The sequence below is a fragment of the Neisseria flavescens genome (assembly GCF_005221285.1).
In the GTDB taxonomy this organism is placed as follows: domain Bacteria; phylum Pseudomonadota; class Gammaproteobacteria; order Burkholderiales; family Neisseriaceae; genus Neisseria; species Neisseria flavescens.
In genome coordinates this window covers 571,579-628,777 of the sequence record NZ_CP039886.1, presented here as the reverse complement: position 1 = coordinate 628,777, position 57,199 = coordinate 571,579, and the positions used below count along the sequence as shown (strand labels likewise).

The 57,199-nt window shown below is 48.9% G+C and carries 57 protein-coding genes and 1 pseudogene (2 of these 58 running past the window's edge); 41 read left to right on the top strand and 17 right to left on the bottom strand.

Translation table 11 applies throughout. From position 1 onward, the window contains the following. From FAH67_RS03290 to FAH67_RS03275, 4 genes are all read left to right on the top strand, one after another. Positions 1-302, top strand: partial view of an LPS-assembly lipoprotein LptE gene (locus FAH67_RS03290; RefSeq protein ID WP_003680809.1) — the 3' portion only. Its footprint begins 178 nt before the window's first position; only the last 302 of its 480 coding nucleotides appear in the window; the start codon falls outside the window, past its left edge; the stop codon is at positions 300-302. Beyond that, entirely contained in the window at positions 302-1,303 is a 1,002-nt protein-coding gene (gene holA / locus FAH67_RS03285) for a DNA polymerase III subunit delta (protein WP_003680810.1), read from the top strand. The genes FAH67_RS03290 and holA overlap by 1 nt, the downstream gene beginning before the upstream one ends. A gap of 146 nt (positions 1,304-1,449) precedes the next feature. Then, positions 1,450-1,869 carry a hypothetical protein gene (locus FAH67_RS03280; RefSeq protein WP_003680813.1) on the top strand — a complete coding sequence of 140 codons (420 nt, stop codon included), beginning with the start codon at positions 1,450-1,452 and terminating at the stop codon, positions 1,867-1,869. Positions 1,870-1,960: 91 nt separating this feature from the next. Beyond that, entirely contained in the window at positions 1,961-2,485 is a 525-nt protein-coding gene (locus FAH67_RS03275; RefSeq protein ID WP_003680815.1) for an RDD family protein, read from the top strand. A gap of 93 nt (positions 2,486-2,578) precedes the next feature. On the opposite strand, the gene FAH67_RS03270 is transcribed toward FAH67_RS03275, so the two are convergent. The 3 genes from FAH67_RS03270 to FAH67_RS03260 all read right to left on the bottom strand — a co-directional run bounded on the left by FAH67_RS03270 (position 2,579) and on the right by FAH67_RS03260 (position 5,090). Next, positions 2,579-3,814 (bottom strand): beta-ketoacyl-ACP synthase, encoded by a 1,236-nt coding sequence (locus FAH67_RS03270; RefSeq protein WP_003680816.1) that lies wholly within the window; start codon positions 3,812-3,814, stop codon positions 2,579-2,581. After that, a complete protein-coding gene (gene fabG, locus FAH67_RS03265) occupies positions 3,808-4,536 on the bottom strand; it encodes a 3-oxoacyl-ACP reductase FabG (RefSeq protein WP_003680817.1) in 729 nt (242 codons plus the stop codon). Before fabG ends, FAH67_RS03270 begins: the two co-directional genes overlap by 7 nt. Before the next feature lie 65 nt (positions 4,537-4,601). After that, positions 4,602-5,090, bottom strand: coding sequence for a hotdog family protein (locus FAH67_RS03260; protein WP_049348188.1), 489 nt, complete (start codon positions 5,088-5,090; stop codon positions 4,602-4,604). 109 nt (positions 5,091-5,199) lie between these two features. Between FAH67_RS03260 and FAH67_RS03255 the strand changes: the two genes are divergently transcribed. The 8 genes from FAH67_RS03255 to FAH67_RS03220 all read left to right on the top strand — a co-directional run bounded on the left by FAH67_RS03255 (position 5,200) and on the right by FAH67_RS03220 (position 12,085). Continuing rightward, positions 5,200-5,961 (top strand): beta-ketoacyl synthase chain length factor, encoded by a 762-nt coding sequence (locus FAH67_RS03255; protein WP_003680819.1) that lies wholly within the window; start codon positions 5,200-5,202, stop codon positions 5,959-5,961. Further along, a complete protein-coding gene (locus FAH67_RS03250) occupies positions 5,958-6,716 on the top strand; it encodes a lysophospholipid acyltransferase family protein (protein ID WP_039864043.1) in 759 nt (252 codons plus the stop codon). Before FAH67_RS03255 ends, FAH67_RS03250 begins: the two co-directional genes overlap by 4 nt. After that, a complete protein-coding gene (locus FAH67_RS03245; protein WP_003680822.1) occupies positions 6,713-6,973 on the top strand; it encodes a phosphopantetheine-binding protein in 261 nt (86 codons plus the stop codon). Before FAH67_RS03250 ends, FAH67_RS03245 begins: the two co-directional genes overlap by 4 nt. A gap of 12 nt (positions 6,974-6,985) precedes the next feature. Continuing rightward, complete coding sequence (locus FAH67_RS03240; protein WP_003680823.1) at positions 6,986-7,234, top strand: acyl carrier protein; 249 nt, start codon at positions 6,986-6,988, stop codon at positions 7,232-7,234. Between the two features lie 72 nt (positions 7,235-7,306). Further along, entirely contained in the window at positions 7,307-7,846 is a 540-nt protein-coding gene (locus tag FAH67_RS03235) for a COG4648 family protein (protein WP_003680824.1), read from the top strand. Positions 7,847-7,944: 98 nt separating this feature from the next. Next, positions 7,945-8,751 carry a hypothetical protein gene (locus FAH67_RS03230; protein ID WP_003680826.1) on the top strand — a complete coding sequence of 269 codons (807 nt, stop codon included), beginning with the start codon at positions 7,945-7,947 and terminating at the stop codon, positions 8,749-8,751. A gap of 505 nt (positions 8,752-9,256) precedes the next feature. Further along, positions 9,257-10,960 carry an ApeI family dehydratase gene (locus FAH67_RS03225; protein WP_003680829.1) on the top strand — a complete coding sequence of 568 codons (1,704 nt, stop codon included), beginning with the start codon at positions 9,257-9,259 and terminating at the stop codon, positions 10,958-10,960. Positions 10,961-10,996: 36 nt separating this feature from the next. Continuing rightward, complete coding sequence (locus FAH67_RS03220; RefSeq protein ID WP_003680830.1) at positions 10,997-12,085, top strand: FlxJ family methyltransferase; 1,089 nt, start codon at positions 10,997-10,999, stop codon at positions 12,083-12,085. Between the two features lie 91 nt (positions 12,086-12,176). Here FAH67_RS03220 and FAH67_RS03215 read toward each other — a convergent pair whose 3' ends face one another. Then, positions 12,177-12,833 carry a cytochrome b/b6 domain-containing protein gene (locus FAH67_RS03215; RefSeq protein WP_003679705.1) on the bottom strand — a complete coding sequence of 219 codons (657 nt, stop codon included), beginning with the start codon at positions 12,831-12,833 and terminating at the stop codon, positions 12,177-12,179. A 53-nt stretch (positions 12,834-12,886) separates the two neighbouring features. Between FAH67_RS03215 and FAH67_RS03210 the strand changes: the two genes are divergently transcribed. Next, complete coding sequence (locus FAH67_RS03210; protein ID WP_003679707.1) at positions 12,887-13,768, top strand: NAD(P)H-hydrate dehydratase; 882 nt, start codon at positions 12,887-12,889, stop codon at positions 13,766-13,768. Between the two features lie 149 nt (positions 13,769-13,917). Continuing rightward, positions 13,918-14,865: a bile acid:sodium symporter family protein gene (locus FAH67_RS03205; protein WP_003679709.1), complete on the top strand. Its 948-nt coding sequence runs from the start codon at positions 13,918-13,920 to the stop codon at positions 14,863-14,865. A 97-nt stretch (positions 14,866-14,962) separates the two neighbouring features. Here the strand turns inward: FAH67_RS03205 and FAH67_RS03200 are convergent, their stop codons facing one another. Beyond that, on the bottom strand, positions 14,963-15,526 hold the full coding sequence (locus FAH67_RS03200) for a YceI family protein (RefSeq protein ID WP_003679710.1): 564 nt from the start codon (positions 15,524-15,526) through the stop codon (positions 14,963-14,965). Positions 15,527-15,800: 274 nt separating this feature from the next. Between FAH67_RS03200 and ilvD the strand changes: the two genes are divergently transcribed. The 8 genes from ilvD (at position 15,801) to ubiE (ending at position 22,022) form a co-directional block, all read left to right on the top strand. After that, positions 15,801-17,660 (top strand): dihydroxy-acid dehydratase, encoded by a 1,860-nt coding sequence (ilvD, locus tag FAH67_RS03195; protein WP_039863633.1) that lies wholly within the window; start codon positions 15,801-15,803, stop codon positions 17,658-17,660. A 69-nt stretch (positions 17,661-17,729) separates the two neighbouring features. Continuing rightward, on the top strand, positions 17,730-17,861 hold the full coding sequence (locus tag FAH67_RS12235; RefSeq protein WP_256388404.1) for a hypothetical protein: 132 nt from the start codon (positions 17,730-17,732) through the stop codon (positions 17,859-17,861). A 68-nt stretch (positions 17,862-17,929) separates the two neighbouring features. Next, positions 17,930-19,237 carry a CAP domain-containing protein gene (locus FAH67_RS03185; RefSeq protein ID WP_003679717.1) on the top strand — a complete coding sequence of 436 codons (1,308 nt, stop codon included), beginning with the start codon at positions 17,930-17,932 and terminating at the stop codon, positions 19,235-19,237. Between the two features lie 64 nt (positions 19,238-19,301). Next, the gene (locus FAH67_RS03180) at positions 19,302-20,048 is read left to right on the top strand and encodes a type 1 glutamine amidotransferase (protein ID WP_003679718.1); all 747 of its coding nucleotides are present in this window, start codon (positions 19,302-19,304) and stop codon (positions 20,046-20,048) included. A gap of 155 nt (positions 20,049-20,203) precedes the next feature. Next, positions 20,204-20,437 carry a hypothetical protein gene (locus FAH67_RS03175; RefSeq protein ID WP_003679719.1) on the top strand — a complete coding sequence of 78 codons (234 nt, stop codon included), beginning with the start codon at positions 20,204-20,206 and terminating at the stop codon, positions 20,435-20,437. A gap of 1 nt (position 20,438) precedes the next feature. Next, a complete protein-coding gene (locus FAH67_RS03170) occupies positions 20,439-20,870 on the top strand; it encodes a gamma-butyrobetaine hydroxylase family protein (RefSeq protein ID WP_115287630.1) in 432 nt (143 codons plus the stop codon). Further along, positions 20,839-21,255 carry an MBL fold metallo-hydrolase gene (locus FAH67_RS03165; RefSeq protein WP_003679721.1) on the top strand — a complete coding sequence of 139 codons (417 nt, stop codon included), beginning with the start codon at positions 20,839-20,841 and terminating at the stop codon, positions 21,253-21,255. Before FAH67_RS03170 ends, FAH67_RS03165 begins: the two co-directional genes overlap by 32 nt. 29 nt (positions 21,256-21,284) lie before the next feature. Next, positions 21,285-22,022: a bifunctional demethylmenaquinone methyltransferase/2-methoxy-6-polyprenyl-1,4-benzoquinol methylase UbiE gene (ubiE, locus tag FAH67_RS03160; protein WP_003679722.1), complete on the top strand. Its 738-nt coding sequence runs from the start codon at positions 21,285-21,287 to the stop codon at positions 22,020-22,022. Positions 22,023-22,176: 154 nt separating this feature from the next. Here the strand turns inward: ubiE and FAH67_RS03155 are convergent, their stop codons facing one another. Continuing rightward, positions 22,177-23,307 (bottom strand): polyamine ABC transporter substrate-binding protein, encoded by a 1,131-nt coding sequence (locus FAH67_RS03155; protein ID WP_039863635.1) that lies wholly within the window; start codon positions 23,305-23,307, stop codon positions 22,177-22,179. 250 nt (positions 23,308-23,557) lie between these two features. Between FAH67_RS03155 and alaS the strand changes: the two genes are divergently transcribed. Next, positions 23,558-26,182 carry an alanine--tRNA ligase gene (alaS, locus tag FAH67_RS03150; RefSeq protein ID WP_003679724.1) on the top strand — a complete coding sequence of 875 codons (2,625 nt, stop codon included), beginning with the start codon at positions 23,558-23,560 and terminating at the stop codon, positions 26,180-26,182. A gap of 87 nt (positions 26,183-26,269) precedes the next feature. Here the strand turns inward: alaS and FAH67_RS03145 are convergent, their stop codons facing one another. Together FAH67_RS03145 and dcm are read right to left on the bottom strand one after the other, a co-directional pair. After that, positions 26,270-27,292 (bottom strand): hypothetical protein, encoded by a 1,023-nt coding sequence (locus FAH67_RS03145; RefSeq protein WP_003679725.1) that lies wholly within the window; start codon positions 27,290-27,292, stop codon positions 26,270-26,272. Positions 27,293-27,345: 53 nt separating this feature from the next. Beyond that, positions 27,346-28,497 (bottom strand): DNA cytosine methyltransferase, encoded by a 1,152-nt coding sequence (dcm, locus tag FAH67_RS03140; protein WP_172459145.1) that lies wholly within the window; start codon positions 28,495-28,497, stop codon positions 27,346-27,348. A gap of 810 nt (positions 28,498-29,307) precedes the next feature. Between dcm and FAH67_RS03125 the strand changes: the two genes are divergently transcribed. Together FAH67_RS03125 and tehA are read left to right on the top strand one after the other, a co-directional pair. Further along, a complete protein-coding gene (locus FAH67_RS03125) occupies positions 29,308-29,550 on the top strand; it encodes a hypothetical protein (protein ID WP_003679729.1) in 243 nt (80 codons plus the stop codon). A 228-nt stretch (positions 29,551-29,778) separates the two neighbouring features. Further along, on the top strand, positions 29,779-30,723 hold the full coding sequence (gene tehA / locus FAH67_RS03120; RefSeq protein ID WP_003679734.1) for a dicarboxylate transporter/tellurite-resistance protein TehA: 945 nt from the start codon (positions 29,779-29,781) through the stop codon (positions 30,721-30,723). 380 nt (positions 30,724-31,103) lie between these two features. On the opposite strand, the gene ygfZ is transcribed toward tehA, so the two are convergent. The 3 genes from ygfZ to FAH67_RS03105 form a co-directional block, all read right to left on the bottom strand. Beyond that, the gene (ygfZ, locus tag FAH67_RS03115) at positions 31,104-31,961 is read right to left on the bottom strand and encodes a CAF17-like 4Fe-4S cluster assembly/insertion protein YgfZ (RefSeq protein WP_003679741.1); all 858 of its coding nucleotides are present in this window, start codon (positions 31,959-31,961) and stop codon (positions 31,104-31,106) included. Between the two features lie 122 nt (positions 31,962-32,083). Next, positions 32,084-32,647 carry a peptidylprolyl isomerase gene (locus FAH67_RS03110; RefSeq protein WP_003679743.1) on the bottom strand — a complete coding sequence of 188 codons (564 nt, stop codon included), beginning with the start codon at positions 32,645-32,647 and terminating at the stop codon, positions 32,084-32,086. Positions 32,648-32,845: 198 nt separating this feature from the next. After that, positions 32,846-35,047, bottom strand: a complete 2,202-nt coding sequence (locus FAH67_RS03105) for a TonB-dependent siderophore receptor (protein WP_003679745.1) — start codon at positions 35,045-35,047, stop codon at positions 32,846-32,848. A 254-nt stretch (positions 35,048-35,301) separates the two neighbouring features. Between FAH67_RS03105 and FAH67_RS03100 the strand changes: the two genes are divergently transcribed. The 13 genes from FAH67_RS03100 to FAH67_RS03045 all read left to right on the top strand — a co-directional run bounded on the left by FAH67_RS03100 (position 35,302) and on the right by FAH67_RS03045 (position 46,140). Next, a complete protein-coding gene (locus FAH67_RS03100; RefSeq protein WP_003679746.1) occupies positions 35,302-37,068 on the top strand; it encodes an ABC transporter ATP-binding protein/permease in 1,767 nt (588 codons plus the stop codon). A gap of 146 nt (positions 37,069-37,214) precedes the next feature. Then, positions 37,215-37,940, top strand: a complete 726-nt coding sequence (locus tag FAH67_RS03095) for a glycosyltransferase family 2 protein (protein WP_003679748.1) — start codon at positions 37,215-37,217, stop codon at positions 37,938-37,940. A 4-nt stretch (positions 37,941-37,944) separates the two neighbouring features. Next, positions 37,945-38,874 carry an LpxL/LpxP family acyltransferase gene (locus FAH67_RS03090; protein WP_003679749.1) on the top strand — a complete coding sequence of 310 codons (930 nt, stop codon included), beginning with the start codon at positions 37,945-37,947 and terminating at the stop codon, positions 38,872-38,874. Positions 38,875-38,900: 26 nt separating this feature from the next. Further along, complete coding sequence (locus tag FAH67_RS03085) at positions 38,901-39,338, top strand: acyl-CoA thioesterase (protein WP_003679750.1); 438 nt, start codon at positions 38,901-38,903, stop codon at positions 39,336-39,338. Between the two features lie 103 nt (positions 39,339-39,441). Beyond that, positions 39,442-40,821, top strand: a complete 1,380-nt coding sequence (locus FAH67_RS03080) for an MATE family efflux transporter (protein WP_003679751.1) — start codon at positions 39,442-39,444, stop codon at positions 40,819-40,821. 66 nt (positions 40,822-40,887) lie between these two features. After that, positions 40,888-41,229, top strand: coding sequence for a GIY-YIG nuclease family protein (locus tag FAH67_RS12030; RefSeq protein WP_003679753.1), 342 nt, complete (start codon positions 40,888-40,890; stop codon positions 41,227-41,229). Between the two features lie 10 nt (positions 41,230-41,239). Continuing rightward, positions 41,240-41,662 carry a hypothetical protein gene (locus tag FAH67_RS12025; protein ID WP_003679755.1) on the top strand — a complete coding sequence of 141 codons (423 nt, stop codon included), beginning with the start codon at positions 41,240-41,242 and terminating at the stop codon, positions 41,660-41,662. Positions 41,663-41,708: 46 nt separating this feature from the next. Further along, a complete protein-coding gene (gene murB, locus FAH67_RS03070; RefSeq protein WP_003679757.1) occupies positions 41,709-42,749 on the top strand; it encodes a UDP-N-acetylmuramate dehydrogenase in 1,041 nt (346 codons plus the stop codon). 18 nt (positions 42,750-42,767) lie between these two features. Continuing rightward, complete coding sequence (locus FAH67_RS03065; protein ID WP_115287631.1) at positions 42,768-43,409, top strand: TetR/AcrR family transcriptional regulator; 642 nt, start codon at positions 42,768-42,770, stop codon at positions 43,407-43,409. A gap of 90 nt (positions 43,410-43,499) precedes the next feature. Then, a complete protein-coding gene (locus tag FAH67_RS03060; protein ID WP_003679761.1) occupies positions 43,500-44,270 on the top strand; it encodes a Rossmann-fold NAD(P)-binding domain-containing protein in 771 nt (256 codons plus the stop codon). Between the two features lie 50 nt (positions 44,271-44,320). Further along, on the top strand, positions 44,321-44,893 hold the full coding sequence (locus FAH67_RS03055; RefSeq protein ID WP_003679763.1) for a ubiquinone biosynthesis accessory factor UbiJ: 573 nt from the start codon (positions 44,321-44,323) through the stop codon (positions 44,891-44,893). Between the two features lie 26 nt (positions 44,894-44,919). Next, positions 44,920-45,810 carry an NAD(+) kinase gene (locus FAH67_RS03050; protein WP_039863638.1) on the top strand — a complete coding sequence of 297 codons (891 nt, stop codon included), beginning with the start codon at positions 44,920-44,922 and terminating at the stop codon, positions 45,808-45,810. 24 nt (positions 45,811-45,834) lie between these two features. Continuing rightward, a complete protein-coding gene (locus FAH67_RS03045) occupies positions 45,835-46,140 on the top strand; it encodes a hypothetical protein (RefSeq protein WP_039863640.1) in 306 nt (101 codons plus the stop codon). A 98-nt stretch (positions 46,141-46,238) separates the two neighbouring features. Here the strand turns inward: FAH67_RS03045 and FAH67_RS03040 are convergent, their stop codons facing one another. The 6 genes from FAH67_RS03040 to FAH67_RS03015 form a co-directional block, all read right to left on the bottom strand. After that, positions 46,239-47,372, bottom strand: coding sequence for an AAA family ATPase (locus tag FAH67_RS03040; RefSeq protein WP_003679771.1), 1,134 nt, complete (start codon positions 47,370-47,372; stop codon positions 46,239-46,241). A 32-nt stretch (positions 47,373-47,404) separates the two neighbouring features. Further along, complete coding sequence (locus FAH67_RS03035) at positions 47,405-48,208, bottom strand: RNA ligase family protein (protein WP_039863649.1); 804 nt, start codon at positions 48,206-48,208, stop codon at positions 47,405-47,407. A gap of 59 nt (positions 48,209-48,267) precedes the next feature. After that, positions 48,268-49,569 (bottom strand): polyamine export protein PaeA, encoded by a 1,302-nt coding sequence (paeA, locus tag FAH67_RS03030; RefSeq protein ID WP_003679774.1) that lies wholly within the window; start codon positions 49,567-49,569, stop codon positions 48,268-48,270. 179 nt (positions 49,570-49,748) lie between these two features. Next, the gene (locus FAH67_RS03025; RefSeq protein WP_232500799.1) at positions 49,749-50,165 is read right to left on the bottom strand and encodes a low molecular weight protein tyrosine phosphatase family protein; all 417 of its coding nucleotides are present in this window, start codon (positions 50,163-50,165) and stop codon (positions 49,749-49,751) included. Then, positions 50,146-50,361 carry a hypothetical protein gene (locus FAH67_RS03020; protein ID WP_003679777.1) on the bottom strand — a complete coding sequence of 72 codons (216 nt, stop codon included), beginning with the start codon at positions 50,359-50,361 and terminating at the stop codon, positions 50,146-50,148. The genes FAH67_RS03025 and FAH67_RS03020 overlap by 20 nt, the downstream gene beginning before the upstream one ends. A gap of 187 nt (positions 50,362-50,548) precedes the next feature. Then, complete coding sequence (locus FAH67_RS03015; RefSeq protein WP_003679778.1) at positions 50,549-51,856, bottom strand: replication-associated recombination protein A; 1,308 nt, start codon at positions 51,854-51,856, stop codon at positions 50,549-50,551. Positions 51,857-52,074: 218 nt separating this feature from the next. Here FAH67_RS03015 and FAH67_RS03000 point away from each other — a divergent pair. The 3 genes and pseudogenes from FAH67_RS03000 to thrC form a co-directional block, all read left to right on the top strand. Then, positions 52,075-56,110: pseudogene (locus FAH67_RS03000) on the top strand (autotransporter outer membrane beta-barrel domain-containing protein). Positions 56,111-56,414: 304 nt separating this feature from the next. Next, positions 56,415-56,783, top strand: coding sequence for a hypothetical protein (locus tag FAH67_RS02995; RefSeq protein WP_003679784.1), 369 nt, complete (start codon positions 56,415-56,417; stop codon positions 56,781-56,783). Between the two features lie 72 nt (positions 56,784-56,855). Beyond that, positions 56,856-57,199 carry the start of a threonine synthase gene (gene thrC, locus FAH67_RS02990; protein ID WP_039863642.1) on the top strand. The gene runs 1,066 nt beyond the window's last position, so only the first 344 of its 1,410 coding nucleotides appear in the window; the start codon lies at positions 56,856-56,858; its stop codon lies beyond the right edge, outside the window.

Sequence of the window (57,199 nt, the reverse complement as noted above, 5' to 3'; positions counted from 1 at the left end):
GCGAAGCCGAATCACAAATTACCCTGCGCGTTGTCGACTTTCAAAAACGCCGCGACATCTACACCATCACCCGCGCCGCCGCAATCAACGAATACCTGCTGGCCATGACCGTCAAAGCCCAAGCCTTCCGCAACGGCGAGCCGGTTGGCGAACCGATGGAAGTTAAAGTTCACCGCACCATGGACTACGCCGACAGCGAAGTTTTGGGCAAACAGGAAGAGGAAGAAACTATTTGGTCTGAAATGCGCATCGACGCCGCAGATCAAATCGTCCGCCGTCTGACTTTCCTGAAAGCGCAATAATGGCTGCCGCACCCATTGAGAGCCTGCGCCCCGATACGCCGCTCCAACCGTTGTACATTATTCACGGCGAAGAGGATTTGTTGCGCATCGAGGCTTTGGATACGCTGCGCGCAGCCGCAAAAAAACAAGGCTATCTCAACCGCGAAGTCTATACCGCCGAAAACAATTTTGACTGGAACGAGCTGTTGCAAAGTGCCGGCAGCGCAGGTTTGTTTGCCGATTTGAAACTGCTAGAAATCCACATTCCCAACGGCAAACCCGGCAAAAACGGAGGCGATGCCCTGCAAACCTTCGCCGAACGCCTGCCCGAAGATACGGTTACGCTCATCCTCCTACCCAAGCTTGAAAAAGCGCAAATTCAGTCCAAATGGTTTTCCGCATTGGCAGGCAAAGGCATCGTCTTAGAAGCCAAAGCCGTTGCGCCACATGCTTTGCCGCAATGGATACAGGGCCGTCTGAAACAGCAGGGTTTGGATATCGAACCTGAAGCGCTCGCCCTTTTTGCCGAGCGCGTCGAAGGCAATCTTTTGGCCGCCCGTCAGGAAATCGAAAAACTCGCCCTGCTCCATCCTCAAGGCCATTTAATCAATATTGCCGACGCAGAGGCTGCGGTTGCCACCGTCGCCCGCTTCGACGTATTCCAACTGGCAGGCGCATGGATGAAAGGCGATGCCCTGCGCGTTTCCCGTTTGCTGGACGGTTTGGAAGAAGAAGGTGAAGAGCCGGTTTTGCTGTTGTGGGCAGTTGCCGAAGATATCCGCACCCTAATCCGCCTGACTGCAGCACTCAAGCAGGGACAAAACATCCAAGGCCTGCGCAACAGCCTGCGTTTATGGGGCGACAAGCAGACCCTTGCACCGATGGCGGCCAAACGCATTTCCATCAACCGCCTGCTCGACGCGCTCAAAACCTGCGCCAAAATCGACCGCATCATCAAAGGCGCGGAAGAAGGCGACGCATGGACCGAGTTCAAACAGCTCGTTACCTCGCTGGCCGCCTGAAACCGTTGCCACGCGTCAAGAAACTTGCACGCAATACGCCCCAAAAACAGAAAATACTGTAAAATAGCGTAAACTCAAATTCAGGCCGTCTGAACCTCACATTTCAGACGGCCTCTTCCAGCAAAAAACAAGGAAACACCAACCATATGGATAATAAAACCAAACTTCGCATCGGTGGTCTGGCCCTGCTGACCACTGCCGTATTAAGCCTCATCATCGTTCTGATCGTCGATTCATGGCTGCTGGCCATCCTGTTGGCCGTTATCATCGTGGCCGCTGCCGCAGGAGGTTTCGTTTGGACTTCACGCCGTCAGCAACGCCAATTCCTCGAGCGCCTGAAAAAATTCGACATCGATCCGGAAAAAGGCCGTATCAACGAAGCCAACCTGCGCCGTATGTATCACAGCGGCGGCCAACATCAAAAAGACGCGATTACCTTGGTTTGCCTGTCACAAAAATGTTCCGTTGACGAAGCGCACGCCATCTTCAAAAAACGTCCGACCCGTCAGGAAATGAACCAAATGGCTGCCCAACAGGCACGCGGTCAAAAACGTCCACATCGCTAATCCCGACAGTAACAGGCCGTCTGAACATCCTATCCCGTTTCAGACGGCCTGTTTTTATTTCCATCAAACCCATTTCCGTTTCCATCGCATTATGACCCGTCTTCCTACCGCCCCACTCAAACGCCGCCTCGCCGCACTGGTTTACGAACTTCTGCTGACCGGCGCCGTTACCAGCATTGCCGCCCTTGCAGCCGGTATTGTCGCCATCTTTCTCAATCCCGTTTCCACGCGCCTGTCCATGCTGGCAACCTGTCTGATTCTGTTCTACGCATGGTGGCTCTACTTTCGCGCCAACTGGCACAAAAAAGGCCAAACCCTCGCCATGCAGACATGGAAAATCGGTTTAGCCGATAAAAACGATACCCAGCCGCCCCTGCCACAGCTGCGCCTGCGCTTTATTTGGGCAAGCATTTTTATTGTTTTCATTCCCCTGTTTGCCTACGCCGGATTGCGCCATCTGCTCAATATCCCGCCCAAAGGCGCATTCGGCGCCGCACTCATTTGGCTCATCCTGCCATGGGGTTTCACCCTATTCCATCCCGATCGCCAGTTCCTCTACGATTTCTTGGCCGGAACAAGGCTGGTGGATTTGAATCAGAAGAAAACAAACGAATAAAATCCAAAAGCGACTCAAGCTCTAAATAAAATAAAGGCCGTCTGAAACTCAAGATAAGTTTCAGACGGCCTTTAATCATAACATAAGCAATAATTATTCTTGCCAACGTTTGAACACCAGCGAAGTATTGACGCCGCCAAAAGCAAAGTTATTGCTGACCACATAATCGGTTTGAATCTCACGTCCGCCTGTTTGGATGTAATCCACTTTGCCGCAACGCGGATCGATGTTTTCCAAATTGACAGTCGGCGCAAACCAGCCGTTATTCATCATTTCGATGGTAAACCAGGCTTCCAATGCACCGCACGCGCCGAGTGTATGGCCGAGATAACTTTTTTGCGAACTCATCGGCACAAAACCAAACACTGCCTCAGTCGCCAATGTTTCAGCAATATCGCCTTTTTCGGTCGCCGTACCGTGGCCGCTGACATAGCCGACTTTATCAGGCGTAATACCGGCGTCTTTCAGCGCAAGCTCCATACATTTTTGCATGGTCTCTTTTTGCGGTTGGGTAACATGGCTGCCGTCGCTGTTGGCGCCATAGCCGACAAGCTCGGCATAGATTTTCGCACCGCGCGCACGGGCGTGTTCTACTTCTTCCAATACAAATATGCCTGCGCCTTCGCCGATGACCAAGCCGTCTCGAGCGTTGTCGTAAGGGCGCGGTGTCAGCTCAGGTTCGCCGTTGCGGCGGCTGGCGGCATAGAGTGAATCGAAAACATAAACTTCGGACGGACAAAATTCTTCGCCGCCGCCAGCCAGCATCATATCAATCAGGCCGTATTTAATCGCTTCATAGGCATAACCAATGCCTTGGCTGCCGGAAGAACATGCGCTCGAAGTCGGGATAATGCGGCCTTTCAAGCCGAAGAAAATGCCGATATTGGCGGCAGTCGTATGCGGCATCATGCGCACATAAGTATTGGCGTTGAAATTGCGCGATGTGCCGGTAAGCAAAAGTTCGCCCATATCGCCGATGTCTTTGGTACTGCCGACAGATGAGCCGCACGCTACGCCCATACGGCCGTCTGTAATGCTTTCATCACCCAGCAAGCCTGCATCCGTCAAAGCTTGTTCCGCCGCATCGACACACAGATGCGACACGCGCCCCATGCTTCTGAGCTGCTTGCGCGTCCAATGTTCGGGAGGAGAATAGCCTTCAATCGGCGCACCCAGTTGCGCTTCCAATTCAGGAAAGCGTTCGCTCCAATCCATATATTTGACTGCGTTTTTTTCGGCTTTAAAGGCCGTCTGAATACTTTGCCAATCACGGCCGAAAGCGGTAATACCGCCGATACCTGTTACAACGACTCTTCTGGTATTCAACACAAACCTCCGTTCACAGCAATCACTTGGCGCGTAATGTACGCCGCTTTTTCATCCATCAAAAAGCGCACCGCATGCGCTACTTCCTCGGGCAATCCCATACGCGCGGCAGGGACGGCCTTTAAGATTTCTTCGACAGGTACGTTCTCATCAATAATATCGGTATCAATAAGGCCCGGCGCCACGCAGTTGACGGTAATTTTGCGTTTTGCCAACTCAACCGCCAAGGCTTTTGCCGCGCCGATCAAGCCCGCTTTGGACGCGCTGTAATTGACCTGACCGCGGTTGCCAGTCAAACCGGACACCGATGCCATACACACAATCCGTCCTGCTTTGCGGCGGCGGATCATCGGCATGGTCAAAGGGTGCAATACATTATAAAAACCGTCCAAATTGGTACGCAGCACCAAGTCCCAATCGTCATCAGTAAACGCAGGAAACGCATTGTCGCGCGTCAGGCCGGCATTCAACACCACGCCGTAATATGTGCCGTTTGCCTCAATGTCGGCAGTCAAAATTTCACGGCAGGCTTCGCGGTCGGACACGTCAAACTGCAACACGCGCGCATTTCTACCCAATGTACGGATTTCTTCCGCGACAGCTTCCGCTTCATCACGGCGGCTGCGGCAGTGGACGACAATATCAAAGCCGTCCTGCGCCAAACCAAGCGCGACGGCTTTACCGATACCGCGATTAGACCCTGTAATTAAAATAGTTTCACTCATACGTTTTCTCACTATATCGACAGGCCGTCTGAATCTTTGTCTTTTCAGACGGCCTTGTAAACGGTTTAAATGATTTGGCCGTCTTTCGGACTGTACACATTTAAAGAGGCTTTTGCCAGCAAACCGTCCGGTGGCAACAGATGCTTCACATCTTCCGGCGCATCCGTCCAGCGCAACTCGCAATCAAATACGCCCATGCCGCCCAAATCCTGAATGGACACATGTGCCCTGACTTCCAGCTCAGTACCGACAGGCACGGAATCGGCAAACAAATCCAGCTTGCGCGTTCCCAATAAAAAACCCAAGCGTACAGGTTCTCCGGCCTTTAAAGCCTCAATGCCTGCGAACGCGCCTATGCCTTGCGCCATCAATTCCATATAAGCCATAGACGGCAACACGCCGTCCTGCAGCAAAATATGCTTGTCGCCAACCGGCGCACGGCAAACCGTGTAGTCATCGCCAAATTCTTTCACACAGTCGATAAGCACCATATGTCCGCTGTGCGGAAGCAGCGAAGCCACATCATAAATCGGGGCACTCGGTATTGAAGGCATAAAATGTCATCCGGGAATAAATTACGTTACAATATGCATTATAACAGAGCCTAGCTTTTACTAACCCATTTCATTACAATGTATGAAAATGTAAACATTGAAAGACATCATGCCTCAAAACGTTTGCCGTTTCAGCTTCAATATCGCCGCATGGCAGGCCTCCTCCAGCAAAATCAGTACGCCGGAGCAATGGCAGGACTGGGCGCAGGGAAAACTCGATACCGCCTCCCTGCCGGAATGCAAACCCGCGCTCTCCTTTTTACCGCCTATGCAACGCCGCCGCTTGGGAAAAGCGGCACGCTTGGTTTGTGATGCTGCATGGAATCTGGCCGACCAATATCCTGAAAGTGTACCGGTGTACGTTTCGCACGACGGCGAAAGCAACCGCAGCTTTGAATTGTGGCAAGAGCTTTTGAACACGCATACCGTATCGCCGACCTCATTCGGCCTGTCCGTTCACAACGCGACGATTGGGCAATGGTCGATGTTGCGCAAAGACATGAGCGAACATACCGCGTTGGCCGTTGCCGCCGATTCCTTTGAAACCGCGCTGACCGAGGCATTTGCGCTTTTGCAAGACGGCGCGCCATCCGTTTTAATGATTGTCGCCGATGATCCTTTGTCTGAAGACTATCCCGTCTTGGCTACACGTGCGCCGTTTGCCTATGCATTGGCACTGGTCATCACCAAAGGCGAAGACTATACCTTAAGCTTGGAAACCACATCCGAAAGGCCGTCTGAACGCCCAAACGATACAACAGTCGAGCCCTATTGGAGCAGCTTGGAGTGGGTCCGCTTCCTGCTTTCAGACGGCCGACAACACACGCAACACTATGCCGGTAGAAACTGGCACTGGCAGAAAAACACATGAAAACTTTAGACTATTTCCGTCGCTTTTTTGCCACACTCTTCGGCTTCATCCTCTTCGGCGTTGCAGGCGTATTGTTCAAAATCGCACTTTTGCCCTATACGCTCAAATCGACCAAAGGCAACATCAAACGCCAACTTGAAGCAAGACGCATGATAGGCAGAGTTTGGCGTTTCTTTGTCAGCTACCTGCAATGGTCGGGTGTATTGAGTGTCCGTTTCAACGGCTTGGAAAAACTCGGCAGGCCCGGCCAGCTCATTCTTGCCAACCATCCCTCGCTTTTGGATGTCGTCTTGCTGATCAGCCACTATTCCGAGCCAAACGTACTGGTTAAAAAAGACCTGTTGCACAACCCCAGCATGAAAAGCCAGATTATCGCTTCCGGCTACATCCCCAACGATGAAAGCATGGAAATGCTGGAAGAAATTGATGCCGTGTTCAAAAGCGGGCAAAGTCTGCTGATTTTCCCCGAGGGCACGCGCACAGGTTGGGACGGACAGGTTAAAATGCACCGCGGTGCCGTATCGCTCGGTTTGCGCAGCGCATCAGTCATCACGCCCGTGTGCATCAAAATGACGCCGCCCAATTTTAAAAAGGGGCAACCGTGGTACAAAATCCCGCCACAAAAAATTCATTATGAAATTACCGTCGGCGACGACATCCTGCCGGAAGAATGGCTGGCAGAAAAACCCCTGCCCATCGCCGCACGCCGTTTAAACGAATACCTGCAAGACTATTTTACAAGGAAAACCACATGAGCAATTTAGAAAACCAAATCAAACAATTAATCATCGACAGCTTGGGCTTGGAAGACATTACCGTTGCCGACATCGGCAGCGAAGATCCGCTTTTCGGCGACGACGGCCTGGGTCTAGATTCGGTTGATGCATTGGAACTTGGTTTGGCCGTACAAAAAACCTTCGGCTTCCAGCTCGACGGTGAAAACGACAACCTGCGCGAAAACTTCGCCAACGTCAAAACACTGGCCGAGTTCGTCAAGAGCCGCCAAGCATAAGGGAGAGACAAGATGACCGAACAAGAAGTACGCACCCTGCTGACCGATGCACTGGTTAACCTGTTTGAAATCGAACCGGAACGCATCAAACCCGAAACCAACCTCTACGAAGATTTGGAAATCGACAGCATCGACGCCATCGACCTTATCGACCACATCAAACGCGAAACCGGCCGCAAACTGCAAGCCGAAGATTTCCGTAACGTGCGCACCGTAGAAGACGTGGTTCAAGCGGTTTTGAAAGTGCAACAAGATTCCTGATTCCGCTTTGAATCAGCATATTTTCAGACGGCCTTGTCAATCCGCAGGGCCGTCTGAAAATCAATCATAACCATGAAAATATTAGGAAAACTCCTACTGACCCTCGCCAGTCTTGCCTATCCGCTCCTATGGTATTACGGCAGGGAAAACGGCGCGTTTTTCTGGCTTGCAGCGGCCATGTGTATGTTATGGCTGATACGCGCTGCCATGCCACAAACCACAGCCCAACGCATTACGGCGATTATCCTTGCCGCCTTTTTTGCGGCGGTACTGGTTTTCAGACGGCCTGACTCGATGTATTGGTATCCCGTCGCCGTCAACGCGCTGATGCTTGCCGTTTTCGGCGGCAGCCTGTTTGCAAAACAAACGGTTATCGAACGCCTCGCCCGACTGCAACATCCCGACCTTCCGCCCGAAGGTGTGCTGCATACCCGTCGTGTTACGCAAATCTGGTGCGCTTTCTTTATTTTCAACGGCGCAACCGCCGCCATTTTGGCAGGCTTGCAATATTACGATTGGTGGGCGGCTTATACAGGCATCGTGTCGTATGTGTTAATGGGAATCTTATTTGTCGGAGAGTGGATTTATCGGAAAACCATATTGAAAGTGTAGATGTCGTCTGAAAAATCTTGTCGCACTACCATCCATGATTTTAATATTTCAAGTAGTGCATTATATAAAAAATTTTAATTTCAAAGGATTATTCAAAAATGAGCACTCCCGCAAATATTACTTTATTCAATTATCAAGTTCTTATTGGAAAGAGGAATTTATCTAAATCACTTTTAGAACCAATGATTGAAAAAGGGTTCCAAAGAAGTCCTTCTGAAACTGAAATGCAAAAAATATCGGCAACTATAGATAAAGAGAATGACCGCTTTATCCGACTTGTATTTAGCACAGGAAGCGTATATCCGCTACCTCCTAATGTAATTAGTATAGAAAATGGAAAAACAACTAAAAATCGTCGGAAGAAAACAGAAATTGAACCTAAATTTTCCTATGGAATTATGGATACAAAAACAGGGGAAGTCTGGCTTCAATACAATAAAAATAGTATTTTTAGAGAGGCATTAAATTATTTTCATCCAAATGAATATATAGAAATAAAACAAATACTAGATGAAGAACAATTTCAAAAATCCATAAATGAAATAAAAGAAATTAAATTAAGTATATTGCCCAATACGCTTTCTTGCTCTAACTCATTGACCGAACATCTCCAAGAAGATATTTATCAATATGGAGCATCTAGTGCTGAATTTATAATGAAATACAAAGAAAAACTTACAATAGAAAAAGTCAAAAGCGTAGTAAAGTATTTCATCACAAACAAACTTGAGTTTAAAAAATTAGTTATTGCCGGTAAAAATACTGATAATCTAGAGATGGTTTTTAATACCAATATAGTATCTAGCAAAATTGGAGTAACCTGCTCCACCGATGAAAATGGACTACCAAGAGAAGATGAGCTTTTTAAACAAGCCATTTTAAAAATATTGGAAATCTCACCATGATTAAAAATATTATAAAATGTGCAATATATCTTTTCTTTACCTTCCTTTTTTATCTTGTTATTAGCAAATATAACTTAGGGTTTTCAGGCAAAATTTCTGATTTACTATCCTTTCTTTCCATTGCAATAGGTTTTTGCATTACTTCATTATCATTAATAGCAACAACAAAGTTTTCCCAAGCGTTATATAATATACAGAGTAGAAATAGAAACGATAAAACATTATTACATGAACTAATACAGATATTTCAAACAGCAAATTATTATTTCTTGATATTGATATGCTTAATCATTTGCTATCTTTTCATAGAAAATATTTTTGAAGGTAACTTAACATATATCAAACATAATATATCATGGCAGATAGAAATCAAAAATATTTTTCAATCTTGTATTACTTCACTTATCTTTATTAGTTTATATAAATTCTATAAGCTTATTCAAATCCTCGGAAAATATGTAATACAAGCCGCTAAAGAACAGTAACAAGCTATCGAATCAAAATTATGCATCTAACCCGAATCCTATCCCCCGACCTACCCCAACACGACCTTATCGCCACGCATCCGAATTGGACGCGTGCTGATTTCAACCGTGCGGTTTTTCATCTGTCAGGCCGTCTGAAACAGGCAGGCGTACAAACTGCCGCGTTGTGGTTTGACGATGCCGCGCTGTTTGCCTGTGCCGTGTTGGCAGTGTGGCATTCAGGCGGAAAGGTTTTATTGCTGCCCAATTTGGCGCAAGACAATTTGGATTGGGGCAAAACGGCAGAAGCGTTTTTAACGGATTCAACAGATAAAAAGCTATCTTCAGACGGCCTGAATATCTGGCACTTGCCTGATGTATTAGCTAAAACAGATTTGGAAGAGCTGAACACCTATCCTGAAAACCATCTGATTCCCGACCATGCCGAAGCATGGCTGAAAACATCAGGTTCCAGCGGTGAAGCGCAGATTATTGTGAAAACCGCCGCGCAAATGCAGGCAGAAGCCCTGACTTTGGCAAATACGTTGCCATTTGGACAACACGGTGAAACCGTGGTCGGCAGCGTGATTCCGCAACACCTTTACGGCTTCACTTTCCGCTTCGCACTCGCGCTGACAATGGGTTGGACTATGGAGCGACAGCAGGCGGTTTATCCGGAAAACCTGCTTTCCAGCACGGCCGCACATGATAAAGTGGTTTGGATTGCCAGCCCGGCCGTACTCAACCGCTTGGGTGAAAACCGCAACTGGCAAAGTATCGGCCATAAAATTGCAGGCATCGTCTCGGCCGGCGGCGCATTGCCCGCAGCCACGGCGGATTTGCTGCAACAGGCTGCCGTCCGCCCGTTTGAAGTCTATGGCAGTACCGAAACCGGCGTGATTGCCTCACGTTGCGAACGCCAAGAATGGCAGCCTTTCAATGGCGTGGAAATCGGGCAAAACGAAGAAGGCGCACTGTGGGCTTCTTCGCCTTGGTCGCCCGAACGCCGTCAAACAGCCGATTTAATCGAGCCGCAAGATGACGGTTTTCTGTTACTCGGTCGCCAAGACCGCATTATTAAATTTGAGGACAAACGCGTGTCGCTGACCCAAATCGAACACGAACTTTTACAACACCCTTGGATTGCCGACGCCCACTGCGGCCGCCATCCGCAACACCAACGCATTGCCATATGGGCGGCATTGAACGCAGACGGTATCGCCGCCTTGCGCGAGAAAGGCCGTGCTGCGGTTGCCGATACGCTCAAACGCCATCTGGCCGCCACGCAGGACACCATCGCCCTGCCGCGCTACTGGCGTTTTACCGACAGCCTGCCGCGCAACGCCCAAGCCAAAATTGCCGCGGCGGATTTTCAGACGGCCTTTACTGTTGCCCAAACTTCGCCCGTTTGGTCGAAAACATCATCTGACGATGAAACCAATACCGAAACTTTTATCGGGCGCGTGCCTTTGGATTTGGTTTATTTCGGCGGCCATTTTGCCACCTTCCCACTGGTTCCCGGCGTGGTCGAGCTGCAATGGGTGCGCAACCTGATCGCACCGCATCCATGGAGTAAACAGCTCGTCATCCGCATCGAAAATCTAAAATATCAGCAGTTTATCCGTCCTCACGATGAAGTATCGGTAGAGCTGAAATTTGATGAAAGTAAAAACAAACTGAGCTTTAAAATCAACAACGGAGAGCATCCGTGTGCATCAGGACGGATTGTGTTTGAGGCCGTCTGAATATACTTATTAACTTTTTAGTGGAAAACCAACGATATGCAACTCTTCCCCGCCCTAGAACAACGCTATTCCCACGAACACCAGTCCGCAGGCGAGGCTCAACGTCTGGCTCAAGAAATCGCTTTTGCACCGATTGTGTTCCAAGTTTCCCGCCTGATGGTGAAATTTGGCATTCTGGACCTGCTGAACAACCATCCGGACGGCCTCACTCAAGCCGAAATTGCTGAAAAAGCGAAAATCAGCAACTACGCGGCACAAGTCCTGCTGGAAGCCTCGCTGTCTATCGGCACTGTCTTGACTCGTGACAACCGCTATTTCATCAGCAAGGCCGGTTGGTTTGTCCTCAAAGACAAAATGGCCCGCGTCAACATGGATTTCACGCAGGAAATCTGCTACCAAGGCATGTTTGATTTGGAGAAAACCCTGCAAACCGGCAAGCCCGAAGGCCTGAAAGTATTCGGCGACTGGCCGACCATTTACGAAGGCTTGTCTTCATTGCCAAGCATCGCGCAGGAAAAATGGTTTGCGTTCGACCATTATTATTCCGACAACTCCTTCGCCGAAGCACTCAACACCGTGTTCGCCAAACCGGTTAAAAAACTGCTCGATGTCGGCGGCAATACCGGCCGCTGGGCGGAGCAATGCGTCAACCACAATGCCGAAGTCGAAGTAACCATCATGGATCTGCCACAACAAATTGGCTTGATGCGCGAAGCGACCAAAGGCAAAAACGGCGCGGATCGTATCCATGCCCATCCGGCCAACCTGCTTGATCCTGAAATTCCGTTCCCAACCGGTTTTGACGCGATCTGGATGAGCCAATTCCTAGACTGTTTCACCGAAGAACAAGCCACCAGCATTCTTCAACGCGCCGCTGCATCCATGAGCGAAAACACCAGCCTCTACATCATGGAGCCTTTCTGGGACAGACAACGCTACGAGACCGCCGCCTACTGCCTGACCATGACCAGCCTGTATTTCACTGCCATGGCCAACGGCAACAGCAAAATCTTCCACTCTGAAGACCTAATCCGTTGCGTTGAAAAAGCCGGATTGAAAGTAGTGGAAATTTCAGACGGCATCGGCCGCGGCCACAGCATCTTGCGCTGCGTTAAGGCCGTCTGAACATCATCTTTTAAACCCTAAAAAGAAACCGACCCCAACAGCCATTTCGGCTATCGGGGTCGGTTTCTTTTTAGGTATCATCCTTAATGCATCAGCCACGCAACATCCATACTGCGCACACTACCGCAATCGCCACCAACAAAGCGGCAAACAGTTGCCCCATTCCGGCCAATTTAGGCTGCTGGGCATCGATGGTTTTAAAGCCGTTAATCATCGGCGTAATCAAATCCTGTTTTTTCACAAAGCGATACAGCAAAACGGCCGCGATATGTACGCCCGCCAAAACAGCCAAGACATTAAAGAAATTAACATGGATTTTTCGCGCCAGCGTACCGGCGTGTTCGCTGACCAAATGATTCAAAAAGCCGGAATTGGTAAACGTATTTTCATCGGCGGCAAATAAGCCTGTGGCCGTCTGAAAAACCAAGACGGCCAATAAAGCGATGACCATCAGCGCGCCCAAAGGATTGTGGCCGACCAATTCGTCTTCAGACATTTGGCCTTGCGTGTAGCGGCGGATTTCGGAAAACGGGCGCACAAATTGGCTGAATTTTGCCGTATCGCTACCCCAAATCCCCCAGCACAAACGAAAAGCCACCAACGCCAGCATCAACAAGCCACCGCGCAAGTGCCATACCAGCATATCGCCGCCTTGGGTTGCGCTGTACCACATGAATCCCATCAATAACACCAAGAGCCAATGGAACAGGCGCGTAGGTGCGTCCCAAACTTTTATTTTTTGCTTCATTACCTTTTACTTTCTGATTTAAAATTAAATTTCTTATCTTGGAAGGTTACGCCATGCAGTCCATCTACACGCTTCCCGAATCGCTTCAAGTTTTTCAGACGGCCTTAGCATTTCCCGACGTATTCCGCCCCCGCGCCCAAGAATCACACAAAGGCACATACGGCACACTTGCCATTATCGGCGGCGCAACAGGAATGATCGGTGCGGTGGTTTTGGCAGCCACAGCCGCGATGTATCAAGGGTGCGGCAAGGTTTGGGCAGGCTTCAACCAAGCCACGCTGCCATTCGCCATCATTCCCGAACGCCCTGAAATTATGCTCGCTACTGCGGTCCAACTGATGGAACGCAACGATGTCAGCGCACGCGTAATCGGCTGCGGCTTTGGTTTAGACGGATTATCAGAGCAGCTTCTGCCCCAAATCCTGTCTACACACCATGACCAGCCTTTATTGCTCGATGCCGATGCTTTGACACTGCTTGCCCGTTCTTCCGAATTAGCCGAACGCCTCAAATCGTACAAACATATCGTCCTGACACCTCATCCGGCCGAAGCCGCCCGCCTACTTGATACCGATACGCAATCAGTTCAAGCCGACAGACAAAAAGCCGTGACCGAAATCAGCCGTAAATATGGCGCGACCGTCGTGTTGAAAGGCCATCATACATTAGTCGCCACGGCAGACGGCATAGTCTATACCAACACCAGCGGCAATGCCGGTTTGGCCACCGCAGGCAGCGGCGATGTCTTGAGCGGCATCATCGGTAGCCTATTGGCACAAGGCATTCCTGTATTCCAAGCCGCCTGCGCCGGCGTATGGCTGCATGGTGCGGCGGCCGATGTCATCAAACACAGCAGCCAAATCGAAACCGGCATGCTTGCCGGAGAAGTCGCACCTGCCGCCCGATGGCTGCGCAATATTTTATCAAAAGAATAATGCCGTCTATATAGCAAATACAAATCACAGGCCGTCTGAAAATCAATCCTTATTTTCAGACGGCCTTATTTATTTTAAGTCATTTTGCAAATTAAGGTTAAGGCGTGTATCCTTAGTCTCCCTTAAAAACAACTTCACAACATATCATCATGAATACCCTCAACAAAATCAGTGATTTTATCGGAAAGACCTTTTCCCTCTGGGCCGCGCTCTTTGCCGCCGCCGCTTTTTTCGCGCCCGACACTTTCAAATGGGCGGGGCCTTATATTCCTTGGCTGTTGGGCATTATTATGTTCGGTATGGGTTTGACGCTCAAACTTTCCGACTTCGATATTTTGTTCAAACATCCCAAAGCCGTCATCATCGGCGTAATCGCACAATTCGCCATTATGCCGGCAACCGCCTGGCTGCTGTCCAAACTGTTGAACCTGCCTGCCGAAATCGCGGTCGGTGTGATTTTGGTCGGCTGCTGCCCGGGCGGTACGGCTTCCAATGTAATAACCTATTTGGCGCGCGGCAATGTGGCTTTGTCGGTTGCCGTTACGTCGGTTTCCACCCTGATTTCCCCATTGCTGACCCCTGCCATCTTCCTGATGCTTGCCGGTGAAATGCTGGAAATCCAAGCGGGCGGCATGTTGATGTCCATCGTCAAAATGGTTTTGCTCCCCATCGTTTTGGGTTTGATTGTCCATAAGGTATTGGGCAACAAGACTGAAAAACTGACCGATGCACTGCCGCTGGTTTCCGTTGCCGCTATCGTGCTGATTATCGGCGCGGTTGTCGGCGCCAGCAAAGGCAAGATTATTGAAAGTGGCCTGCTGATTTTCGCAGTTGTCGTACTCCACAACGGCATCGGCTATCTGCTCGGCTTCTTTGCTGCCAAATGGACCGGCCTGCCTTATGATGCACAAAAAACGCTGGCCATCGAAGTCGGTATGCAAAACTCAGGCTTAGGTGCCGCCCTTGCCGCCGCACACTTTGCCGCCGCACCGATTGTTGCCGTTCCCAGCGCATTGTTCAGCGTGTGGCACAATATCTCCGGCTCGCTTTTAGCAACTTATTGGGCAGCCAAAGCAGATAAAAATAAAGAATCCTAAACGTCTTTAATCATAAGGCCGTCTGAACAGGGATAAACGAAATCAACGATTTCTGCCTTACCTGTTCAGACGGCCTTTATTTTGAAATCAAGCAGGATTATTGTTTCACTGCTTCGATTTGGATATTGATGTTCACTTTTTTGCTCATGCCGGCACTTACCAAATAATCCAAGCCCCATTTGGTACGGTCGATGGTGGTGCTGAAGTCGCCGCCGCACACTTCTGCTTTTGCCATCGGGCTTTGATAGCAGTTGAATTTATCGGCTTTGAGTTTTACCGGCGCAGTTTTGCCGTTCATGGTCAGATTGCCGTCAACAGACAGCAATTTTTTGCCGTTGAAATTGAATTTGGTAGAGACAAAACGGATTTCAGGGTATTTGTCTGCATTGAAAATATCGGCAGATTTCAAGTGTTGGGTAAAGTGGTCGGAACCGGTTTGCAGTTTGGACAAAGGCAATACGATATCGATAGAGCCTTGGCGTTTGGCACGGTCAAATTCCAAATTGCCGGTCAAACCATAAATACCGCCGACGTTGGTGCTGGTGTTGAAATGGTCGATGGCAAAACGGGCATTGGCGTGGAATTCGTCCACTTTATAAACAGCGGCAGACGCAGCAGAAGTCAACATGGCCGAACACAATGCAAACATGATTTTTTTCATCGTCTTATCCTTAGAAATGTGAGAAGTTCCCTATCATATCACTTTTTGATGCCAACATCTTTTGCAACTGAGAAAGACAGCGTTTCATCTTAAGAAAACTTCAGGCCGTCTGAAATAATGAGCAGCAAATTCAGGTGAAGCAAATACAGTTTAGTTTTATTACAAAATAGCGTGCTTCATCTCTCGTAATTGGTATAAAATACCGAGTTATTTCTACAATGGGCCGCCAACCAGCCTATTTCAGACGGCCTCAGCATAAAACAAAGGAACAAAAATGCCTGAATACCGCTCCAAAACCTCTACCCACGGCCGCAATATGGCAGGCGCGCGCGCATTGTGGCGTGCGACCGGCGTAATGGAAACCGACTTCGGCAAACCGATTATCGCCATTGCCAACTCCTTCACCCAATTCGTCCCAGGCCATGTGCACCTGCACAATATGGGTCAACTGGTTGCCCGTGAAATCGAAAAAGCCGGCGGCATTGCCAAAGAATTCAACACCATCGCCATTGACGACGGTATCGCCATGGGCCACAGCGGTATGCTCTACTCCCTGCCCAGCCGCGATTTGATTGCCGACTCCATCGAATATATGGTCAACGCCCACTGCGCCGACGCGCTGGTGTGCATTTCCAACTGCGACAAAATCACCCCCGGAATGCTGATTGCCGCCATGCGCCTGAACATCCCCACCATCTTCGTTTCCGGCGGCCCGATGGAAGCCGGCAAGGTCATCGGCGTGGCAAACATCCAACCCGAACGCCGTTTGGACTTGATTGACGCGATGATTGAATCGGCAGACGACAATGTCAGCAACCGGCAAGTCGAAGAAGTCGAACAAAACGCCTGTCCGACCTGCGGTTCGTGTTCGGGTATGTTTACGGCAAACTCGATGAACTGCCTGACCGAAGCACTCGGTCTGTCCCTGCCCGGCAACGGTTCGTATTTGGCGACCCACGCCGGTCGCAAAGAATTGTTCCTCGAAGCCGGACGTATGATTGTCGAAATCACCAAACGCTATTACGAGCAAGACGACGAAACCGTACTGCCGCGCAGCATCGCCACCAAAAAAGCGTTTGAAAACGCTATGACGATGGACATTGCGATGGGCGGCTCTACCAACACCATCCTGCATTTGCTCGCCGTCGCCAACGAAGCGGGCGTGGATTTCAAAATGGCCGACATCGACCGCTTAAGCCGCGTCGTGCCCTGCATCTGCAAAACCGCGCCCAACAACCACGACTACTATATGGAAGACGTGCACCGCGCCGGCGGCATCTTCGCCATCCTGAAAGAACTGGACAAAGCGGGCAAGCTGCACACCGACGTGTACACCATCCACGCGCCGACGCTGAAAGACGCGATTGAACAATGGGACGTGACCAATCCCGAAAACACCCGCGCCATCGAACGCTTCAAAGCCGCGCCCGGCGGCGTACGCACCACCCAAGCGTTCTCGCAAAACCGTATGTGGAAAACCCTCGACCTCGACCGCGAAAAAGGCTGCATCCGCGACGTGGCACACGCCTACTCGCAAGACGGCGGTTTGGCGGTCTTGTTCGGCAACATCGCCGAACGCGGCTGCGTGGTAAAAACCGCAGGCGTGGACGAGAGCATCCTCAAATTCACCGGCCGCGCCCGCGTGTTTGAAAGCCAGGAAGCCGCTGTCGAAGGCATTTTGGGCAACCGAATCGTCGCCGGCGACATCGTCATCATCCGCTACGAAGGCCCGAAAGGCGGCCCGGGTATGCAGGAAATGCTGTATCCGACTTCCTACCTGAAATCCAAAGGCTTGGGCAAAGCCTGCGCCCTATTGACAGATGGACGCTTTTCCGGCGGCACATCAGGCTTGAGTATCGGACACGCCTCGCCTGAAGCGGCAGAAGGCGGCGCAATCGGTTTGGTACACGAAGGCGACACCATCGAAATCGACATTCCAAACCGCAGCATCCACCTTGTCATTTCCGATGAAGAGCTTGCCGCCCGCCGTGCCGAAATGGAAGCGCGCGGCAGCAAAGCATGGAAACCGGAAAACCGCGACCGCTACGTCTCCGCCGCCCTGCGTGCCTACGGTGCCATGGCAACTTCCGCCGACAAAGGCGCAGTACGCGACGTATCCCAAATCGAACGTTAATTAACCTGACTTTAAGGCCGTCTGAACACTTTCAAGTGTTTCAGACGGCCTTCATTCAAACGGACAAATATGGACAAATTCATTTTAGCGATGATTGGCATGGCTATTGCCCTGTTGATTATTATTGGCGGCGGATTTATCGCTGTCGAATATTTCAAATCCCATCCTGAAGCATTCCAAGTCAAGCCGTTATCAAAATAATCATTTAACGGCATGAGTTTCAAGGGGAAAGAGCCGTAGCTCAAGGCCGTCTGAACGCAGTACATATAATGAAACACATTCTTTACTGGCTGGGTGGTTTTGCTGTCGCCCTCAGCATATTCCAATACTACGAAACCCATCGCTATTCCGAAGACCAGCTCATCTACGCCCAACCGCCGCAAAATCGTTCTGCCGTTGCCGATTTTGACGCTTTGGCGTATTTAAACTTCCTCCGCTCCTCAGCCAATTTACCCGCACTGGCGCACTCAGCCACACTCGAACGCGCCGCGCGCAATCATGCCCGCTACCTGCTGCAAAACCCTGACGACGGACATGACGAACACAATACGCGCAATCCCTTTTATACAGGCCCACGCCCATCAGACCGCACGCGCAAAGCCGGTTATGCCTATAAAGGCGTGCACGAAAACGTCAGCACCGGTCAGCACCCGCCAAACGAAAAAATCAACGACCATCTACCTGCCCAACATCAGCTGGACAACCTGATGACGGCGATTTACCACCGCCTCTCCTTACTCGATCAAAATATCGACGAGGCCGGAGCGGCATTTGAATCGCAAGGTACACAAATCGCGTTGAGCATCAATCAGGGCGACAGCAGATTCAACAGCCTCTGCCAAAAAAACCGCCCCCTCTCCGACCTCAGCCGTTCGTTTTATCAAGATGCCTGTCATGGCCACGCCATTGTTTATGCGGATGAAATCTCCAACCGCAAATTTCGACCTTACATCACCTATCCGCAAGGCAACTTCGCCTCGCCGGTTTTCCACGGCGAACGTCCCGACCCTATGCCGCATTATGAAATGACCGGCAATCCGGTCAGCATCGCGTTCTCAGAACAATCGCCTCCGGTCAAAATGCGTTCGTTCAAGCTGTATCAGAACACAAAAGAAATCAGAGACGTCAAAATCTTAGATAAAGATAATGACCCAAACCGCCTCCTGACCGAACGCCAATTTGCGCTGTTTCCTTTACAGCCATTGGAATACGACACCGACTACCGTGCCGTGTTCGAATACCGTCAAAACGGAAAAGACAAAACGGCCGAATGGACATTTAGCACGCAAAAACCCGATTATCCTTACTTCATCGTCAAAGGCGGCGAAACGCTGGCCATTGAATCCGGACAAAAATATTTTATCCATTGGCAGGATTTTTGGTGCTTGAAACAATGCGAACGCTACAACTACCGCATGAACCGCGACACCCAAATCGACATTATCGAGCGGCAGGCCGGCGGTATCATTATCCGTGTCAACGGAAGCAAAGGCAGCAGCATCCGTTTAATGCCCGAAGGCGAAGACAGGCGCGCCATTACACTAGTCTTGGTTTTACAGGACAGAGCCGGGCCTTGATTCTACCGCTGGCACCAGCTGCCGGTATATCTTATGTGATTCAAAATAGATGGGAGAATAAACGATGAGAGTGCATTTTGTCTTGCACGAAACTTTTGAAGTACCGGGTGCTTATCTAAAGTGGGCGCAGGAGCGTGGTCATCAGGTAACGATGTCCAAGGTCTACGAGCGAGAAGCTCTACCTGAGACAGTGGATGAGATCGATTTTTTGATTATCATGGGAGGACCGCAATCACCAGATGAGGATCGCGCAACCTTCCCTTACTATGATCCGCAAGCTGAGATTAAACTGATTCAAAAAGCGATGCAGGCGGATCGCTACATCGTTGGTGTCTGTCTGGGAGCGCAGCTCATGTCTGTTGCTTATGGCGCGGAGTATGAGCATAGCCCAGAGCGGGAGATCGGGGTGTATCCTGTGACCTTGACGTCTGAAGGATTGGCAGATCCGCATGTCAGCTTATTTGGTGTAAACTTTGATTCAGGTCACTGGCATGGTGATATGCCAGGATTGACGGAGGATGCCGTTGTCCTTGCGACCAGTCAAGGTTGTCCACGCCAGATTGTCCGTTTTTCTCCCAAGCACTATGCCTTCCAAGCCCACTTGGAATTTGATCCGGAAGCAGTTGATCTCTTGATTGCTGCAGATGGTGAAGTTGCTTTGGAGGAACAAAGTCAACAATTGCCATTTGTCGAAAAACCTGAAGCCATTCGTGCTTACGATTATCAAGAAATGAATGCAAAATTGTACGCATTTTTGGATTCATTAACAAACCAAATAAAAAAGAAAGGTACAGCGTGTGTTCAGATTTGAACACGATCGGAAAGCTTTTCTGAACAAAAAAAGAAAGGATGGGTTAACCGTATTCGCAGAACTGAATTTATGGAAATAAAGCCGTTTTCAGACGGCATGAAGCACCAAAAAGCTGATAAAATACCGCCTCACCACCCTACGGCAAGCTATCCAACATGACCAAACATCCGCAAACAGCAGCCAATACCCGCTATGCCTTTGCCAGCATTGCCGCCATGTTGGCCGCGTTTTTACTGTTCGTTGCCGTGATGTTGCTGCCTTTGGGGCTGACGGCGGACACCCAAGTGAGCCTGATACGGTTTTCACTCTACGCAATCGTGCTGTTTGCCGTACTTGGCGGTATTTTTTCTGTACGCGTTGCCTATTTGCGTAAAAAGAACGGAGCATGACATGACCCGAGCCGATAAAATTCCACAAGAAATCCGCCTACAGCAAGAGCGGCGCGTACTGACTTTAGTCTATGTTGACGGTGCCCAAAGCCTTCCTGCCGAATACCTGCGCGTGTACTCGCCCAGCGCGGAAGTGCGCGGACACGGTCCAGGTCAAGATGTTTTGCAAACAGGCAAAGCCGAAGTCAGCATTACCGATTTAGAACCTGTCGGCCAATACGCACTGAAAATTACTTTTTCAGACGGCCACGACAGCGGCCTTTACGACTGGGACTATCTCTACCGACTGGCGCACAATCAAGACGCACTTTGGCAAGACTATCTCGACCGCCTCGAAAAAGCCGGCACGTCCAGAACGCCAAGTGCCGAAGATTTAAAACCCAAGCATACACATTCCTGCGGTGGCGGAGGTTGCGGCGGAAAGGCCGTCTGAAAAAGGCGAGACTGTAACATTGGATGACGGCAGGATCATTGACGGCAAAGCATTCCTCTCCCCGCCAAAAAAAGGACGGTTAGCGGCCATCTTCGGCGATACCAAAACCTGTCCGCAGGCAGTGCGCGCCGCGCAAAACGCAGACGTTTTGGTGCATGAAGCAACCTTTGTGGCAGGCGATGAAGAGACAGCGGAACGAGTGTTCCATTCGACCGTGTCCGATGTCGCCAAGCTGGCCTTGCAAGCCAATGTGAAACAACTTTACCTGACCCACATCAGCGCACGTTATACCGAAGAAGAACAACGCCTGATGCTGGAGCGGCAGGCACAAACTATATTTCCCGCGTCGAAAGTGGTTGGCGATTTCGACGTATTCGATATCTGAATCCGTATTATTTTAAGAAGGCAGACACTATGAGCGACCACAAAACCCATTTCGGCTTCTCTACCGTTGACGAAGACGAAAAAGCAGGCAAAGTTGCCGAAGTCTTCCACTCCGTGGCAAAAAACTACGACATTATGAATGACGTAATGTCCGGCGGTCTGCACCGTGTTTGGAAACATTTCACCATCAATACCGCCCACCTGAAAAAAGGCGACAAAGTATTGGATATCGCCGGCGGTACAGGCGATTTGTCCCGAGGCTGGGCGAAACGTGTGGGCAAAGAAGGCGAAGTTTGGCTGACAGACATCAACTCCTCCATGCTGACCGTCGGCCGCGACCGCCTGCTCAACGAAGGCGTGATTCTGCCCGTATCGTTGGCAGACGCTGAAAAATTACCGTTCCCCGACAACTATTTCAATCTGGTTTCCGTCGCATTCGGCCTGCGCAACATGACGCACAAAGATGCCGCGCTGAAAGAAATGTACCGCGTATTGAAACCGGGCGGCACCCTGCTGGTGTTGGAATTCTCCAAAGTGTACAAACCTTTGGAAGGCGTGTACGACCTCTACTCTTTCAAACTGTTGCCGATTATGGGTAAACTGATTGCCAAAGATGCCGACAGCTACCAATACCTCGCCGAGTCCATCCGTATGCACCCCGACCAAGAAACTTTGAAGCAAATGATGCTGGATGCAGGATTCGACAGCGTGGATTACCACAACATGAGCGCAGGCATTGTTGCCCTGCATAAAGGCGTGAAATTCTAAGGCTGTCTGAAACGAACAAAAGGGCGTGATTGATAGGTTTTTAAACCTTATCCAAGCCAATCTGACACAAAACAAAGGCCGTCTGAACAACCGTAAAACGAAATCAAATATTTCGGTTACACCATTCAGACGGCCTTAATACGTTTAAATCAGCTTATGTCCCTGCTTTCACGCTTTGCCATTGACGGACCATAAATTTCAACGCCGCCGGTTGGATAGGCACCATGATAAAGCTGTTTTTCAAATCCTCATCGGTCGGGAAAATCGTATTGTCGTTTCTAAACTCTTCATCCATCAGCTCTTGAGCCGATTTGCTGGACGGCGCATAAGTAACAAAATTGCCGTTTTTCGCCGCAACTTCAGGATCTAAGAAATCATTGATATACGCATGGGCATTGGCCACATGTTTGGCATCTTTCGGAATCACAAACGAATCCACCCAAATCCCCACGCCTTCTTTCGGCATCATCACACGGATTTTTTCCTTGCCGCCTGCTTCTTCGGCACGGCGTTTGGCAATGTTCAAATCGCCGCCAAAACCAATCGTTACGCAAGTATCGCCGCGCGCCAAATCATCGATAAAACCGGACGAAGTAAAACGCTTGATGTACGGACGGTTTTTCTTCAAAACTTCCGTCGCCGCCTTAATATCCGCCGTTTCGCTACTGTTTGGGTTTTTACCCATATAGTTCAACACCATAGGATAAATTTCCGCCGCGCTGTCCAAATAGCTGATACCGCATTGCTTGAGTTTGGACGTGTATTCGGGGTTAAACACCAAATCCCATTGATTGTCCGGCAGCTGATCCGTGCCCAAAGCCTTTTTCACACGCTCGACATTGATAGCGAAAGTATTGGTACCCCAATAAAACGGCACCGCATATTCATGCCCCGGATCGACACCTTCCATCAGTTTCATCAACCGAGGATTCAGGTTTTTATAGTTGGGAATCAGGGATTTGTCGATTTTCTGATACGCACCTGCCTTAATCTGCCTGCCGACAAACGCATTGGAAGGAGCCACAATGTCGTAACCCGACTTGCCGGTCAATACCTTGCTTTCCAGCGTTTCATCGCTGTCGTATACATCGTAAGTTACTGCGATACCGTGTTTCTTCTCAAACGCGGCAACCGTCTCGGGGTCGACATATTCCGACCAGTTGTAAATGCTCAATACCTTTTGATTATCGGTTTGAGCCGCCTTGTCGGCAGAAGTTTTGTCCGAGCCGCCGCAGCCGGCCAGTGCCAGCGCAGTCAGTACGATGAGGGGCAGATGTTTGGTCATTATCATTCCTTGCGTATCCGGTTGAAAATAGAGAGGCATTATAAAGCAGGCAGGCACGAGCGGATAGGCTTCATTGTTAAAAGATATCGTCCCGCTTGAGGCCGTCTGAAAGACGGGTTTCAACCAACTTAAAACCTTTCTGCCGATAGCTTGAAATATGGTTTTGCGGTAAGATAACGCCCATTCGTTTTTAATCGCAACGCGCCGTCCAGGCCGTCTGAAATCCTTGTAAAAAATTTATCGAGACATTATGAAAACCACCGAACTACGCCAAAAATTCCTAAAATTCTTTGAAACCAAAGGCCACACCGTCGTCCGCTCTTCCAGCCTCGTGCCGCACGACGACCCGACGCTGCTGTTTACCAACGCCGGTATGAACCAGTTTAAAGACGTATTTTTAGGTTTCGACAAACGCCCGTACAGCCGCGCCACCACCGCGCAAAAATGCGTACGCGCAGGCGGCAAGCACAACGACCTGGAAAACGTCGGCTACACCGCCCGCCACCACACTTTCTTTGAAATGATGGGCAACTTCTCCTTCGGCGACTACTTCAAGCGCGACGCGATTCATTTCGCTTGGGAGTTTCTCACTTCCCCCGAATGGCTGAACATCCCCAAAGACAAACTCTTGGCGACCGTTTACGCAGAAGACGACGAAGCCTACAACATCTGGTTAAACGAAATCGGTATGCCGTCTGAACGCATCGTCCGCATCGGCGACAACAAAGGCGCGAAATACGCATCCGACAACTTCTGGCAAATGGGCGACACCGGCCCTTGCGGCCCCTGCTCCGAAATTTTCTACGACCACGGCGAAGAAATCTGGGGCGGCATTCCGGGCAGCCCCGAAGAAGACGGCGACCGCTGGATTGAGATTTGGAACTGCGTATTTATGCAGTTCAACCGCGACGAACAAGGCAATATGAATCCGCTGCCCAAGCCGTCCGTCGATACCGGCATGGGCTTGGAACGTATGGCGGCGGTAATGCAGCACGTCCACAGCAACTATGAAATCGACTTGTTTCAAGACCTGCTCAAAGCCGTCGCCCGCGAAACCGGCGCGCCGTTCAGTATGGAAGAACCCAGCCTGAAAGTCATCGCCGACCACATCCGCTCCTGCTCCTTCCTGATTGCAGACGGCGTATTGCCTGCCAACGAAGGACGCGGTTATGTTTTGCGCCGCATTATCCGCCGCGCCGTGCGCCACGGTTACAAACTGGGTCAAAGCAAACCGTTCTTCCACAAACTCGTTGCCGATTTGGTCAAAGAGATGGGCGATGCCTACCCCGAGTTGAAAGAAAAACAGGCGCAAATCGAAGAAGCGTTGAAAAACGAAGAAAGCCGTTTTGCCCAAACTCTGGAAACCGGTATGGCTTTGTTGGAAAACGCGCTGGCCAAAGGCGGCAAAACACTCGGCGGCGAAATCATCTTCAAACTCTACGATACCTACGGCTTCCCATACGACCTGACTGCCGACATCTGCCGCGAACGCAATATCGATTTGGATGAAGAAGGCTTCAACCGCGAAATGGAGGCCCAACGTGCACGCGCACGCGCCGCACAAAGCTTCAAAGCCAACGCCCAACTGCCTTATGACGGTCAAGACACCGAGTTTAAAGGTTATAGCGAACGCCAAACCGAATCCAAAGTCCTCGCCCTCTACAAAGACGGCGAGCAAGTCAACGAATTGAACGAAGGCGACAGCGGCGCAGTCGTCATCGACTTTACCCCGTTCTATGCAGAATCCGGCGGCCAAGTCGGCGATGTCGGCTATATCTTCTCAGGCGAAAACCGCTTTGAAGTACGCGATACCCAAAAAATCAAAGCGGCCGTATTCGGCCAATTCGGCGTACAAACTTCAGGCCGTCTGAAAGTCGGCGACAGCGTTACCGCCAAAGTGGACGACGAAATCCGCAATGCCAATATGCGCAACCACAGCGCGACCCACCTGATGCACAAAGCCCTGCGCGATGTATTGGGCGAACACGTCGAACAAAAAGGCTCTTTGGTTACCGCCGAATCCACCCGTTTCGACATTTCCCATCCCCAAGCGGTAACTGCCGAAGAAATCACCGAAGTAGAACGCCGCGTCAACGAAGCCGTTTTGGCCAACGTTGCCGTCAATGCAGCCATTATGAGTATGGAAGACGCGCAAAAAACCGGCGCGATGATGCTTTTCGGCGAAAAATACGGCGACGAAGTGCGCGTACTGCAAATGGGCGGTTTCTCCACCGAATTGTGCGGCGGTACACACGTTTCACGCACCGGCGACATCGGCCTCTTCAAAATTATCAGCGAAGGCGGTATTGCCGCAGGCGTGCGCCGTATCGAAGCCATCACCGGCCTGAACGCACTCAAATGGGCGCAAGAGCAAGAGCGTTTGGTGAAAGACATTATTGCCGAAACCAAAGCCCAAACCGAAAAAGACGTACTGGCGAAAATCCAAGCAGGCGCGGCACACGCCAAAGCATTGGAAAAAGAATTGGCACGCGCCAAAGCCGAACTCGCCGTCCACGCAGGCGCTAAACTCTTGGACGATGCAAAAGACTTGGGTTCAGCCAAACTCGTTGCTGCACAAATCGAAGCCGATGCCGCAGCCCTGCGCGAAATCGTTACCGACTTAACCGGCAAATCAGAACAAGCCATCGTATTGCTCGCCGCAGTCAACGACGGCAAAGTTTCCCTGTGCGCAGGCGTATCCAAACCGTTGACTGGCAAAGTCAAAGCAGGCGATCTGGTTAAATTTGCAGCCGAACAAGTCGGCGGCAAAGGCGGCGGCAGACCGGATTTGGCACAGGCAGGCGGCAGCGATGTGGAGAAACTGCCCGCGATGATTGAGAGTGTGAAAGATTGGGTCGGCGCGAAGCTGGCTTGATATAAGAAAGGCAGCCTGAAAGGGATTCAGGCTGCCTTTTGTGTAAAGAGGCCGTCTGAAAGATATTTTCAGACGGCATCTGTCAGTTTATTTGGCTTTATACCTACCATTGAATAGCGATTCAGAAGGTATCCAGCCATCTGCCAAATCATCCAACATCTTAATCCAATACTCTAGGCGTTTTTCTGTCGGGACGCTTTCTCCCCAATATTCGACAATTAGAGCATCATCCATTTCCAAAGCAGCTTTTTCAATTTCATGCTCAATCAATTTTAAAGATTTTTCTACATAGTTTCCGCCACGGTAGTCTTCCGCCGAGTTGGCAACGCTGCCCGCACTGAATAAGTCCCGCGCCTGATGACAAAGCACACCGCGATAGGTAATCAGATACAGGACGGCATTATCGTATTTGTGCTTCGCCCTGCCTGAGCAGACAATACGGGGGGAGACTAATGCTACTTCAGCTCGGAGGCGGATTTTTTCTTCCTGCGGCAGGGAAGTGTAAAGGCGCACTTCCAAAGGCAGATCATGGCTGTCTACTGCGTCAATGTCTTCTATCCACCATAACCGCTCGCCTTCTTTCAGCCTGTTACGGGCATATTTTCGGATATATTCCATTTTTTCATGCATATCCAAATCGGCAAATTCAGCATAGGAAATACCGAAACCCTCAAACAGAGACGGTCGATCAGATTCTATTTCTACCTCAAAGCGCGGAACGTGCGATGTGCGGACATGAATTACGCTATCTTCGTAAAGTTGCCATTTCACATCGGGAATGCCCCCCATTTTTCCGAATACCACATAGATATGCTGTACACCGTCAGCTTTGTTTTTCTCTTGGATACTGTTTGCTACGCTGCGCCAAGTATCTTTTAGCGTGAATTTGACTTCTACGCCATATTCCCCTATTGGAACATCGGGGAAAATTTGCGGCACAGGTTCAGGATTGATAACTATGTCGGCATAAGCGGGAATTTTTGCAATGCACAGCGCACGAACTCTGTTTTCAAAAATATCTTGGGATTTGAAAGGTGCGTTTTTTGCCTCTTGCCTCAATACGGTGCAAACCTCGTCTAAAAACTTCTCAAACTCCTTTTTTGTCAGCATAATGCATTACCACTTAAAAATATAAAGTAGTAATTTTATCTTATTTAACAGGGTTATTTAAGTGCCTTACTAACGGCGGCGGCGATGTGCCACCCTAAAACAGGAGGGACGGCGTTGCCAATTTGCCGTTCTGTGGCACGCAATTTTGCCTGGAAAATAAAATTGTCCGGAAACGATTGGATGCGCGCCGCCTCACGCATGGAGATGCGGCGGGGTAATTCGTAATGCCACTGTATGTTTCCATGGCATTCTGCCCTAATAGTGTAGCCCGCCCTTTCGGCATCCAATTTTCGACTGCCTTGATCGGGGCTTTTTTCTGCTCTACTCCAAATATGGTTGGCAATTTCGTCTTCTACTTTGTCGACCAAATCGCCTATAGCCTGTCTGGCTGTTACATAGCTGTTGCTGGTATTTGTTTTTTCAATCTGTATTTCGGGAATTTCAGGTAGCCTTCCAACGATGATAACTCGCTCCCGAGTCTGTGGAACACCGTAATCGGCTGCATTCAGCAAGTAGTAATCTACCTGATAACCCAAATTGCGAAAATCTGAAAGCACTGTTTCCAAATCTTTCCGATGATGCTTCATCAGTAGCCCTTTGACATTTTCAGCAACAAATATTTTGGGGCGAACGCGTTCAACAGCAGACAACATGGCTTTATACAGCCCGCTGCGGCTGCCTGAAATACCTGCACCTTTACCATTAATAGAAATATCCTGACAAGGAAAGCCACCGATAATGATGTCTGCGCTAGTGGGTATTTCATCCAAATGCTGCCAAATATCACCATGTACAATGTGATTTCCTAAGTTGTGGCGGTAGGTTCTAACAGCGTGTTCGTCGATTTCGTTCGCCCAAATAATATCAAAATCATGTTTGTCATAAGTACGGTTTAAAAACTCAAAGCCCCCTAGAAAACCCAAATCCATTCCGCCACAACCGCTAAATAAAGAAATAATTTTATATTTTTTTTCGCGGTCTTCTTGCTTTTCCTGTTTGGCCATTAACTCCATACATTTAAGATAAAAAGCATGGGAAAAAGTACCTCTATTTACTTTGTTACAAATTGCATTTGCCGTTTCACTTTCCCCTTGCTCCAAGAATAATTCTGATAATTGTATAAAGCCAATTCCATGCTCATGCATTTTGGCTTTTATGGCATCTCCAGCTAACTTGTTCCAATTTTTTCGTGCAAATTCGGTCATGGCTAATCTTTCAGTCATTCATAAATGACATTATTTTAGCGTTTTTTGTAATTTAAGCCAAGATTTAAAATCTACCTTTTAGGTTTACAGGCCGTCTGAAAACAAAAATCTCGTTTTCAGACGGCATTTTTCCACTAAAATCCCCCTACCGTCCAACCCGAAACAAGGAGAACCATCATGCAAGTTCCTACTTCCGCCATCATCAACGGCGAATTTGCCGACAAATACGGCAAACGCGGCAGCAAGCCGTAGCCAGCACCCCTGTCAACCGCGTGCGTGGCTAGACCACACACCCTACCACTGCGGGCGACGCAAACCTTAAGATTGAGGTGTAGGGTGTGTGCGGTACGCACGCACGCGGTTTTTGTTACTACCGAATGATTCCAAACCATGCCGTAATCCAGTCAGCAGCAAACGCAGCTTGAGTCATGTACCAACAAAACTCAATATCAAAGGCCGTCTGAAGAATAATTTTCAGACGGCTTCTCTCTATCAAAAGCAGCCTGCACATTCAAAAATCGAAGTGCAGGCTGCTTTTTGTGATGATTGGAAAAAACACACACTATTTGAGACCTTTGCAAAAATAGTCTGTTAACGAAATTTGACGCATAAAAATGCGCCAAAAAAATTTTCAATTGCCTAAAACCTTCCTAATATTGAGCAAAAAGTAGGAAAAATCAGAAAAGTTTTGTATTTTGAAAATGAGATTGAGCATAAAATTTTAGTAACCTATGTTATTGCAAAGGTCTCTATTTTTATACTGTATATTGTGCAGGTACAAAGTAAAACGAATTACCCAAAGAAATTCCTATGTTTAAGACGCTCAAAAGCATTTGGCAGGGACTTACGCAAAAAGGCAAAATCTTCCCGTACCAACTGGCATTCACGCTGCTGATTCCTTTGCGTAACTGGGCGCTTTCACCGCAACAAATCACGCAACGGCTGCACTTTGTTCCGCACCACCGAATTTGCTGCGGGGCGGGTTATTTCAGTTGCGTAGGATGTGCTTCAGCCCACCGTTTCTTCATTTTTGCTTGTCAATTGGTGGGCTGAAGCCCACACTACGGTTAATACGGTTACTGATTCGTTTCCCCCTGCATCCGAATCACGCCGCACACCGCAAAAAACGCGCGCCCGATGCGCAACCGCTTCCGACATCTGGCGCAATGAGACAAAACGGCAATATGCCGATACGGATACGTCATCCTCCGCCTGCCTGTTTTTTATATCATACTCAATTTTATCTGTGCGTTACGACGGCATGCCGTCTGAAGGGTGTTTATGTCTGCATCTAAGAAATTTCCGATTCCTTTGAGCTATTTCAGCATCGCGCTGGGCTTGTTTGCCTTGGGGCTGTCGTGGCGTTACGGCGCGTCTGTCGGGCTGCTGCCCGCCTTGGCCGCCGAATCGCTGCTTGCGGTGGCTTCGGTTGTCTGGCTCTTGCTGGTGGCGGCATACCTGATCAAAATATTTGCGTACCGAAACGATTTTTTGTCTGATTTACGCGACTTGGTGCAATGCTGCTTCATCAGCGCGATTCCGATTACCGCTATGCTGGAGGGACTCGCGCTGAAGCCCTATCAGGCAGGCGCGGCGGCAGTCCTGATTTATGCGGGCGTTGCAGGACAGTTGGCGTTTTCGATGTATCGGGCGGCCGGTCTGTGGCGAGGCCTGCATTCTTTGGAGGCGACGACGCCGATTATTTACCTGCCTACGGTGGCGACAAACTTTGTCAGCGCGTCATCTCTGGCGGCGTTGGGGCATCATGATTATGCGGCTTTGTTTTTCGGCGCGGGTATGTTTTCCTGGCTGAGTTTGGAAGCCTCCGTCTTGGGCAGGCTGCGTACGGCGGTACCGGTCGGTACGGCGGCGCGCGGCGTGGTCGGTATCCAGCTTGCGCCCGCCTTTGTCGGCTGCGGCGCGTATTTTGCCGTCGGCGGTAAAATCGACGGTTTTGCGTTGGCATTAATCGGCTACGGCTGCCTGCAGTTTTTGTTCTTGCTGCGCCTGACACGCTGGTTTTGGGAAGGCGGTTTTACGATGAGCTTTTGGGGATTTTCATTCGGTTTCGCAGCCATGGCGGGATGCGGCCTGCATCTGGCGGCTTCCGGCGTATTGTCGGGCTTGGGGCTGACGCTTGCCGCCGCCGGTTCGGCAGGCGTGGCGCTGCTGCTTGCCGGCACGCTGCATCGGATAGCGACGGGGCGTTTCTTGGTACGCGGCTGATGCGTTTGCCGCCTTGTCAAAAATGCCGTCTGAAACGCTGGGCTTCAGACGGCATTTTTTATTTCACACCCTTACAGCAAGCCGTAGCCCACACCCCTGTCAACCGCGTGCGTGGCTAGACCACACCCTACCACTGCGGGCGATGCAAACCTTAAGATTGAGGTGTAGTGTGTGTGCGGTACGCACGCACGCGGTTTTTGTTGTTACCAAATGATCCCAAACCATGTCGTAATTCAGTCGGCAGCAAACGTAGCTTGGGTCATGTACCAACAAAACTCAATATCAAAGGCCGTCTGAAAAATAATTTTCAGACGGCCTTTCTGTTTTCATTTAAAGCTGATTAATCCTTAAATTTAAGCTTTTTATTCAATCATCTAACATCAATCTTTCTCAATCGTAAAAAACAGTGCTTCCTGTTTCAAAGCATTACCGTCTGCATCGGTCAATGCTGCTTCTGCTGCGGAAAACTTGATAACGGCGAGGCTGAGGCTGCCTTGTTCTGTGAGTGCCGTATTGAGAATAATGCCAGCCTCTTCTTCGCCGACTTTGACGGTAATACCGGCGGCTTCCAAAGAATCGCCGCTTAATACGGCCAGACCGCGTTTGACCTGGCCTCGGTATTGGGCGCGGGCGATGATTTCTTGGCCGGGGTAGCAGCCTTTACGGAAATGGACTGCGCCGATGATGTGTTGGTTGAGCATTTGGGCAACAGCCGCTTCTTTGGTTGCGGCGCAAATCCACGGATAGCCGCTGCGGATTTCGTGCAGATTCCACGCGTTTTCGGCTTCTGCTTGATATTCGGCTGCGTTTTCGGCTGCTGAAATTTTCAGACGGCCTGTGTGCGGCAAGGCAATTTCTACGGCATTTTCTTGAATTTGAGCTGAAAAAGACAGTTGCGGTTCGGTAGCAGGATGAGGTTCTGCATTGTCTGCCAACTCGCCGCTGACTGCTAAATCAGGCATCGGCTCGAAGACGACTTTTGCACGCAAGACAAACATTCTCAGGCGTTTGACGATGGCTTCGGTCAAATCTTGAGCCATGACCAACAGTAAATCTTCTCCGCGATTGACGACCAACATATTCGCCAACACACGGCCTTTAGGCGTATTGTATGTGGCGTAACATGCCTGACCGGAAGCTAAATTATTAATATCGTTGGATAATTGACCATGAAGAAATGAAGCCCTGTCTTCACCGCTGACGCGGACAACGCCGAAAAAAGGCAGGCGGGTTTGCATAATTGACTCCTTAAATTGTAGATGCTGAATTATCGCCCAAATTGCTACTTATTATCAAATAAATAAATTCAGGCCGTCTGAATGTTTCAGACGGCCTGTTGTTTGGGTTCAAACAATCAAAATTATTTGATGCTGACTTTGCGGATAATCACGGCTTCGGTTGGAACGTCTTGATGGAAGCCGCGTGTCGCAGTTTTTACTTTGCTGATTTTACGGACCACATCCATGCCGGAAGTAACTTTACCGAAAACGGCATAGCCGTAGCCTTGAGGGGTTTTGCTTTTGAAATTCAAAAAGTCGTTGTCGGCTGTGTTGATAAAGAACTGGCTGGTTGCTGAATTTGGATCGCCGGTACGCGCCATAGCGATGGTGCCGATGTTATTTTTTAAGCCGTTGTATGCTTCATTGGTGATGGCTTTGTCGGTGGATTTTTGAACCATGTTCTCGGTAAATCCGCCGCCTTGAATCATAAAATTGTCGATAACACGGTGGAAAATCGTGTTGTCGTAAAAACCTTTTTTGGCGTAATTGACAAAGTTTGCCACGGTTTTCGGCGCTTTGACTTCATCCAGCTCCAGTTGGATGTTGCCCATATTGGTTTCAATCACGGCATGGGTAACTGCTTGCGCTTGCACGGAAAGTGAGAGTGCGAGGGCGCACAGGGTCAGTTTGATGGATTTTTTCATATGTCTTCTCGAATGATGTATTGTGAAAATGGAATATTAACCTTGTTTCGCGTGAAATCCATAAAAAACATGTAAGATTTTTCAAGCAAAAACGTAAGGCAATCAAATCAGGCCGTCTGAAAAGGGATAAAAACCAAATTCTTGCTCTTTATCATTCCCTTTCAGACGGCCTGCTATTACGGTCAAACCGAAATCAGATTAGAAATCCAATTCCGTTTTCAGCCAATAAGTGCGCGGCATACCGACAACTGCGAAGCTGCGGTCGTATTGTCCGCGCTGTACCTGCCAGTAGTTTTTGTTGAACAGGTTTTCCACCGAGCTGCTGACGGTCAAAGTATTTTTGCCCAGCTTGATTTTGTAGCGCGCGCCCACGTCAACTAAGGTGTAGGACGGCAGTTTATATTGGCGTTCAGTATCTTGGAAAGACTTACCGTAGTATTGGATATTGCTTTTCAAAGTCAGACCTTGGACAAATGGCGTATCCCATTCAATACCTGCTTTGGCAATAACACGCGGGCTAGCAACCTGATTACCATTTGTTAAAGTATTATTGTAACGCGGATAATCCTTCAACTGCGCTTTCAGATACATAATGCCAAAGCTCGGACGAAGGGTTTTATTCATCAGGTTGGCATACGTATTAAACTCAACACCACGGTTGATTTCTTTACCATGCTGCTCTTGCGTATTGCGCCAATAACCCGGACGGACGATTTGGAAAGCGTTCAGGCTGGTTACAACATCACCCCAGTTTTTTCGTACACCCATTTCAATCTGTTTGCTGACACGAGGTTTGGACATTTCTCCAGTATCCTCGTTAGTCGCACCCGGTTCCAAATCTTGCATATAGTTTCCATACACTACCATACCGGTATTAGGCACCCAAGCTGCGGCAAACATCGGGCTGAACCGTTTTTTGCTGAACTTCACAGTAGAAGAGCGGCGGCTTGCATCAGTTTTTGCATTGCCTGTCAAATTTGGATGAGCAGTTTGTTTGACCCATTGATAACGTCCGCCTAAGGTTAAACGGATAGTATTATCAGCGAAACCCAAAGTATCGGATATTGCAAGGCTGGGGGTCTCATAAGTCGTATGCTCTGTACCTTGTATATTGGCAGGATTGTCACGGTGGGTAACAGGGAAAACAGGGTTGTAGATGTTGGTATCCAAGTCATCGCCGTTGCGCGTTCCCTGGTCATGGTCGCGGTGTCGCTTGATGTAATCGAATGAGGTCGCCCAATTGTGAACAACCGGACCGGTTTCAAATTCACCACGAGCTTTCAAATTACCACTAGTTGTGCGAGAAAGGAATTCAAATGGTTGTGCAGCCTTCGCCGTGTACTTACCCAAATTACCACCATTTGCACGGTTTTTCATGAGAAGTTGTGTAAACGAACCTTTATACACAGACTCCATATAGCCCAAACCACCACTAATCTGCATATTGTAGTCAGTATCGTATTCAAACGTCAGTGCGTTCGTGATAGTTTTAGTAGTTTGCTCCTGCCAAGACGGGACAAGTAGGGTTTTACCACTTGGTGCGGCAGGCATGGCAAAGTTAAGATCCTGCATTTCATGAATACGCGCACGACCTCCCTCTGTATTACGGTGGTTATACATCGAATCGAAAGACAGACGTAATTTCTCACCACGATAATCAGTATTTAATGCAAATTCCTGATTATCTTCCTTATAACCTTTACGGGCGGTTTCACCTTTGCGGTATTTACCATTGAAACGGATGCCAAACTGTTTGTTTTCACCAAAACGCTGACCGATATCGATTGCACCTTCGGTACGGTTTTTACTGAAAACCGCTAAACCGATTTTTCGGTTACCTTCATCGGATGCTTTTTTAGTTTCAATGTTGACAGAAGAACCTGCTGCGCCCTCAGGGTCCATGCCGACAGTGGAACTTGAAGCACCTTTAATCAACTGTGCTGAAGAAACGCCCGCAGTCGGGGTATGATAATAAGAATAAAGACCTGCCAAGCCATTGATACTAAACTGACGGGCATCAAGCTGTAAGCCACGGACATATACACCTTGAATAGTATTGCTTTCACCACCGAACTGCATGGTAGAGGCATCGTTCTTGGCGATTGTATCTACTAATGTACGGGATGCGTTGTTTCCCAATACTTTTTCATCGTAATTGACGACTGTAATTGGTGCTGTAAAGGCATTTGCCTTGCCTAGCAGTCCTAAGTTCACACGGTCGCGCAAGTCGCCGTCGCTGGCGATGGAGTAAGAACGGGCGGCTTTGACGCGTTTGGCGTCGGCGCGGACATTGACTTCCTGCAACTGCTGTTGTACAGGGGTTTCAGGTGTCGCTTCATCGGCGGCATAAGAAAATGCGCTCGCAATCAGCAGCGGCATCAGGGCTAATTTGCTGTTCATAAATTCCTTCTGTTTTTGAGGTGGGTTATTTTTGTTGCAATAAGCGTGTTAAAAGTTACAAAGTAATTTTGTTGCACGATTATATTTGATAATATTCCGCACTTCTATACTTCGTTATGAGAACCATTTTTAAATACAAAAAATACAACACTCTTCCTATTTTTTTTACCTTAAACCCTACAAACAAATGACAAATTCAGTTTTCAGACGACCTCTGCCTGCCGTCTGATTCATCTGACTAAAGAGAACACCCCATGCAGAAATGGCAAACCGAGCTTTATTCCACGCCGTCTTGGCTGTTGCAGACCTTATTGATGGTCGCCGCAGCCTCGGCGGTCATTCTGTTTTTTGCACGCAACACACGCTTCGGGCGCGAATTCAGCCATATCCTGCACCTTTGCCTGACGCCGAAAAGCGCGGTCAAAATATTGCTGCTGATTACGGCGATGATTACGCTGCTGTTGACCGAAGTACGGCTGAATGTGTTGAGTACCTTTATGTCCAAAGGGCTTTACGACTCGATGCAGGATTTGAACGCCTCCGCGTTTTGGATGTTTGCAGCGATGAACGCGGGCGTGGTGCTGATACGGGCGTTTAACAACGTCGTCAACGACTTCCTCGATCAAGGCTTGGCGATTAAATGGTCGGAGCGTCTCAATGAAGTGCTGACCACGCGCTGGCTTGCCGACAAAAACTACTACCGCCTGCAAATGCGCCGCCACGCGCCGGACAACATCGACCAGCGTATCCAACAGGACGCGCAGGAATTTATCGCCTCGACCATTGAATTTGTGCGCGGTATGATCAATTCGGTCGTTACCTCGCTGGAATTTGCCGTTGTTTTGTGGGGCTTGGCAGGCATCCTGACCGTGTTCGGCTTCGACATTCCGCGCGGCATTGTTTGGTTCGTCTTTATCTTTGTGATTTTGGCGACCTTTATCGCCATGTGGATAGGCAACCCTTTGATTCGTTACAACTATGAAAACGAAAAACTCAACGGCGACTACCGTTATTCCCTCATCCGCGTACGCGACCACGCCGAAAGCGTGGCGTTTTACAGCGGCGAACAACACGAACACGGCCGGCTTTCCGACCGCTTTAAAGCCATTATCCGCAACCGTTGGCGCATCGCGCGGCAAAGCGTCTGCTTAAGCGGCTTTAACGATATGTTCACCAACGGCATCAAACTCTTCCCCATTATTTTGCAAGCTCCGCGCCTGTTTGCCGGACAAATCAAAATCGGCGACATCCAGCAGACCGTCCAAGCCTTCGCGCGACTGCAAAACGCGCTGTCTTTCTTCCGAATGTTCTACAACAAATTCACCGCCTACCGCGCCCGATTGGAGCGTCTGTACGGCTTTTTGCTGAGTACCGAAGAACAACACAGCGCGCAGCAACCCGAGATTAGCGAAGTTTCAGACGGCATTGCACTGGAAAACGTCGCCCTGTTCCGCCACAACGGCGAAGTTTTATTAGACGGTATCAATATCAACCTCAAAAACGGCGACTCCCTGCTGATACGCGGCCCGAGCGGTTGCGGCAAAACCTCGCTGCTGCGCGCGCTGGCGGGGCTTTGGCCGTTTGGCAGCAGCGGCAAAGTCAGCCGTCCGCCGCATCAAGACATCCTCTTCCTGCCGCAACGTCCGTACACGGCGCAAGGCAGCCTGCGCGATGCGGTTTGTTACCCCGACATCGACAAACAGCATCCCGAGTTAGCCGAAGCCATGAACACCTGCCGTTTGGGTTATCTGATTGACAAATTGGATAAAACAGACGACTGGCAGCACAAACTCTCCCCGGGCGAACTGCAACGCGTCGCCTTCGTCCGCGCCCTGCTTTCCAAGCCCAAAATTGTCCTGCTCGACGAAGCCACCGCCGCCTTGGACGAACCGGCCGAAGCCGCACTCTACCGCGCCTTAAAGCAAAAACTGCCCGACAGCATCATCATCAGCATCGGACACCGAAGCACGCTCAACGAGTTCCATGATTTATGCCTCGATGTCGGTCATGTACAATGCTGAATTAATGGCGTACCAAAGGCCGTCTGAAACAGTGAGAAACGAAATCAAACGATTTTGTCCTCGCCGTTTCAGACGGCCCTTTCAAACGCCATGGCATGTTTATTTGCTATACTCTGCACTGTGTTAACGTCGTCTAAAAAATATTTATGAAAACCCTGGCCCTTATTCCACATTACAACCATCCGACCACCATCAGCCACGTTGCCCAAACCATGCGCGGCTTCGGTTTAAACGTTTTAATTGTGGACGACGGTTCACGCGAAGAATGCAAACCTGTATTGCAGGCTTTGGTTTCAGACGGCATTGATGTCCTTTACCGTCCCATCAACGGCGGCAAAGGCACAGCGGTCAAAACCGGCTTGGAATACGCTCAAGAACATGGCTATACCCACGTCTTGCAGGTTGATGCAGACGGCCAACACTGCTTGAGCGACACACCCAAACTCCTCGCCGCAGCAGAACAAAACCCTGAAGCCGTTGTTTGCGGCTGGCCGCAATACGGCGATGACGCGCCCAAAGCACGGCTTTACGGACGCAAAATTACCGATTTCTGGAATATGCTGCACACTTGGTCATGCGACATCAAAGACGGCATGTGCGGCTTCCGCCTCTATCCGCTTGCACCCGCGCTATCCGTTGTCCGCGAAGAAACCGTAGGCGACCGCATGGACTTCGATACGGAAATCCTTATCCGCCTGTACTGGCGCGACGTCAAACCGGTTTGGATTAAAACGCCCGTCCAATATGCCGCCGACGGCGTGTCCCACTTTGATGCCTTTGCCGACAATGTCCGCATCAGCAAAATGCACACACGGCTGTTTTTCGGTATGTTGAAACACCGATTGGGTAAAGTTTTCGGAAAGGCCGTCTGAAACCATGACTGACAATAAACAAACCCATTGGGCGGCGCAGCCCGAACGCGGCAGCCGCCTGTTTCTCGCTCTGACCACATTGATGGTGCGCTATCTGCCGGCTTTTTTCATGAGGCCGTGCATTTGGTTTGTGGTGCTGTATTTTTATGCAACCGCGCCCAAACCGCGCCGTCATGTCTTACGCTATCAAACCCGTCTTCAGACGGCCTTTCCCCATATCATCCTGCCGAAACACAGCGTATTCAAACAATTCGTCGCATTTGGCGAAGCGGTTTGCGACCGTTTTGCCGTGTGGCAACGCAAAATCCGTTATGAAGATTTGGTGATTGAAGATCCGGACGACATCTATTCGCAAATCAAGCGCAACGAACGCGGCCAGATTTTTGCCTGTTCGCACTTGGGCAATACCGAAGTTTGCCGTGCGCTGGTGTCGCACCATAAAGATTTCAGACTCAATGTATTGGTGCACAGCAAACACGCGCAGGCATTTAACGAGGCATTGCAAAAAGCCGGCGCAGATCATATCCGTCTGATTCAGGTGACAGATTTGGACACCACCCTGATGATGGAATTAAACAGCCGTATCGAGAACGGCGAATGGATTGCCATCGCGGCCGACCGCGTGCCTGTACGCGGCGAGAAAACCGCCGACATTAATTTCTTAGGCCATACCGCCCCTATGCCGCAAGGTGCGTGGCTATTGGCTGCGCTTTTAAAAACGCAGGTAAACACGCTGTTTTGCGTCAAACAAAACGGCCGCTATCATTTGAAACTTCGCCACTTTACCGATACCTCCAGCTGGAAACGCGGCAACCGTGAGGCTGCCGTCAAAGACGCGATGCAGGGTTTTGCCGACATTCTGGCGCAAGAATGTGCGCAAAATCCGCTACAATGGTTCAATTTTTATGATTTTTGGGGCGAAGACGCCGTCTGAAACCATCACACTTACTCTTTAAAACCATGAAAAAACACATCTACTGCCAACACAGCTTTGAAACCGAAGTTCCTTTTTTTGACGTAGATGCCATGCACATCGTGTGGCACGGCAACTATGTCAAATACCTTGAAACCGCACGTTGTGCTTTTCTGTCTTCCATCGGTTATGACTACAACGAAATGGGGCGGCAGGGGTACAGCTGGCCGATTGTGCAGATGAACCTCAAATACATCCGCCCTGCCCGTTTCGGCCAAAAAATCCGCGTTGAAATGGACATTGTTGAAATCGAAAGCTGCCTGCGTATCGATTACACCATTTACGATGCCGAAACCAACGAAAAACTGACTCGCGCTTCGACTACCCAAGCCGCGGTTTCGCTTTCAGACGGCCTGATGCAGTTTCAAACTCCGGACAGCTGGTTGGAAGCAGTAAAAAGACATCCGACATTTAAGGCCGTCTGAAGAATTTAGCGATTAAACAACATATTGCCTGTTTATCAGCTTTACCCTTTATAATTTTAAATTTCTGTTTTCAGACGGCCTTTATCCTCAAACCGCACACATTATGCTACTGAACCTCAATCGCTTTGCCTTTCCTGTTTTCTTAAAAGAAACCCGCCTGCTTACTGCCCTCGCCCTGCCTATGCTGTTGGCGCAAGTGGCGCAAGTGGGCATTGGTTTTGTCGATACGGTGATGGCCGGTGGCGCAGGTAAGGAAGATTTGGCCGCGGTAGCTTTGGGCAGCAGTGCGTTTTCCACGATTTACATTACCTTTATGGGCGTGATGGCGGCGTTGAACCCGATGATTGCCCAGCTGTACGGCGCAGGTAAAACCGAAGAAGTCGGCAAAACAGGAATGCAGGGCATTTGGTTTGGCTTATGTTTGGGTCTATTCGGCATGCTGTTGATGTGGGCGATGATTACGCCTTTCCGTCATTGGCTGACATTAAGCGATTATGTCGAAGACACGATGGCGCAATATATGTTCTTTACCAGCTTGGCAATGCCGGCCGCCATGATCCACCGCGCCCTGCACGCTTATGCCTCGAGCTTGAACCGTCCGCGCGTGATTATGTTGGTCAGCTTCGCGGCATTTGTGTTGAATGTGCCGCTAAACTATGTATTTGTTTACGGCAAATTCGGTATGCCTGCTTTGGGTGGCGCAGGTTGCGGCGTGGCAACGGCGGCGGTATTTTGGTTCAGCGCATTGGCTTTGTGGCTTTATATCGCCAAAGAAAAATTCTTCCGTCCGTTTGGCTTGACGGCAAAAATCGGCAAACCCGATTTGGCGGCTTTCAAACAGATTTGGAAAATCGGTGCACCCATCGGCTTGTCTTATTTTTTAGAAGCCAGCGCGTTTTCGTTTATCGTCTTTTTGGTGGCGCCATTCGGCGAGGATTATGTCGCCGCCCAACAAGTCGTCATCAGCCTGTCGGGCATTTTGTATATGGTTCCGCAAAGCGTCGGCTCGGCAAGCACGGTACGCGTAGGCTTTTCGCTCGGGCGACACGAATTTTTGCGGGCGCGTTATATTTCAGGCGTTTCGCTGGTGTTGGGCTGGATGCTCGCCGTGATTACCGTGCTTTCTTTGGTATTATTCCGTTCGCCGCTGGTAAGTATGTACAACAATGATCCGGCTGTTTTAAGCATCGCCGCCACCCTCCTGCTGTTTGCCGGCTTGTTCCAACCGGCAGACTTCACCCAATGTATCGCTTCCTACGCCCTGCGCGGCTATAAAGTGACCAAAATGCCGATGTTCATCCATGCCGCCGCTTTCTGGGGTTGCGGCCTGTTGCCCGGCTATCTGCTTGCCTATCATGTCGATATGGGTATTTACGGCTTCTGGACCGCGCTGACCGTTTCACTGACGATTGCCGCCATCGCATTGGTATGGTGTCTGGAGCTTTGCAGTAAAGAGATGGTCAAATCGCATAAGGCCGTCTGAAATTTCTTTCAGACGACCTCCATTAATAATATTTCATTTACGGCTTATTCACTTTTAAGGAAAAAAATGTTTTCAACTTCCATTATAGAAAAACTTGCTTACTATGTTTATTGCTTGATTGACCCTAGAGACGGCAATATTTTCTATGTAGGTAAAGGCTTGAACAATCGCGTTTTCCATCATGCTCAAGCCTCATTACAAGAAATAGAAAAGCCAAGTGATAAAATTGCCTTGATTAGGGAAATACATAAAAGCGGACACCAGCCCGTGTATTACATTCTGCGGCACAACATCCAAACCAGCGACGAGGCTGAACAATATGAAGCGATGGCAATAGACCTACTCTCCCTAGTCAAACAGAGCCAGCAGCCGCTGACTAATATTCAAGGGGGGCAAGCATTCTTCTGAAGTAGGATTGATGAGCTTGTCCGAATTAAAGCGACAATATGATGCTCAAGAATTAAAAACTGATGAACCCATTGTTTTAATTACGATTAATAAAGAATACGAGAAACTGAAAAAAGGCATCAGATCAGGGAATATTCCTGAAGCCGATAAGGATAAGGAAATTTACGAACGTACACGGAAATATTGGAAAATCGGAAGCAGGCGTGAAAAAGCAAAATATGCGGTTGCAGTCTATCGCGGCTGGACATTAGCAGTATATGAAATCGAAAGATGGATTTCTGCCGATGATATTATTCAAGGTCGCTGGATGTTTGAAGGCAAGCCGCTACCAGAAGAATCCAAGATTTATCAAGAAATCGTGGACAAGCTGACCTATTCTTCCCAAGAAAACTATAAAGCACCCCAAAACCCCATTACCTATCGTAATTGTTAAACAGTAAGTTTTCAGACGACCCGAATCTACAAAATCACAAATCATCATGCAACCCACCCAATACCAAACCGACCTTACCCCCTACAACACTTTTGGTCTGAAAGCCCAAGCTCAAGCATTTGTTGCACTCAAACATGCCGATGAATTGCGCGACATCGTCCGGCTGCCCGAGTTCAACCGAGATACCGTTTTATGGCTCGGCGGCGGTAGCAATATCCTTTTGATGGAAGACTATGCCGGTCTGGTTGTGCATATGGAAAACAAGGGAATACGCGAAATTGAGCGTTCAGACGGCCTGGTTTATATCGAAGCTCAGGCTGGGGAAATTTGGCATGATTTTGTTTTGCATACGGTTGGACTGGGTTTAAGCGGGCTGGAAAACCTCAGCCTGATTCCGGGCACGGTCGGCGCGTCTCCGGTACAAAATATCGGTGCATATGGTGTTGAAGCGAAAGATGTTATCCATAGCGTACGCTGCTTTGATTTGGATACAGAAACCTTTGTCGAGCTTTCCAATGCCGACTGTGACTTTGCCTATCGTGAAAGCCTGTTCAAACAGGAAGGCAAAGGACGTTATGTGATTGTTTCGGTTGTATTTGCGTTGAAAGAGCATTTTGTGCCGAACTTGGGCTATGGCGACTTGGCGGCAGCGGTTGCCGAACTGAGCCAAGGCCGTGAGGCGACGGCCAAAGATGTTTCCGATGCGGTGTGTGCAATCCGCAACAGTAAACTGCCTAATCCTAACGTACTTGGTAATGTCGGAAGTTTCTTTAAAAACCCTGTTGTCAGTGCAGAAAAAGCGGCCGATTTGTTACAGCAATACCCCAATATGCCACGCTATCCGCAGCCTGACGGTTCGGTCAAACTCGCGGCCGGCTGGCTGATTGACCAATGCCGTCTGAAAGGCCATCAGATCGGCGGTGCGGCAGTGCATGACAAACAGGCTTTGGTTTTGGTGAATAAAAACAATGCATCCGCGCAAGATGTCCACCAGCTGGCACAATATGTTTGTAATACAGTATTTACTCAATTTCAGGTAGAATTACACGCAGAACCCAACTGGCTGCCTACTTCATACAGCCTATAAAACAAAGGAGTGTATCCCATGCCGCGCATTGCTAAAGTCAACACTTACACACGAATCATCAATGCCAGCCTCGCCTTATTCAACGAAGAAGGTGAGCGCAATATCAGCATCAACCACATTGCCGCCCACTTGGGCATCAGCCCGGGCAACCTCTACTACCATTTCCGCAACAAAGACGAAATCATCGTCCAATTGTTTAAGCGTTACAGCGAAGCCCTGCTTGCCTATCTTAACGAAGCCGTGTTGCCGTCTAATGTGGAAGACTCCATCAACTACATGGCCGGTATTTATGATGTGATGTGGGAATACCGTTTCCTTTTCAGCGATGTGAATACCCTGCTTGCCCGCAGTGCCGAATTATTGGGCGAACACAATACCTTTACCCAAGCCAAAGTTTCCCCGCTGTTGGTCAACCTGCTGGCCCAGCTCAACGGTCTGAACATCATCAGCGCAGACCAAACCGCCATGAACGACCTTGCCGTCAATATGTGGATGGTGACGAAATACTGGTTCGACTTCGACAGCTCCCTGCGCGGCCGCGCCAAGTTGACCGAAGATTCCAAAGTACGGGGCATCAGCCGCACACTCAGCCTGTTGCGCCCGTACCTCCTGCCGGAACACCGTGCCGAATTCGACCAAAAAATCGGCAGCAACCATTGATTTTTTCCATACAAAGGCCGTCTGAAAACGTGGCTTTAACCAAGTTAAAGCTATTTTCAGACGGCCTGTTAATTTTCGGATGCTTTATTTATGCACCTTCCCGATATTTCCATTCTCGGCTTAGGCTATCTTGGCCTGCCGCTGGCGCAAAAATGTTATGAACAAGGCAGTCAGGTAGCCGCCGTCAAACGCACCCTGACTTCCGACGACATCAATCTGCCGATTGAACTCGACATCATCGATTTGAATCAAGACAACATTTTTCAGACAGCCTTGTGGCAAAACCATATCAACAAGCCGACATGGTTTTGCCTGCTTCCGCCTTCGTCATTAAACCATTACGCCGATACCCTGAATAAATGGATTCAACTTGCCGAGCAGTCCAAGGTACAACACATCATCTTTACCAGCAGTACCAGCGTGTATGGCAACCAAGCACGCATATGCGATGAAACCACGCCGCCCGATCCGCAAACCGAATCTGCCCGTCAAATCCTCGCAGTCGAGCAAGCCCTGCTTGAAAGCGCCATCCCCCATATTGACATACTGCGACTGGGCGGACTTTATTCCGCCGATCGTCATCCCATTACCAAGCTGGTTCAAAAAACACGCATTCAAGGCGGCAATCAACCCGTCAATATTCTTCATAAAGACTTGGCCGTCCAAGTCCTTTTTCAGACGGCCTGCCAAGCTGACGGCAAGCGTATCCGCAATATTGTCGAACCCCGCCACCCAAGCCGGGCCGAATTTTATACTGCCGAAGCAGCCAAACTCGGCCTACCGGCTCCTGATTTCATCATTGATGACAAAAGCAACGGCAAAATTGTAAATACCATTTGCGCAGACGGGCTAAGCCTGTAAAATTGCGACTCAACCCATTAATCCGTTTCAGACGGCATTTAGAGTAAACCATGTCCGCCCTATTTCCCCTTATCAACCACCTGATACAGCAAAATCCAGAGCAACAGCGCGAGCTGTCTGAATTTGCAGGCAGCATCATCTGCATCAGCCTGACCGGTTTCAGACTGACCGGACGCATCAGCGAACAAGGTTTTCTTGAAACCGCACACGAAACCGCCGACACCAACATCACATTCCACAATAGCGCCATCCAAAAAATCCTCCAAGGCGGCCAGCCTGGCGTGGGCGACATCAGCCTCGAAGGCGACTTGGTCTTGGGTATGTCCGTCCTTCCTATTTTGGGTGGGCTGCGCTATTATCCGAGCGAAGATTTAGCGCGTGTATTCGGTCATGTGGCCGCAGAAAGCATCAGTTCGCGCGCCGGCGATATCGGCCGCACCATGAAAAAAATCGGCAAAAGCATTGCCGAGCAAATCAGCGACTTTTCACACGAACCCGAATCCCCTGTTATCGACCAAGCCACGCTTGCCGCATGGTTGGAAGAAGTGGACAAACTGCGTGACGACGTTGCCCGCCTAAACGAACGCCTCGACCGCCTCGAGCGCGATATCTGGATAGATTAGACACTTAATTTCAGACGGCCACTATCATGAAAAGCCCATTCAAAAACATCGGTATCGTTACGCGTCCCAATACGCCCGAGATTCAAGATACCGTCCACACATTGGTTTCTTTTCTGCGCGAAAACGGCTTCACCATCTATCTGGATGAATTGAGCGTAGAAGAACACTGCGTCTATATCCAAGATTCCGCATACTGCGAAACCGTAAATAAAGCCCAGCTGGGCAAATATTGCGACCTCGTCGTTGTGCTCGGCGGCGACGGCACCTTCCTCTCCGCCGCCCGCGAAGTCGCCCCGCGCGCCGTCCCCATCATCGGCATCAATCAAGGCCACTTGGGCTTTCTTACCCAAATCTCACGCGACACCATGGTTGAGGGCATCCGCCCCGTACTGGAAGGCAAATATCTGCCTGAAGAGCGCATCCTCATTGAAGCCAGCATCATTCGTGACGGCGAAACCATCGAACGCGCCCTCGCCCTCAACGACACCGTACTGTCTCGTGGCGGCGCAGGTCAAATGATTGAATTTGAAGTATTTATCAATCAAGAATTTGTCTATACCCAACGTTCGGACGGCCTAATTATTTCCACACCGACAGGTTCGACCGCTTACGCGCTTGCCGCCGGCGGCCCCATCATGCAGGCCGGTCTGCACGCCTTCACGCTCGTGCCTATCTGTCCGCAATCCATGACCAACCGCCCGATTGCCATCTCCGACACCAGCGTGATCGAAATCCTCATTACCAAAAGCGGCGACGCACGCGCACATTTTGACGGACAATCCCATATCGACGTGCAAAACTTCGACCGCATCATCATCCGCCGCTATCACAACCCCTTGCGCGTCCTCCATCCCACCGATTACCAATACTTCAAAACCCTGCGCCAAAAGCTGCATTGGGGCGAACAATTGATTTAAACAACTTCCATAAACAGGCTTACCATGAAAACCATTTCAAAAACCTTAATCATTGCACTGTGTACTCTTTCCTCCCTATCCGTCTCCGCACACGGCATGCACAAAAGCAAACCCTTGTCCTTTGAAGAATTGCCGAAAATCTGCCAGCAATACTTTACCCGAGCGGATGCGTGTTACCAAAAAGCAGGTGATAAAGCATCGTTCCAACGCGACAACACAAAATACCTGCGCCAAATCTTGCCCGCCGCTGACGTAGGCCAACGTGAACGCATGTGCCAAATTGCCATGGATACATTCGCTGAAAAAACAAAAAACTTGAGTTGCGAATAAAGACCCCTGTCTTAGCTCTAGCAATTTCTGATTCCATAAAAAGGCCGTCTGAAACATTGGATTGTTTCAGACGGCCTAATTACAAGGTTCTTACCCTTTTAAGAAGAGACCACAAAATCCACTGTATGCGCTTCACTGTAATCAGGGATTTCCAGCTTTTCTATCATGCGGTGCAACACATCATTCGGCACAGAATGTTCGCGGTTACGGTTTTGCGATAGTAATTGCGTGTAAGGCACTTCCAAATAAATGAGATGCACGCGTGCACCGTAATCGGCAAACATCGGCAGCCATTTACTGCGCAGGTCGCGGTTAAGATTGGTCGCATTAAAGACAAATGACGTACGGGCTCGCAGGTATTCTTTTGCCTGCTCTTTACCCAAACGCACTGCTTCGGCGGTATGTTTGGAATCTGCGGGATTGAGTTTGCGCTCACGGCGAATCTCATCCAGCGACAGCATAGGCAAATGGGCAAGATGTTGCCTGATGTAACTGTCTTTACCGCTACCTGCTATGGCACACATGGCGTACACATCGAAGGTCTGATCATCAAACGGCTGATAATCCGGCATTTCGCTACGGCCGTTAAGATAGAGATAGCGTCCGTAGTCGCTGGCAAAAGTACGCGCTTTACCCCAACAAGCATTTTCTTCACAGAGTTCACGAAACAAATCAATGCGCAGCAAAATATCCTGTTGGTCGCAACATATACGACCGAGAACATCAGCTTTAGCAAGCATGGCAAGATGCTCAGTATTAACCTGCAAACTGGCTGCTATGACGGCTCGCTCAGGATTAGGCTTATTAATCGCCCATAAGGGCAATCCGTGCAAACGCACGAGTTTGGCGATTGCTTCTCTTACGGCAAATGGAGCGGCAAGTTCGGTATACAGCAAAGTACGGGCGGTATGCTCACCTTTTTTTGCGTGATGCGGCGAAACGATACGCTCTTTGCCGTTTTCTATTTCACTCTTGGTCGTACTGCGTTTTTCCACATCATGCAGCATGGCGGCAGCAAACAGAATATGCTGCTCCTGTCCATCAAGCGCTTGGAACTCGGGCAGTTGTAAAAGGGCTTCGCATACCATTTTGGTATGCGTAAATACATCGCCTTCAGCATGCCACTCAGGGTCTTGCGGAACATCCTTCATATCGGCAAACCAGCTGAAACGACGTTCTAAGGCTTGCCAATCAGTAAGTTGACCGGGTATGTAATCTGGGAATGTCCACATAATTGTCTTTCTTATTATTGGATAATTGGACTTCAGGCCGTCTGAAACTGCCAGCTTTGCCAATGGTATTTGTCGTAATCGATAAGACGGGCAGGCTTCCAAGTTTTCGTCCAATGAACGTCGGTTTTAACGTGTTTGGCTCGCACCAATTTGAAAAGATTATCAAATTCATTGAATTGAACAGGCAGGTTGCCGTTGTTGGTGGCAAAATCAGCGGCGTTCCGGATAACGAAACCTTCACTGCATGCCGCTCCTGTTTTCGGATCGTAGCCGCCAAGCTTACCGGCAGTTTGTACGCTGTCTGTCCACAGCTCTCCCAAATTAGCGGCAAGCCATTGCGCTAAAGCAATATCTTCATTGGCGTATTTTTGAGTGAAATCTGCAAGAGGCTGGACAATGGGTATTTCTGGCACAGTCGGAAAATCAAACAGCTGCGCATAAAATTTAACCTCTTCCCATGAAAGCCAATGTCCGCTACGGCGGACTGCAAACAGGTAAAAATAGCTTTCCAGTTGCGAATAGGCAATCGAATGAATGCCATACATATTCTCGCCAAAAAGTTCAAGATCGCCTAAATCATCTTTGATTTGCTGCCATCGTTGCAGCAAAGGTTTATCCCACGGATGCTGGGTAGGCGCAGCATGACTACGGGCATAGAGACCGTGTGCGGCAAAGCAGTTGTTTTGCCCATCTAATTTTTCGGTTAAAACCAATTTCGGCAGTGAGGTAAAATATGAAAGAAAGCCGCGCGGCATAAAACGGTCGTCAGAGGTGGTACCAAGGCTGATGGGCGCGTGCAGGCTGCGGGCGTATTTTTGAGGTTCGGTTGTCGTCATAATATTTTTTCCTTTTTATTCATTTTTTAATTTTCTTTTCAAGTGTTCCCTGCAACCCGTTACATTTTCCCCACCATATTTCCTTGTTTGGAAACCAAAAGTTGGTCGATTTTCAAATTTTCAGTATCGATGATTTCAAATTTATAACCGGCATAAACCAGAAAATCTGTACGTTTCGGTATTTTGCGCAGGGAATACATCATAAAGCCGGCGATGGTTTCGTAGTTTTCCGAATTGGGAAACTCCTCAATATCCAGCGCACGCATAACATCGGTAAGCGGCGTAGCACCGTCCACCAACCATGTGTCTTCGGTACGGCGGATGATTTGCGGCTCTTCCTCGGTATTGACCAGCTCGCCCATCACAATGCTCATCACATCTTTCAGCGTTACCACGCCAACCACCAGCGCGTATTCGTTCACCACCACGGCAAAGTCTTCTCCTGAAGTTTTGAAGGTCTCCAATACATCATAAAGCGACAGCGTGTCGGGAATGAACAAGGCTTTACGCAATACACGCTTGTCGGTCAGGCGGACGTCTTTTTCTTTTAAAAATAAAGTCAGCAGCGTATGCGATTCGATATAGCCGATAACGCGTTCCAAGTCGCCGTCGCATACGAGGAATTTGTTGTGCGGTTTGTCGGACATCATTTCCAACACGGTATCGCTGTCGTCGTGTTTGTCAAAATAGGCGATGTATTCGCGCGTACTCATGGTGGAAGTGACCGTACGCTCCTGCATATCGAAAATGTTTTCAATCAGATAGTGCTCTTGTTCTTTCAATACACCAGCCTGTGCACCGGCATCAACGACGGCATAAATATCTTCCGAGGTCAGCTGCTCCTGACGGACGGTTGAGATTTTGAAGAGTTTGAATATTGCGTTTGCCAACCCGTCAAAAACCCAGACAAGGGGCTTTAAGATAAAAATCAAAAACATCATCGGACGGACAATGCGTACCGCCACCGCTTCGGGATGGGTCATTGCCATACGCTTGGGCATCAGGTCGGCAATTAAAATAAAGCTGCCTGTAACCAGCGAGAAAGTCAGCAAAGAGGCAACTGTGCTGCCCCAACTGCCTGCGTTCTCCAACAGCTTGCCAAAATACGGACGTATCGCTGCCTCGCCGACAATACCGGCAAGAATGGCGACGGCGTTCAAACCGATTTGAACAACGGTAATAAAACTGCCCGGCTGCTGCTGCATATTGATTACGTCAAGCGCACGCGTATCGCCGCCGTCTTTCGCCATGACCTGCAATTTGATTTTGCGTGCCGAAGCAAGCGCGAGTTCGGAACAGGACACAAACGCGCTAATGACAATCAGCAGGCACAATAATAGTAAGGCTTCAAAAATATTCATGAAAAAGTGTGTGTATGGTATAGGTTAAAAATATTCAAACAACAAAGGCCGTCTGAAAAATTCAATTTAATCTTAGATTTGCGTTTTATTTGTCAGTGATGCGTAAAGCAAATAATGATATTGAAATAAATTTTACTTAAAAGTAAGTCATATTTTTTTCAGATAATCTTGCGACCTTATTATTTATACAGATAAGGCACGACGCTTTCCTTCAATATTTCTATCAACTCTTCATCCATGTATCTGTAATCATCAGGAATATCTAAAATAATCATTTCTTTATATTGCAACGCACGAGGAAAATGTGCCAGCAGACGGCTCTTATGTTTTTGTTCCATCACGAAAATCTTATCCGCCCATGCGATGTCGTCTATGGAAACAGTATGCCGCGCATTGGGGCTGGTCCCCGCAGAACGTGCCTGTACATTTGGATAACGTCGAAATACGGTTTCAGCGGTAGGACTGCGCCATTGGTTACGACTACAAATAAAAAGTGCATTCATAAAAATTAAAAAAGGCGGAAAATATCCGCCTTGTGAAAACCATCTCGATTGAATCGAAAATGTATCTTTTGAGTTAATCAAACCATTCAGCATCAAATTCATGCTGTCTGAACGGATAAATAAAACCCAGTTTTTGTGCACGTTTGATTTTATTGCTGCGGAGATATATCAAATCCCACTTTTTTTCAGGTTTATATTTCAAAGGATTTTTGCCATGTACACGATGACTGGGGCGTTGCTCTTGATGTCGTCGCCATGCACGGCTACGACTTTGATCTAAATTGTCCATTATCTGCTTTCTAATTTTGTTTCGGAAATCGGGTTCAGCAGCCGCGATTTTTTATGTATTCGATTATTCGGCAAGAAAATAGGATGACAAAATTATAGCGAAATTAAAGATATAATGCCAATATTAAACAATTTATTAGGCTCAAAATGGCCAAAGGCCGTCTGAAACTTGAGACACATTCATTATTTTAATCATCCAGCGCATCTTCATCCAAGGATTTCAGCCATTTCAACTTTTCGCCAATTTTGATTTCCAGCCCACGCGGGACGGGTTGATAGAAATCGGGTTCGTCCAAGCCGTCGGGCATATAGCTTTCGCCGGCGGCGTAGGCGTTCGGTTCGTCGTGGGCGTAGCGGTATTCGCGTCCGTAGCCCAATTCCTTCATTAACTTGGTCGGGGCGTTGCGAAGATGGACAGGCACTTCGTCGCTGCTGTTTTCTGCAACAAATCGGCGCATTTGTTTATACGCTTTGTAGCCCGCGTTGGATTTCGCGGCGGCGGCAAGGTACAGCACGGCTTGCGCCAGCGCGAGTTCACCTTCGGGCGAGCCTAAGCGTTCAAAGGTGGTGGCGGCATCGTTGGCGATTTGGAAGGCGCGCGGGTCGGCAAGCCCGATGTCTTCCCAAGCGATACGCACGATGCGGCGAGCGAGGTAGCGCGGGTCGGTGCCGCCGTCGAGCATACGGCAGAACCAATACAATGCCGCATTGGGATGCGAACCGCGCACAGATTTGTGCAACGCGGAGATTTGGTTGTAAAAACTCTCGCCGCCTTTGTCGAAACGGCGGATTTGCGCCCCGAGACTGTCGGCGAGAAATTCGGCGGTCAGGGTTTTCAGACGGCGCGTGTCGGCGGCGCGTAAAAGTTGTTCCAACAGATTCAACAACCTGCGCGCATCGCCGTCGGCGGTATTGACGAGCAGCTCCTGCGCGTCGGCTTCAATCGTGAAATCCCGGTATTCGGGCAAAGCCAAAACTTTGGCAACCAGCTTTTTGAGGCCGTCTGAAGACAAGGGCTGCAAAACATACACCTGCGCGCGGCTCAACAGCGCGGGATTCACTTCAAACGACGGATTTTCCGTCGTCGCACCGATAAAGGTCAGCAAACCGCTTTCGACATAAGGCAAAAACGCGTCCTGCTGCGCCTTGTTGAAGCGGTGGACTTCGTCGACAAACAAAATCGTCGCCCTCCCCTGCTGCAAAGCGATTTCCGCCTTGTCGATTGCCCCGCGTATGTCTTTCACGCCGGAAAACACGGCGGAAACAGGCAGGAACTGTGCATTGAAACTCTGCGCCAAAATCCGTGCCAACGTCGTCTTGCCCACACCCGGCGGCCCCCACAGCAACATAGAATGCGGCTTGCCGCCTTCTACCGCCACGCGCAAAGGTTTACCTTCGCCGATGAGGTGTTCCTGCCCCACCACGTCGTCAAGCGTATGCGGACGCAATCGTTCGGCAAGCGGCGCGTCGGGTTCTCGGACAAACAAATCGGTCATAACGGCTCCGTCAACAGGTTTTCAGACAATATGATTATACGGCAGGGAACGGCGGCGTGCCGCATACGGATACCGCCCCGCCGTTTGCCTTAAGCCGATATTAGGCGCATACTGGAAAAGACGAGAGACTTCACACAATATATCCGGCACGGAGACCGATTCCGCACCGGCTAACAATACGCAAATCAGGATTTCAATTAACCATTAAGGAGAACTCGATGAAACAAAATAGAAAATTTGCTTTATCTACCATTGCTTTGTTGATTCAATCGGCATTATGTTTTGAGGCTAACGCTGCTGAATATGAAGTTGAAAATGTAGAGTATGTATCTTTGCAACCGGACCCGCAAAGATTAGGTTCAGTTTCAACTTGGAAGGGGGGTAAGATTACAGTAAAGCAAACTATTTTGCCTTATTGGCAGAAAGGGGAAACCCGTAGGAAATTAGAAGTCATTACCACCGGAAACGGAGCAGATGGAAACTTACTGGTCAACGGCATTTACGGCATCCAATCTTTTGCAGACCCGCAATTAGGATATACGCCTGAATTATCGGTGAAAAGCAATAATGACATTCTATTTAAAAATAATCTCCAATCTGTTGATGTGCACCCTTATTCCGGAAATATCCATTTGGATGCCAAAGGAAAAATTCAATTTGATTTGAATATTCCCGATGTTGATGGGGTACAAGATGCAGTCAGTGGAAAAAAAATACCGACAAACAATAGTGCCTTAGTGCGGTATGTCAACACTATCACCCCCCCCCCCCGATGAAAATGACAAAGGCAGCATATCCTTCCATTCAAAAACAGGCAATTTATTCAATATGAACGTTAACGTTCATAAAGACACACACCATTACGGTATTCACAACCTCCGCAATACCGATGTTAATCTGACTGCCGAAGATGGCGATAATGTGGTTGCGATTAAAGGGAAACTTGCCGACCCTATGCCGGCAGGAAAAGTTGAGAGTACAAGTTTTTTAAGGGGCATTGAAACGGCTTTTAAATCCAATACCGTATTAACGGGGAATAACAATAAAATATCCATCGCCACTGAGGGCGACGGCTTGGGATTGGGGGTAGAAGGTCTCGATTCAAAATCCCCCTATTCCGGACACACGACGGGCATTTTCGTCAATAATCAACCAAACAATACTACCGAACCTTCCCTTGACGGCATCAGCACCATCAAGCTCAAAGCGGTCAAGGGAAATAATGAAGTTGATTTAAATGTAAAAAACCACGCCTCCGTAAAAGGCATTATCGCGTCGCATTCTGCAACAGCGACGCTCGAAGCCGAAGGGGACAATATTGTCCGGGTTAAAAATCCGGACACCGATACGGCTTTAATCGATGCTTTGAAAAAACAATACCCCAATGCTTCAAAAGAACTATACAGAGTGGGGGTTCAATCCACGACTGACAGCGATGTAGTTTTGAGCGCGGCAAACAATATCATTGAGATAGGGGGTAATCCGATGAACCAAGCAGGGATTACCGCTCACGGAAATGCTACGATTACCCTCAAGGCGAAAGAAAACAATAAAATTACCGTGGAAAACGCCGCATACAGCAGCGACGGCATTTCGACTCTGATTAACAGAACGGGGGCAAGGCCCGGAACAAGGGATGACGGAAACAAAATCATACTGGAGGCCGGCGGCGATAATATCGTTACCATGAAATCCGGCGATGCGGATGCGGATTATGTAAACAAATCCAAAGTATTAACGGAGACACCATCTTATCAAAGCAAACGAGGTTCCAACGGCATCTTTTCCTATGGCGACAAATCGCTGGTCAAACTGGTTGGCGAGAATAATATCGTTAAGAGTGAAATCAGTGAAAAGTCTAAGGCATTAAATGGGGGATTTGACCATAACAGCATTTATTCTTGGAATAAGGCAAAAGTCGAATTGTCTGCGAAGAGCGACAATATCGTACAAGGCGGAATTTGGGGCTTATACTCCAACAACTCCTCAATCTCCCTTGAGGGGAAAAATAATGCGATTTCAAACCCGAAATATAATGTTCGAGCCGATAATAAGGCAAAGGTGGATTTGACTGCCGAAAATAAAAACACATTATCCGATGCGGAATTTGGCGTATATGCCTTTAATACAAGTACGGTCAATTTGTCTTCAAAAGATAAAAATGAGGTAAAAAGCACCAAAATCGGTCTGTATTCGCAAGACGGCGGTTCAATCAATGTAGATGGAAAAGATAATATTATTGAAGGCGACAAGTTTGCCTTGATTGGAATGAATGGAAATTTAAGCATCCACGCAAACCATGAAAACAATATTACAGGTGGCGCAGGCATTTATGCTAAAAATAATTCTAAAGTAAATTTAACAGGTTTAAGTCATGTTATTAATGTTTCTGATGCCGCCATTCATTCATTAGACAAAAGTGAAGTAAGCATAGACGGACGGATAACGATTCATTCTAGCGTGGCAAATATCGCCCGAAGGGATAACAGCCTGATTAATTTAAGGTACAAAGGCAACAGCAGTATTGATGGAGCAACTGTATCGGATGGCGGCAGTGTTTCCATTACGCCGTTAGATAATTCAGATGATAATGTTATGCGTTTGACTGGCGATGTCTTGGCGGTAAATAAGGGTAAAGTGGAATTAGACTTCACACCAAACAGCCGTTTAGCAGGACGTTTGGATAATTTTAGCGGCTTAACCGATTCCAAACATAAAGATTTATTTGATCAATATGTTACCAAGTTAGACAGCAAAAGTGCGGGCGAAATTAACCTTAATTTAGCCAAAGACGCATTATGGACGATGACAGGTCAAAGCTGGATGGATAAATTGAGCGGCGAAGGTACGGTTGATTTTGACAGTAACAGCAAAACGGGCGGACGCGCCTTACATATCGGCGAATTGGCGGGTGCCAATAAATTCTTGATGCATCTGAATAAAGACGGCATTCACAGCGATATGCTCTATGTGAAAAAAGGAACGTCTACTCCGCAAGAAGTCGTCGTCAAAAATCTGTCCGAAGTGCTCGACAGTATGAATTACGGCGAACGTTTGCGTTTCGCTACGGTAACAGACTCAAAAAATGAATTTGTGAACGGTAAGAAATATATTGATGATACACATCTTTTAGAGCAGGCTTTAACGGTTGAATATTCTGACCATAAAACTGACCCAAGCAATAACGATGATTACAATCGCAGATTTAATGGTGAAACAATGACTGCTGAAAAAGCAGGTAACACAGATGTGGATGCGATGTATGGTAGCGAGCATAGAAAAAATGTCTATTTAGTCAAACAAACTACGGGCAATCCCGGTCGAAATGTCAAAAATATCAATGATATGTTCGACTCAACCGCACATTATGCGTTCACTTTGGATACTTATACCAAACGCGAAGGGGAGCGGGCTTTTTCAACGTTGGATAAAAAAGAAGGCGATTGGATAAGGCTGACGCATACCCGTTTGATTCAATCCAATGCGTTTAGGTTTCATAACAACGATTTTGAAATCGGATATGACCGCTTCAGCCTCAACGAGCAGGAGAAAAAACGCAAATGGGGCATAAGTTTCGACTACGGACATGGCAGGACATCGTTATGGAATACGTTTGGCAAAGGAAGAATCAGAAAATATGAATTGGCCCTGTACAATACTACCCAATACATAGATAAAGAAGGAGACGAAACAGGGTATATCGACAATGTATTAAAAATAGGAAAACTGCGTAACCGTGTGATTGCACGAAATCATATGGGGCAATTATGGGGTACGGGAAAATATAGCAACACCCTATTCTCTATCAGCACCGAATACGGCCGCCGTAAATTTTTGGATGACGATAAATTGTGGCGGATTACACCGCAAGCACAGTTGCAATATTCCTATTTGAGAGGTGCGGGCTACCGGCTCGACAATGGTATAAATGTCAACTTAAGCCACGTAAACAGCCTGATAGGCCGTTTGGGTTTGGATGTCGTGAGAAAATTTGACGAAGATAAAAAACTTTTCTATGTAAAAGGCAATATTCTTCATGAATTTTTGGGCAACCGCTCCTTTAAGGCATTTGAGGGCAACAGCAGTTATGCTCAAAAATGGAATACGAGGGGGACTTGGTATTCAGTCGGCTTGGGCTACAACGCGCGGACAGGCAAAAAAACGAATGTCTTTGCCGATGCGGAAAAAGAGTTTTCCGGCGGGAAAAAAGGATCGTACAACATCCGCTTATCCATTTCCCATCAGTTTGACTGAATGATTGGAACCTTATCGCAACAATGGGTTAAATCTAATTCGAGTCTTTAGGGTAAACCGCAATGAAATGCCGTCTGATCCGCTTTCAGACGGCATTTTTGCAAACAGGCAAAATGACGGCGGCGGGATTTTTTATTTTCCCAATTGAAGTATAATGTTGCCGGATTCAACCGGATATTCAAACGGTTTGCTCCAACACTCGGAACGGCGCATAAAACGCCGCCCTGCTCGTTATCCCGAACGGGGCGGCTAATCAGATCCTATCGCCATAAAACGGCGGGGTTTCAACCGAAAAGGAATTGAGATGAATAAAACCTTGTCTATTTTGCCGGTGGCAATCTTACTCGGCGGCTGTGCCGTCGGCGGCGGCACATTCGGCAGCTTAGACGGCGGCACGGGTATGGGCGGCAGCATCGTCAAAATGGCGGTAGAAAGCCAATGCCGTGCAGAATTGAACAAACGCAGCGAATGGCGTTTGACCGCGCTGGCGATGAGTACCGAAAAACAGGCGGAGTGGGAAAACAAGATTTGCGCTTGCGTCGCCCAAGAAGCACCCGAACGGATGACCGGCAACGATGTGATGCAGATGCTGGATCCGTCCACGCGCAATCAGGCACTCTCCGCCCTGACCGCCAAAACGGTTTCCGCCTGCTTCAAACGCCTGTACCGCTAACCTTCTTCAGACGGCATGAGGCAGATACCGTCTGAAGCCGTTTTCCTGCAATTTCGACAGACGAGAAAAATCATGAAATACATCAGCACGCGCGGCGAAACCGCACACAAACCGTTCAGCGAAGTTTTATTGATGGGGCTGGCACCCGACGGCGGCCTGATGCTGCCGGAACATTATCCGCAAATCGGGCGCGAAACCTTGGACAAATGGCGCGGTTTGGCTTATCCCGAATTGGCGTTTGAAATCATGCGCCTGTTCGTTACGGATATTCCGGAGGACGATTTGCGCGATATTCTGAACCGTACTTACACGGAAGCGGCGTTCGGTACTAAGGAAATCACCCCCGTCCGCACGCTTTCAGACGGCATCAAAATCCAAGCCTTATCCAACGGCCCGACGCTGGCGTTCAAAGATAT

What these genes read in the sequence shown, in the direction of transcription:
- holA (WP_003680810.1), top strand. Translation starts at nt 302, where the DNA reads ATGGCTGCCGCACCCATTGAGAGCCTGCGCCCCGATACGCCGCTCCAA.
- FAH67_RS03280 (WP_003680813.1), top strand. Translation starts at nt 1,450, where the DNA reads ATGGATAATAAAACCAAACTTCGCATCGGTGGTCTGGCCCTGCTGACC.
- FAH67_RS03275 (WP_003680815.1), top strand. Translation starts at nt 1,961, where the DNA reads ATGACCCGTCTTCCTACCGCCCCACTCAAACGCCGCCTCGCCGCACTG.
- fabG (WP_003680817.1), bottom strand. Translation starts at nt 4,536, where the DNA reads ATGAGTGAAACTATTTTAATTACAGGGTCTAATCGCGGTATCGGTAAA.
- FAH67_RS03260 (WP_049348188.1), bottom strand. Translation starts at nt 5,090, where the DNA reads ATGCCTTCAATACCGAGTGCCCCGATTTATGATGTGGCTTCGCTGCTT.
- FAH67_RS03255 (WP_003680819.1), top strand. Translation starts at nt 5,200, where the DNA reads ATGCCTCAAAACGTTTGCCGTTTCAGCTTCAATATCGCCGCATGGCAG.
- FAH67_RS03250 (WP_039864043.1), top strand. Translation starts at nt 5,958, where the DNA reads ATGAAAACTTTAGACTATTTCCGTCGCTTTTTTGCCACACTCTTCGGC.
- FAH67_RS03245 (WP_003680822.1), top strand. Translation starts at nt 6,713, where the DNA reads ATGAGCAATTTAGAAAACCAAATCAAACAATTAATCATCGACAGCTTG.
- FAH67_RS03240 (WP_003680823.1), top strand. Translation starts at nt 6,986, where the DNA reads ATGACCGAACAAGAAGTACGCACCCTGCTGACCGATGCACTGGTTAAC.
- FAH67_RS03235 (WP_003680824.1), top strand. Translation starts at nt 7,307, where the DNA reads ATGAAAATATTAGGAAAACTCCTACTGACCCTCGCCAGTCTTGCCTAT.
- FAH67_RS03230 (WP_003680826.1), top strand. Translation starts at nt 7,945, where the DNA reads ATGAGCACTCCCGCAAATATTACTTTATTCAATTATCAAGTTCTTATT.
- FAH67_RS03225 (WP_003680829.1), top strand. Translation starts at nt 9,257, where the DNA reads ATGCATCTAACCCGAATCCTATCCCCCGACCTACCCCAACACGACCTT.
- FAH67_RS03220 (WP_003680830.1), top strand. Translation starts at nt 10,997, where the DNA reads ATGCAACTCTTCCCCGCCCTAGAACAACGCTATTCCCACGAACACCAG.
- FAH67_RS03215 (WP_003679705.1), bottom strand. Translation starts at nt 12,833, where the DNA reads ATGAAGCAAAAAATAAAAGTTTGGGACGCACCTACGCGCCTGTTCCAT.
- FAH67_RS03210 (WP_003679707.1), top strand. Translation starts at nt 12,887, where the DNA reads ATGCAGTCCATCTACACGCTTCCCGAATCGCTTCAAGTTTTTCAGACG.
- FAH67_RS03205 (WP_003679709.1), top strand. Translation starts at nt 13,918, where the DNA reads ATGAATACCCTCAACAAAATCAGTGATTTTATCGGAAAGACCTTTTCC.
- FAH67_RS03200 (WP_003679710.1), bottom strand. Translation starts at nt 15,526, where the DNA reads ATGAAAAAAATCATGTTTGCATTGTGTTCGGCCATGTTGACTTCTGCT.
- ilvD (WP_039863633.1), top strand. Translation starts at nt 15,801, where the DNA reads ATGCCTGAATACCGCTCCAAAACCTCTACCCACGGCCGCAATATGGCA.
- FAH67_RS12235 (WP_256388404.1), top strand. Translation starts at nt 17,730, where the DNA reads ATGGACAAATTCATTTTAGCGATGATTGGCATGGCTATTGCCCTGTTG.
- FAH67_RS03185 (WP_003679717.1), top strand. Translation starts at nt 17,930, where the DNA reads ATGAAACACATTCTTTACTGGCTGGGTGGTTTTGCTGTCGCCCTCAGC.
- FAH67_RS03180 (WP_003679718.1), top strand. Translation starts at nt 19,302, where the DNA reads ATGAGAGTGCATTTTGTCTTGCACGAAACTTTTGAAGTACCGGGTGCT.
- FAH67_RS03175 (WP_003679719.1), top strand. Translation starts at nt 20,204, where the DNA reads ATGACCAAACATCCGCAAACAGCAGCCAATACCCGCTATGCCTTTGCC.
- FAH67_RS03170 (WP_115287630.1), top strand. Translation starts at nt 20,439, where the DNA reads ATGACCCGAGCCGATAAAATTCCACAAGAAATCCGCCTACAGCAAGAG.
- ubiE (WP_003679722.1), top strand. Translation starts at nt 21,285, where the DNA reads ATGAGCGACCACAAAACCCATTTCGGCTTCTCTACCGTTGACGAAGAC.
- FAH67_RS03155 (WP_039863635.1), bottom strand. Translation starts at nt 23,307, where the DNA reads ATGACCAAACATCTGCCCCTCATCGTACTGACTGCGCTGGCACTGGCC.
- alaS (WP_003679724.1), top strand. Translation starts at nt 23,558, where the DNA reads ATGAAAACCACCGAACTACGCCAAAAATTCCTAAAATTCTTTGAAACC.
- FAH67_RS03145 (WP_003679725.1), bottom strand. Translation starts at nt 27,292, where the DNA reads ATGCTGACAAAAAAGGAGTTTGAGAAGTTTTTAGACGAGGTTTGCACC.
- dcm (WP_172459145.1), bottom strand. Translation starts at nt 28,497, where the DNA reads ATGACCGAATTTGCACGAAAAAATTGGAACAAGTTAGCTGGAGATGCC.
- FAH67_RS03125 (WP_003679729.1), top strand. Translation starts at nt 29,308, where the DNA reads ATGTTTAAGACGCTCAAAAGCATTTGGCAGGGACTTACGCAAAAAGGC.
- tehA (WP_003679734.1), top strand. Translation starts at nt 29,779, where the DNA reads ATGTCTGCATCTAAGAAATTTCCGATTCCTTTGAGCTATTTCAGCATC.
- ygfZ (WP_003679741.1), bottom strand. Translation starts at nt 31,961, where the DNA reads ATGCAAACCCGCCTGCCTTTTTTCGGCGTTGTCCGCGTCAGCGGTGAA.
- FAH67_RS03110 (WP_003679743.1), bottom strand. Translation starts at nt 32,647, where the DNA reads ATGAAAAAATCCATCAAACTGACCCTGTGCGCCCTCGCACTCTCACTT.
- FAH67_RS03105 (WP_003679745.1), bottom strand. Translation starts at nt 35,047, where the DNA reads ATGAACAGCAAATTAGCCCTGATGCCGCTGCTGATTGCGAGCGCATTT.
- FAH67_RS03100 (WP_003679746.1), top strand. Translation starts at nt 35,302, where the DNA reads ATGCAGAAATGGCAAACCGAGCTTTATTCCACGCCGTCTTGGCTGTTG.
- FAH67_RS03095 (WP_003679748.1), top strand. Translation starts at nt 37,215, where the DNA reads ATGAAAACCCTGGCCCTTATTCCACATTACAACCATCCGACCACCATC.
- FAH67_RS03090 (WP_003679749.1), top strand. Translation starts at nt 37,945, where the DNA reads ATGACTGACAATAAACAAACCCATTGGGCGGCGCAGCCCGAACGCGGC.
- FAH67_RS03085 (WP_003679750.1), top strand. Translation starts at nt 38,901, where the DNA reads ATGAAAAAACACATCTACTGCCAACACAGCTTTGAAACCGAAGTTCCT.
- FAH67_RS03080 (WP_003679751.1), top strand. Translation starts at nt 39,442, where the DNA reads ATGCTACTGAACCTCAATCGCTTTGCCTTTCCTGTTTTCTTAAAAGAA.
- FAH67_RS12030 (WP_003679753.1), top strand. Translation starts at nt 40,888, where the DNA reads ATGTTTTCAACTTCCATTATAGAAAAACTTGCTTACTATGTTTATTGC.
- FAH67_RS12025 (WP_003679755.1), top strand. Translation starts at nt 41,240, where the DNA reads ATGAGCTTGTCCGAATTAAAGCGACAATATGATGCTCAAGAATTAAAA.
- murB (WP_003679757.1), top strand. Translation starts at nt 41,709, where the DNA reads ATGCAACCCACCCAATACCAAACCGACCTTACCCCCTACAACACTTTT.
- FAH67_RS03065 (WP_115287631.1), top strand. Translation starts at nt 42,768, where the DNA reads ATGCCGCGCATTGCTAAAGTCAACACTTACACACGAATCATCAATGCC.
- FAH67_RS03060 (WP_003679761.1), top strand. Translation starts at nt 43,500, where the DNA reads ATGCACCTTCCCGATATTTCCATTCTCGGCTTAGGCTATCTTGGCCTG.
- FAH67_RS03055 (WP_003679763.1), top strand. Translation starts at nt 44,321, where the DNA reads ATGTCCGCCCTATTTCCCCTTATCAACCACCTGATACAGCAAAATCCA.
- FAH67_RS03050 (WP_039863638.1), top strand. Translation starts at nt 44,920, where the DNA reads ATGAAAAGCCCATTCAAAAACATCGGTATCGTTACGCGTCCCAATACG.
- FAH67_RS03045 (WP_039863640.1), top strand. Translation starts at nt 45,835, where the DNA reads ATGAAAACCATTTCAAAAACCTTAATCATTGCACTGTGTACTCTTTCC.
- FAH67_RS03040 (WP_003679771.1), bottom strand. Translation starts at nt 47,372, where the DNA reads ATGTGGACATTCCCAGATTACATACCCGGTCAACTTACTGATTGGCAA.
- FAH67_RS03035 (WP_039863649.1), bottom strand. Translation starts at nt 48,208, where the DNA reads ATGACGACAACCGAACCTCAAAAATACGCCCGCAGCCTGCACGCGCCC.
- paeA (WP_003679774.1), bottom strand. Translation starts at nt 49,569, where the DNA reads ATGAATATTTTTGAAGCCTTACTATTATTGTGCCTGCTGATTGTCATT.
- FAH67_RS03025 (WP_232500799.1), bottom strand. Translation starts at nt 50,165, where the DNA reads ATGCTGAATGGTTTGATTAACTCAAAAGATACATTTTCGATTCAATCG.
- FAH67_RS03020 (WP_003679777.1), bottom strand. Translation starts at nt 50,361, where the DNA reads ATGGACAATTTAGATCAAAGTCGTAGCCGTGCATGGCGACGACATCAA.
- FAH67_RS03015 (WP_003679778.1), bottom strand. Translation starts at nt 51,856, where the DNA reads ATGACCGATTTGTTTGTCCGAGAACCCGACGCGCCGCTTGCCGAACGA.
- FAH67_RS02995 (WP_003679784.1), top strand. Translation starts at nt 56,415, where the DNA reads ATGAATAAAACCTTGTCTATTTTGCCGGTGGCAATCTTACTCGGCGGC.